Below are 40,532 nucleotides of genomic sequence, written 5' to 3'. Positions count from 1 at the left end.
ATTTTTCATGGTTGCCTCGATTTTGGCGTCGGCGTGCATGACTTCCATCGTCAAGAGTCCTCCCCCCTTGCAAGGCAAGCTTCCGACCGTGCTTTTTACTTTGCCTGTAATGTAACTATACGCTTTGCTGTCCGCTTCACTCAGCCAGTTGAACATCTTGTCTCCCCGAAAAGTAGCCAATGTCGTATATTGAAGAAGCACGGGCGTATCTATTTGCTCGACATTTTTTCGTTGGTCCCCTTCCCTTGCAGGTCCGGTTAGTCGCACGCCTGTCAAGACAGCTTGCTTCCCTTTGCTGGTAAAGTCGGTAATCAATTGATCCATCGTAACCGCTGCGGTAGGCGCCCATACTTTTGAGGATGTCTCCAAAGAAGCAAACATTTCTGTCGAAGGAATTTGCTCAAGCGGTGTGATCACTCTCAGAATATTGCGTGCCGTCGTTCCTCTTGCGATAGCGACATAAAAGTCAGTTCGAAACTCGTGGTCACGCGAGACAAAATCGACGACAGGAGCGATCCCTTCTCTCGCAACCTCCTCGCCAAATATGAGCATCCGCGTGTGCGCCATATAAATTTTCCGGGGAGAGATCGTGGTCATTTTCCTCACAGCCTCAAAAATCGTCGGAGCGTTCATGGTAAAGAGAGTAACAGGCGAACGTCCTGGCTTCCCCTTGTTGGCCGCTACCTCCGCAGGGTCTACTACTTGAACCGAAACTTGATAGCCTCCCTGCACTTTATCAATGCCGATCCCGACAGCAATCGCCAAATCGTTCAGTTCTTTTCGATCCCAACAACCAGGCAGGATAATCACGAGCGCGATGCAGAGAAGAACTTTTATCCCTTTCACTGGTGCCCACTCCTTTACATGCTGTGAAAAGCCGCTTACTTCTGGGGCGGTAATGGCTTTATCCCTTTAGATTGGCGGCGCAAATTGTTTTTGGTAATCGATTCAGGACGTTTGTCCAAGGCCCAGCGAGGCAAGCGAAAGATCGTGTCCCTTTGCTCTTTCAAGGAAAACGGAGCAAACGATTCCATATACGGTACGCCAAACGAGCGTAAACTGCATAAGTGCAGCACTAAGCCAAGCATCCCTACAATGATTCCGTATATGCCAAAAGAAGCAGCCAGAACCATCAGAGGAAAACGAAGAATCCTTACGGTAATCGACATGTTGCTCGCTGGGAAAATAAAGCTAGATATGGCAGTGATCGAGACCACAATGACCATCGCGGCAGAAACAATCCCCGCTTCCACCGCTGCTTGACCGATGACCAGTGTTCCCACGATGGAAATGGCTTGACCTACTGCACGCGGCATGCGGATTCCAGCCTCTCGTAATATCTCAAAAGCCACTTCCATCATGATCGCCTCAATAAAGGCTGGAAAGGGCACTCCTTCTCGCTGTGCCGCCAAGCTGATCAGTAGCTGTGTCGGGAGCATCTCTTGGTGAAAGGTCGTAATGGCGATATAGAGGGATGGAGCAAGCAATGCTATTAAAAAACAGGCGAATCGCAGCATGCGAATCAACGTACTAAAATCAAAACGCTGATAGTAGTCTTCCGCAGAATGGAAAAACTCCACAAAGAGAGAGGGCACGGTTAAAACAAAGGGAGTCCCATCTACAAGAATTGCTACGCGTCCCTCCAATAGATTCGCGGCCACGACATCCGGGCGCTCCGAGTTAGAGATGGTGGGGAAAGGTGTGTAGGCTTCGTCCTGGATCAGCTCCTCAATCATTCCGCTTTCCATGATGCCATCGATGCTGATTCGATCCAGTCTATTGCGTACTTCTTCTACAACACCCTCTTCTACAATCCCTTTCATATACACAATTGCGACTTCTGTCTTGGTTTCCTCGCCGATTCTGTTGATTTCAATCCATAGCTTTTCACTGGTAATCCGTCTCCGCAGCAACGTAATATTCGTGCGAAGTGTCTCTGTAAAGCTCTCCCGCGGACCGCGAATGACTGTTTGCGATGACGGTTCGGTGACTCCTCTATCCCTCCACTCCTGCAAACCTATATGAATTCCTTGTGAGCTGCCATCCACGAGAATGATGACACAGCCAGACAGCAAGGCTGTAAACAATGTGGGAAAATCGAATAAATCTCCCATATCTCCTACGGTCAGGATGGATTCTTTTAAAAAGGGAACGAACTCGTCCTTGCGTATCCCTTCCCATTCCTTCAAGCGCATTTTGTATAAAAGGCTATCGATTAATACGGCTTGTACCAGGTACGAATCGACCATGCCATCCGCATACAAGACAGCTGCCCGGACGGGTTCTAGGCTATTTAGGACTACCTCTCGAATCACAATGTCATTGCTGTATCCGAGCGATTCTTTTATATAGTGAACGTTTTCGTCTAAGCTGCAACCAATCTGAGCCATTCGGATTGCTCCTCACATCGGCAATTATGAACACAGTTTCTCCGATTGCTCCCATTACTAAACAAAACGTTCATGTCCCTTTCCACAGAAAAAGACCTCGCACTCGTTGAAGAGGACAAGGTCTTTTCGTATATGTTCCACACTATGGTGCAGGTGTTTGTGCATCACCTGGCACTGGTGCATCGTCGAAGGAAGGGTCGTGCCATTCCACTTTATGTTTTTGCTGAAGCGTATTTAACCAGGTACCGTAGTTCTGACTGCGATTTTGGTCAGTCAGCATCATCTTGATCTGATCTTTCACTTTATCAAACTCAGGTGCCGGTGACCCCAGCTGTTCTTTATTTGTATCGTAGTAGGTTTTGATTTGCTCATCGGTAACCGGGAATGCTTTATCCAACAACTTATCCCGTGTCATGAGCACGCTCAACTTATCCCGCAGTTGGGCCTCGGTCATTCCCATACTCTTCAAGTAGTTTTGGAATGCCTCAGGTGAACCTACCTGTTGTTTCATCGAATCAATCTCTTTATCCATATCTTCTTGCGTCACCGCGACGTTTTGCGCCTTGGCTTCCTGCTTGATTAACGCTTCCGCAACAAGTTCATGTATCATTGGTTTTCCGTACATTTTCTTCATTTCACCGTAAAGCTGATTTTGTGTAATGGAGGTATCGCCGGCCGTTACCAATACAGGGTCATTGCCTTTTGCCCATGATTGATAAAACCCTAATACAGCTAACCCCGTTAATAATATGGCAACCGAAAGCATGGAAATATCAAACTTCTTCACTTGGATATCCTCTCTTTCTCTAATCTGCCCTCCAAGTATAGAAAGAAGTTATGGTAGAAAAATGGAAAGCGTATTACACAACTTTTCCACATTCTAAACATATTATGCGCTACATAAAAAATCGGGTAAAAAAAGAGGAGAGAACGGAGGCGATGACAGGACCTAAAACTGCCCAAACCTGTAAAAAGCGTTCTTGTTTCCTGTCTTTTTCTACTTCCATAAACTGAGCGAGTGCTTCCTTGTCCCGATTTTCGTTAGCCAGTAATTGCAGGATTATATCTTTGTCTTTTTCCGTCTTCTCTGCTTTCGTTTCTAATTCAGTCTGCAGCTTGTTCAAAACTTGCAGTACATCATAACGCACATCCTCCATGCGTCCCAATTGATGTTCAATTCGTTCCAACCACTTCGTAACTACTATCATTTGTCCCTCAAGCTGATCGATTCGTTCTTCGAATTTGTCTAATTTCAAATAGATACGTTGTATATGCTGATCTATATTTTTCTGATTTTCATATGGTCCTGCTGTCATATGTTCCACCTCCCCCGTCCGTCCTTTATACTACTGTTTATGTAGCGGAGAGGAGCATTGCTTGTACGGTTATCCCTCTTTGTTCAGTCTCGTGTAAAAAAAGGCGGCAAACAAATGTATTTCCAAATCCTGAATTCAGCTAAAATAGATGGAAGACTATCTAGCATTTCTCTCAAATAAACGGGGACACGACCGTTTCTTCATAAAGGAGGATACCATGACAACCTTGTTGGAGGTAAAAGGAGTAACGGGTGGGTACTCTTTCAACCACGCTGTAATCAAAGACGTCTCCTTTCACATACGCGAAAAAGAAATTGTGGCGTTAATCGGGCTGAATGGCGCAGGTAAAAGTACGACAATCAAGCATATTTTAGGACTCCTGGAACCAATCGCAGGTGAAATCAGCATTGCAGGGAAGACCTTTCAATCAGACCCCGAAAACTATCGTTTGTCTTATGGGTATATCCCTGAGTCTCCCATTTATTACGAAGAGCTTACGCTTTGGGAGCATATCGAGTTAATGGCGATGAGCCATGGGCTGGACCAGGAAGTTTTTTATGAACGAGCACGTCCTCTCTTAAAAGAATTCCGCATGGAAGAAATGAAAGACCGATTTCCGCAGCAGTTTTCCAAAGGCATGAGACAAAAGCTCATGATCATGATGGCGTTGCTCGTACAACCGCCTCTGTACATCGTGGATGAACCGATCCTGGGTCTGGACCCTCTGGGGATTCGTTCTCTGCTTACGTGGTTGAACCGTTGCAAGGAGCAAGGGGCAGGCATTCTGATGTCCACACATATTTTGGCCACCGCCGAGAAGCATTGTGACCGATTCATCATTTTGCACAAAGGCGAGATTAGAGCCCAAGGAACGCTAGAGGAGCTTCGGCATATGACAGGGCTCCCAGATCGCTCCTTGGACGACATATACTTGCATATCGTAGAGGATGACGGCCAGTGAAAATAGACGTAGATCAATTATTTCGCAAACGGTTCCATGCCTTTTCAGTAGAATTCATTCGCTATGCCCAGTACATGGCCAATGGCGGCCTGATGTTCGTCGCGATTTTTTTGATGGGGTTGCTCGCCTTTTACTACCGCAGCATCATCGCGATGATCCCACCCTGGTTCCCTTTGCCGTATGCCATGGCTCTCGTGATTGCTATTGTCGTTGTGAGAAGCCCCTTGCGCACGTTTTTGCTGGAAGCGGATTTGCTTTTTTTGACTCCGCACGAAATAAGATTGGATCGCTATTTCCGGAAGGCGCTCGTGTACAATTTTGCCATTCAGAGCACAGTAGTGTTTATCGTCCTGCTCCTGCTCATGCCTATGTATACAGAGGTCGCAGGTGCACAAGGCGTGCAGCTTTGGGTCTATTGGTGCATTCCCCTGCTCTTGAAGGGCTGGAACATTTACAGCAGTTGGACGTTCTTACGTTTGCCCGATCAGAAGATGATCGGATTCTATACGCTCGCTCGTTTTGTCTTTTCGTATATCCTCCTCGCTTGGGTATTGAGTGAAGGACAATTCTTGGTCGTGGGTATTCTCCCATTCGGTGCTCTGATCTGCGCTGCGCTCTTGATCTGGCTCCATTCGCGAATGTTGACCTATAAGAAAAAACATTCCATACAATGGTATCGCCTGCTTGCCATCGAAAGCGGCTTGCGTCACCGCTTTTATCAGTTCGCGAACAACTTCAGGGATGTCCCTGCCATGCAGCACCAGGTGAAGTCACGCTCGTGGCTCATTGCCCTGACGAAGCTGCTGCTGCCTTACCGTCAAACAAAAGCAGGGCGTCATTTGTTTACTAAAAAATTTATTCGCTCTGGTGACTTCGCGGGCATTTATTTCAGACTCATCCTGCTGTCAGGCTTCGTCGTTCTCATATTGCCCGGCCCCTTTGCAAAAATCATCGCTGGCCTGCTCTTTCTCTTCATGACTGCCAGCCAGATCGGCAGCCTCTGGCGCCACCAGAAAAAGCGCAACGGATATGCAATCTTTCCGATTCGGGATGGTCAGATGAGACAGGCTTTTAGCTGGCTGCGTATGGTTCTGTTGGGTTTGCACGGTGCAGTGCTTGTGCTGATTGGGTTATTGTAGTTAATATCAAAAGTTGCTTGGAAGAAGCGCATTTCCAGTCCAAGCGCCTCTGGAGCCCGACAAAGCGGAGGGCTGAATGGAGGGAGTGCTTTTAGCTTCAACTCTGCAAACTCCTCATCGAAACTGCTACTTTTGAAGCGGCTCCCGCCATTCAGCCCGGAGCGGCCACCATCCCTCAGCGGTGCGCTTCTTCCCCCACTACAGCCACAAAAAAACAGCTCTTCCCGGCAACAACCTGCCAGTAGAAGAGCTGTTTTTTATTTATCGATAAAGTAATTTATCTACAATCGGAACGTATCCACTTTGCTGCGCAGCTCCTGAATGCTGTCTGTCACCTGCTCCGTTTCAGACACGAACTGATCAACGTTTCCACTGACCTCATGCATCGTAGCAGATACTTCTTCGGTAGCCGCTGCTGTTTGTTCCGAGATGGCAGTAACCGTCAACACGGATTCATTCACCTTGTTCTGACCTTGCTTCATCGTCTCTACGCTTGCCATGACATTCGCAAGCGACGTCTTCAAAGTATGTGTCATGTCAGACAGAGCCGTAATGCCTTGTGTAACGGAATCCAAACGTTCTGTCCCCGCGTTGTAGCGATCCAGCGTCGCATTTGTCTTTTCCGTGGCTTGTCTTACCTGATCTTGAATGTCTTTGATGCTCTCCTGAATGACGTGGGTTGCCGCACCTGTCTGTTCGGCCAGCTTGCGAACTTCTCCCGCTACCACAGCGAAGCCTCTGCCCGCTTCGCCAGCACGTGCACTCTCGATGGCTGCATTCAACGCCAACAGGTTGGTCTGTCCGGCGATTTGCTGAATCGTTTCAATCACGTCGTTAATTCGGCTCGATTTTTCTTCGAGAATCGCCATTGTATTTTGCACTTCATGAAATTGTTTGTTCGTCTCTGTTCCATCTGCCAAAAACTCTTGCAATACTTTGTAGCTGCTCTCTCCGATAGCGGACACCTGATTGGATACTGCATCCATCTCGTCAATCGCCGTATTCAATTCAGCCAGCTCGCTCAAGAATTCTTGAACCGTTTGCACCGTCATCTCCATCGCAGTTGCTGTCTGCTCATTCCCCTGCGCAATCTCTTGGCTGGTGACCACGATATTTTTGTTTTGCTCGCGGACAGAGTTGGCACCTTCCCGAATAGAATTCGCCATGCTGTCAATATGCTCGGTTGTCTCTTTTACTCCGCCAATAATTTGACGCAGTTGTGTCGTCATCTCACCAAAAGCAACGACAATTCGGCCAATCTCGTCTTTTTTGTTGGAAACAGAAATCCCTGTAGACGTGAGATCACCAGAAGCAATGCGCATAGACGCCTCTTGTACAACTTGCAGTGGACGCAGCATCTTCTTGATCAAGAAGAATACAGCAACCAAAGCAATAATCGTTACGACAATCATAGCGATAATGATGCGTGGCATGGTTTCATCCAGAACCTGTTCATTAATCAGTTCAACTTTATCTGCCGCAGTATCCACACCAAGCACCGCAATCACTTGACCAGATGGATCTTCAATCGGTGCGAATGCACTTAGGTAATCCCCGTACACAGGGTCTTTGACGATTGGCGTACTGTTCGATCCGCCTGCCAGAACAGGAGCAATATCAGCCATGCCGGTTGAGGACGTCTCTTGACCGATTGTAGCTGCTCCCTCTGCTCCTTTCGCCATTCCATCCACCATAATTTTTACCTTTTCACCGTCTGTATGAAGAATATAAACATAAAGGGCACCTGTTTTTTCGGCGTACTCAAACAACGCATTTCGGATAGTCCAATAGTCGTCTGTTTCTTGTGGCTGAGATATAAATTTCGCTATCTTCTCTGAGTCAAGCCCTTGGGAGATATGCAATGCTGTGTTAATGCTTGAGCGCGAGAGTGTCTTTTCTACAGTAGTTACGCTGTTTTCGTAAATCATGATAATATTGATTGCCATCATGACGGCAATGATCACCGCTACAAGAGCAACGACTCGTGTTGCCAAGCTCTTACTCATCCTGTTTCACTTCTCCTTCGCCGGTTACGATATGTGTACTGCGGCCCCCCACCTGGGAGCGGACGCATTGTTGCGGGAGGTTTTGCCTTTTCGTAAAAGGATCAGCAGTGCTGCTCTCACACGGTGTTACTCGATAAAAAAAGCACCCAAAAAGGGTGCTTTTCCTAAACACTCCCTACCAGTTTTATCGACAATCGGTAGTGGTTTAATTAGGACTTTTGTTGGGCAATCATGAGAAATCGATGGGTAGGTATATCGATATAACCAACCGCTTCGATTTTCTGGTGCAGATCAAGCAAGGCATCGGCGTACTTTTCTACGGTAAAGTCGCGAATCTGCCATTCGATAGCCTTCAAGTAGTAAACAATGGCACCTATGTCGTAGAAACGGGAAAAGCTCATTTCCTCTCTTTGCTCCACAATCGTAAGGCCGGCTTCCTCCAGTTCATTCACTGCATAGGCCAGATCCCAGTGCAAGTAATCTGGCGGAATCGGAGCGCCCAGCAATCGATTCAGGTCGAGATTGTCTTGCCCGCCCACTTGCTGGGTAACAAATGTGCCACCTGGCTTCAACAGTCGCTTCATTTCAGATGGCAAATAAGCTTCATGTCGATTGATAATCAAGTCGAGTGACTGATCCTCAAAAGGCAATATTTCTTCCCCATCTACCGGAAATACACGAACACCCAAGGGCTCCAAATTTGCTTTTGCCACCGCTACATTCGGCTCGTAGCCTTCTGTCGCATACGTCTCCAAAGGGAACGGCGCAAGCCTAGAAAACAGTTCTCCACCACCTGTTCCCATTTCCAACATAGAGCGAATCCCAAGCATGTTCTTTTTCACGATATTTACGTAGTTCCAGCGAAGTGGTGCATCCTGCATCCTGCCTGTCGCAGTCAATCTGGCAAAATCCCATCCAGCGAATGGTGCCTCTACTTCCTCTTGAAAGCTTTTGATCCAATCCTTATTTTCCATATTTGCTTCTCCTCTCGTTTATACCAGTCTGTTCACGTCCAAACCAGACGAAGCAGGAGGAGCTCGAGAGCGTTGTTACGTTTGTACAAAATCAAAGGACATGAGAAAAAGCCCCCTTCCCAATATTCTGATAGGCCGAAAAGGAATACCAAAATTGTAATGTATATCCTGTTTATAGATCAAGTGCACTTCTCCGACTTAAGACGGAGTGAAAATACTGCCTCGGTACGTTTGGTACTCAGCCGTTTCTCTATATCATTAGTATCGAACTAGTAAACAGGAGGAACTGATCATGGCTGATTTTGAAGTGCTTGCCGGGATTCATCAAGGATTGTTTCTGGTCCTTCTCATCGTCATGCTGGTCCCGACAATCATGGCAAACCAGCTCGTTTTCCGTCCGACGAAACGGGCTTTCATAAACAGCGCTCGCATCACTTTGTGTTTTTCGTGGTCGGCCCTTTTTGTATTAGCAGGGCATTTGGTGATGACGTGGGTTTTGTTTGAATCCTTTGGTTGGCTTTACATAAAGGATGCGTTGCTTGGCTTTTTACCTTTTATTTTTGTTCCATTGCTCTTTTGCCTTCTCTCTACTTTTCCACGATTGTGGGAGCTGACCGGGAAAGGCGGCAGAGAGTCAAGGCAGTCACAAGTAGATACGGATTATACCCACATTTTGTTACAAGAGAAAAATGTTAGGTCTGCAAAAGCAAACTCGCCGGATCTAGGCGACGCATTAGATGCGGAGTGGCGAGGAGACGCATCTTGCCCCGAATTGCTCGTTCCGCTGCAAGCTAGCCTCTTTGGCTGTCTGATTGCACTCTTCCTTCAAGTATTTTTTCCGGCTGTTACGCTGGAACCATCCATTTTATTTCTCGCTTGGGGCGTATTATTAGCCGGGGTCTCCCTGCTCTGGATTCGACAATCGTGGAAGCATCAATACCACTCCACTGTGGAAAATTGGGTAAAACCACGCCGCCTGCACCGCTTTATCCGTTTTGCCGCGTTTCTCCTGACGACTGCTTTACTCGCGACGATATGGGGAAATCAAGCGATGGTAGCGAGTCGCCTTCCCGAGCATTCACCTATGGGAGGGCAGAATCAGGACGATCACGCTCTCCCCGATTTCGTTTTCCCTGTAAAGGCAAGTGCCCATTCGATGCCTTCCACAGGGAAACTTAAAAATGTTGATGGACCAACAGAACCAAAACAAGAGACCCCTGATCGGGTGTTTTCGCTGAACGCACAGAAAACAACCATTCCTCAAGCATCAGGCAAAACCGTAGAAGCATGGACCCTGAATGGACAATATCCCGGACCTGAGCTGCGCATGAAGCAAGGTGAGCTCGTCGAAATCATCCTTCTGAACAAGGATATTTCCGAAGGGATAGACATCCACTGGCATGGCATGCAGACTCCCGCTAGCTATGATCGCATTGCAATAGGAGAAACATCTGTTTATCGTTTTCGCGCGGAACAAACAGGAACGTATTGGTATCATTCTCATCAGCAAATTCCTGAGCAAATAGTGAATGGGCTGTTCGGCGCCTTTGTGATCGAGCCAGCCGAGGCTACGGCTACAGGCGCACCTATTCGCGACATCGCCATGATTCATCACAAGGACGAAAAGGCAGGCGCGACGTTAAACGGCTCACATACACGAAAAATCGAAACAGTTCCTCCTGGCACAACGGTCCGCCTTCGCTTTATAAACGCCGAAAATGCTCCTGTCACCTATTTGCTGCAAGGAACTCCATTTCAGGTAGTAGAGATTGACGGAACCGAGGTAAACGAACCGAATTTGATTGCCAATCAAGCCTTGCAGCCGGGGGCAGGGGGTCGATACGACATTCAGTTTACGATGCCGAATCGTCCCGTGCTATTTGCTCCCGCTGCAAACCAGCATGACAAAGGGCTGCTCTTAAGTCCAGACGGGTACGAAGATGCTGTGCCCTTCTTAGATGCAGAGCTTTCTGTCTTTGACCCTGCACGTTACGGCAGTCCGATTGCGCTTCCTTTTGATCTCTCTTCCCAATTTGATCGGGAATATCAACTGCTCATTGATGGTCAGTACGGATTTTATGATGGTCAATTCGAGCGTTTGTCGACCGTAAATGGCGACTTGCTTCCTGAGACACGGATGATGATGGAAGAGGGTGATCTCATAAAGCTGACCTTCGTCAACCGCAGCTTCCAGGATCAATCGTTGTATCTGCACGGTCATCACATGCTCATCCTGAGTCGGGACGGCAAAAAGGTTACAGGAAGTCCATGGTGGACGGACACTCTCCAGGTAGCGCCAGGTGAAACCTATGAAGTAGCTTTCCGTGCGAATAATCCTGGTGCATCAATGGAAGAGAGCCTAACGAAAGGTGAAACTGCTTTTGGTATAGCAATCCCACTCGTGTATGAAGAGCATCTTCAAAAAGAAAACAGCAGTCCGTAGCGATTTTCGCCAGGCTGCTGTTTTCTTTTATCTGTTACTGAGACTTTTTCCGGTTCTTGGCCGCCAATAGTCTGTTTAACGTTTCGTCAGGCTGCGTCTGTGTTTGCTTCTCCTGTTTCTTTTTTGCCTGCTCGTTCTTGTCTGTTGCTGGCTTCACCCGATTTCCAGCCGCCCCTACCGAATGAATTAGGGGAGCAGACACGACTTTCTGGTCATCTATCCGCTCTTCGCGTGTCCGTCTTGTTGCAGAGCGCTTCTCGCCGAGGCGAGACAATACTGCCTGTTGTTCAGAATCGGCAGACGTGGATTTGCGCAGTCTCCACAGACTAGATAGCCTTGCCCACCATTGATCCGGCAACTGCAAGCGGCGAACAGCGATATCGATTGGCAGCAGCAAAGCCGCCAACATCAGCAACCACTCACTGATTGACTGTGTGTCCCATTTATCAGGAAGCGTGCCGCCAAAAGCCTCGTCCGGTTTGGTAATCTGATTCCCTCCACCGGCACTTAGCCACTCTTGAAGTTCTTTCTCTCCATCGGCATGTATTCCGTATTCCGGCGAATAAGAAACGGTCAATCCTGTCGTTTGGCTCGCCATGACTCGGCCTTGATTTTTTTGTGAGATCTGAATCATGTAAGTGCCCGGATCAGCCGTCTCGAATGCACCCTCCATGACTCCTGGCGCAACCGGCTTTAGCTTGATGACCTCTCGCTTCATCTCTTGATTGAGAACAACTGCCTCCATCTCTTGAGGCATGCTTCCACTAGCTGGCATCGTAACCCTCACATTGCCTTTTGCACCGTTCACGCTCGTGGTCGTCTTCCAAGTGCCTTCTGTAATTTGCGGGAAAGTCCATGCCACGATTTCGTTCCACAGACGGCTGTTTCCTCCCCAAGCCACCCAGTCCGGTGACCACTTCCCTTCCAGATCACTCGTCCAGGCGACAGAACGCCCCAGACCGTACTGCCAACGGGTGAGAATCGGATCATCGTCAGCACTCATCAAGGATGATTCGGCTGTTTGCTTCGGAGTCGTTGCGATATACGCACGCACCGGAGGCAATGTCTGCTTCAGCGTAGGCCATGCTCCCACTCCTGTATAGCCTGGTACTTGGGGCTTCTCCACAATAAACGTGCGACTGGCTAACGCTGTTTCTTTACTGAAGATTTTCGGGATAGATTCGGCATCGTTGGCAAAGTAATATCTGCCTTTTCCTAACTCGGCAATCATCTCCAGCAGCGATCTATCCGAATCATCCCCCAGCGCCACAGTTGAAACGGTAATATTTTCAGCCGTCATTTGTTGTAGGAGGCCCTCGTAATCATCGCCGATTGCAGACTGCCCATCTGTGAGCAAAATAACATGCTTGCGCTGGGTGTTCATCGCCTTTACACGTTCGTAGCCCAGTTGTAAGGCAGGGAAAATATCAGTCCCGCCATCCGCTTGGATTCTGCTGATCTGCTGTTGGATTTCATCCAGCTTCGTGACAGACTGCGGAGCTACGACATCCCATGGTGTATCGTCAAATGCGATCACCCCGATGTAGTCTTGTGCATTCATCATGGTTGTCGCTCGAATCGCAGCTTCCCTAGCCAGTGCCATCTTATCCGCCCCTCTGGCATGGGAGCTCATACTACCCGACTTGTCGATGACCAACTGAAGTCCGAGCGTAGGGAGCTGTTCCTTCCCTTTTAAATCCATGTGAACAGGTAATGCCTCTTCAATTGGTGTCTGGAACCAGCCACCCATACCGAAGCTATCTTTACCGCCTGTCATGATCAAGCCAGTGCCCAAATCACGTACAGCGGTCCGCATACGTTCCATATCCGCATCAGTCATGCTGGTGGCGGGCACATCTGCCAGTATAATGGAGGCAAATTGCTTGTAGCCCTCAAGCTCCTTTGGCAGCAGTGCGAGATCGCGCAGCTCCACCTTGATATTGCCCGCTTCCAGCGCCTGAATGAGGTTGCTGGCGGCACCTGGATGCCCTTCGGCTACGAGTACGACTGGTGCCCCGGCTACCTGTGTATAGGCTGTAGCCTGATTGTTCGCCGCTACGGTATCTTGTCGCGGCTCGATTTCCACACGATAGCGATGGAAGCCCTGCTGCATCGCTTTTTGCGAAAAAACGAAGCGGTTGTTGCCCTTGCCGATCTGTACTGTTTGCTGGCCCGCCTCGCGATTGCCTTCATACAGGCGTAGGATTGCCTCGGTTGCTATCGTACTCTCCACATCTACGGTGATGCCGTATTCCTCTCCCGCATACAGTCTTTGCGGTACCTGTACAGATGTAAGAACGACCTCATCTCCGCGTGGCTGCTGCAAGGAAACAGCCTCTACAGCGATTCCTCGCTCCCTCGCCAGTCTCGTCTGCCGTGCCGCATCTCCGTTTGTTTCCAGACCATCTGTCAGCAAGACGACTTTTCCTCTGGCATTGGTAGGGATCATGGCAGACGCCAATCGGATTCCTTCTGCCAAATTGGTTGCATTCCGGTTGACATCCACGCCCAAGGGCTGTACCTCTTGGCGGATTGTCAACGGTTGATCGACCGCTGCCTCTGCACCTACGGCAATGACAGCATACTTATCCGCTGCTTGCTTTTGCCCGATCGCTTCGCGCAAAAAGGAGAGAACCCGCGGATCGTCCTTCATGGAAGCGGATCGATCTACAACAAACACAATCGTTTTCGCCTGAACAGGGGTCAGCAGCTGTGTCCCTGCCAACGCCAAAACCAGAAGGAGGAACAAGAGCGAGCGAATGGTTGCAATTGTCGCCTTTCTGCCGATTGGCATTTGCTGTTGATGTCGCCACCAACTGATGATGACGTACGCAACGGGAAGCAATAGCAACAGGAATAGCGGCTGTATAAAGTTAATACCCACGCTGATACACCCTCCATTCCACCAATAACACCAAGAGAGCAAACGCCGCCAACCAATAGGTCAACTCCTTCGTTCCCAGTGCTCCTGTTGTGTCAGTCGCTGTTGCTTCCTCACTCTCCTTTTGTTCATCGGTATTCTTCCGAGCAACGCTCACAGACTTCGGTGTAATATTCGATTCTTCCTCATTCATTTGGACTGTAAAATACGTACTTTTGGTCCCGGTATCTATCCCTTCGTCAAGACGATACAATCCGGTCAGCTCCGGCAACTGCATCGTTTTCGACGTGGCGTCCTCCGTAAGAGACTGCTGATGTCCATTCGGATACGTCAAGGTACGTGTTGTCGCTCCCGGTGAGAGTGGGATCGTCAAGACCTCTCCCGGATGTGCCGTGGGGATTGGGGCTGTTTGACCAGGTGACAGCCAGTTGACGACATTTTGCATGAAAATCGGAAAGGCAGGACGCAGCGGAAAGTCCGATGCATGCAAATCAAATCCGATGATGACCATTCGTCGACCGTCTATAATCCCCGCTCTGACCAGATCGACATCGCCTGCGCGTACCAATGGCTTCATACCAGGCATTTCGTCCAATACGTATCCTTTGGCGACGTGTACATCCCGCCAATCTACGTGCTTGAGCAGCGGGTCATCCGGAGAAACTGGCCTTGGCTGTTGATCCAGTTCTTTTTCTCCAGCAAGCGGCAACCACTCTGTTTTCTTGTTCGGAGCAATCAACAAAATGTTTCCTTTTGGCAACTGGTCTGGCACGACTCCGTCAAAAACCCACAGATCACGCGCAGCCGCGGCAGCATCCGGTGCCTGCTGAATCGTTTCCACCTCAAGACTTCCGACTGTCTGCAATACTTGATGGAGGAAACGGTTCCCCTCTGGTGAGTACAACGCTGCTTTTCCTTTCCCTGTAGCGAATGGCACGCTCCACATGACATTATCTTGGGAAAGTCCGTCCTGCTCCGGTTCGATGACTGCACGATAGACACGAGACATCGCCAGCTTCTGAAACGAAAATGTCTGGGAGTTGCCTGCCCCAACCGCAAAAGAATCGGTATCTAGCAGCTTGTCTTGCTCATCAAAAACAGTGACTTTTCCTTTCGCAGGCATACTGCCATGATTGTCCACCCGCAGCAGTCCCTCTACCCCTTTTTCTGTAGGCTGGGTCACAAAAACACCGATTGCAGTATTCTCGCGGGTGCTCCCCATCTGCATGAACTGAAAGCTCCCGGAAAAGGTAGGAACCGGGCCTCCATCCAGCTTGCGTTCCCCGCTTCCGTCCCCCATCCAAACCACTCCACTGCCTGGTTCATTCTCTGCAATGGCTCCTGCCAATGACAAGGCTGCGATTTGATCGGATGTCCCGGAAAAAGGCGCGAGCTTTTCGATGGCTTGCATGAGCGGCTCTTTATCTGCACTCTTGGAAACCAAAACATTCGGTTCACGCCCTGCCTCGATGAGGGTCATCGTCTGGCTGCTTCCCAGCTTCTCTACGAGTGCTTTTGCCTGTGAAATGGCTCGTTCCAGCCGCGTCTCGTTCCCTTCCTTCGCCATCATGCTCCCGGATGTATCCACGACCAAAATCGTATGGTCGGATGTGATTCCCTCAGTGGGCACGGACGGTCGTATCAAAGCCAGCACGAGCAAGCAGGCAGCAAGCAGTTGCAGCAGCAGCAACAGGTTGCGCCGCAGCCTTTCCCACGGTTTCACCGCTTCCCAGTTTTGCATCGTGCGCTGCCACAGAAGTGTACTTGGTATGATGCGATCCTCTACTTTTCGCTTGAGCAGGTAGAGGACGATGATGGCCGGGATAATCAGCGCAAACCACAAGTTGCCCAAACCCATCCACTGCATGTTGTCTCTCTCCTCTCTAGCGAATCATGCCGGCCTGACGAAAGACATGGAAGACAATCGATTCCAGCGATTGTTCCGCCTTTACAGACACGAAGGCGATCCCTCTTCCATAAGCAAACGCGGACAGTTCTTGTTGATAATCTCGCAAGCTCTTGTGGTACTCTTCCATCAAAGGGCTGGTCAGGGATACTTCTTTTGCTTGCCCGGTCTCTGAATCGATCAATCGCAGCTCTCCCGCATACTCGGGTGCAAGCTCTTCTTTGGAAAGCACCTGAACCAGCGTGACCTCTTGTCTGGCCGCCTGCAAATACGCGATGCCTTCCGTATAGCCTGACTCGAACAAAAAGTCCGACAGCACGATGGATGTGCCTGCTTTGCCGCTAACAGCTCCTGGCTGGCGCATTGCCGTCTGAATATCACCTGTTCCCCCTTCTTGCAGGGAAGATAAGAAGCTGAGCAAGCGATGTGCCTGGCTCTTTCCTTGCAGCCCGGTAAGTGCTGCCGTAATACGGCTGTCAAATGCATAGACCGACACATGATCGAGGTGGCACAGGGACAAATAGCCAAGAGCCGCGGCAATTTCGACAGCTCGGGCCATTTTGTTCGGTTGTCCGTAGCTCATCGAACGACTGCAATCGATATACAAGTTCACATGCAGCTCTGTTTCATCCAAGTACTTTTTCAAAAACAGCTTGCCTGAGCGGGCATACGCATTCCAATCGAGCTGCCGCAAATCATCTCCGGGAACATACGCCCGAAAGTCTGCGAACTCCATGGAGCTGCCCAGCTGTCTCGCCCTTCGCTTTCCTGCCTGGCTGCCGCTGACCGCTTTGCGGCTAGCCATCTGCATCCGCTCCAGTCTGGCGAGCCATGACGGATCAAGCAGGTTTTGATTCATACCTTCTGCGTCCCCAGTTCGTCCAAAATATCCATGATGACGCGGTCAGGCCGGATGCCGTTCGCCTCTCCTTCAAAATTGAGGAACATGCGGTGGCGCAACGCTGGCAGAGCAACTGCTGTCACGTCCTCGTACGCCAGATTGTATCGGCCAGCCAATAACGCACGTACCTTTGCCAAGGAGACAATCGCCTGCACGCCACGCGGACCTGCGCCGTTGCGCACATATTTGTTCACCGAAGCAATTGCCTGTTCCCCCGGATGCGTCGCTAAAAGCAGCTTCACGGCGTAATCCAGTACCGCATCAGCTACCAGCACTTCACGCGCTGCCTGCTGAATCTCAGCAATTTGCTCGGCAGAAGCCACTTTTTCCACGGTGATCACCTGACTTGTGGTCGTTTGCCGCACGATCATTTTCAGTTCTTCTTCCGTCGGATACGGCACGTCGATCTTCAATAAAAAGCGGTCCATTTGCGCTTCTGGTAACGGGTATGTCCCTTCCTGCTCCAGCGGGTTCTGTGTCGCGAGAACGAAGAACGGCTCTGGCAGCGGACGAGTCACTCCCCCGGCTGAAACGGTTCGCTCCTGCATGGCCTCCAACAGGGCGCTTTGCGTCTTTGGTGTAGCCCGGTTGATTTCGTCAGCCAGAACGACATGAGCGAAGATTGGCCCATGTTGGAATTGGAAGGACTGCTGTCCCTTCTCGTCAACCAACAGGATGTTCGTTCCGGTAATGTCTGTTGGCATCAGGTCCGGTGTGAACTGAATCCGCTGAAATGACAGCTCGAAGGCTTGGGACAGTGTCCGAACAAGCAGCGTTTTTCCCAATCCGGGTACACCTTCCAAAAGCGCATGTCCACCTGCAAATACGGCCCACAGAAGTTGCTCGACCACCTCTTTTTGTCCTACCAATACCTTTCCGATTTCCTGCCTGACAAGCTCTACTCGCTGCAAGCAATCCTCTAGCGTTTGCTGCGCCATCGCCGTGTCTCCTTCCTGTTGTTGAATGATCTAAGGCTCTATTTTGCTGAAATAATCCTTCACGATCTCTTGATAATCGCCGGGAATACTGCCCTTTTCCATACTCTCACGGGCAAATTGCTCATACTGGCCGTACACTTCCTCGTAAGGTAGCGTGCCACCTGAGGAGACTTGTGTGTTTCCACTTTGCTGCGACTGGGAAGGTCCTGACCCGAGTGGGCCTCCGACTGTATCAACAGGTCCGTTTTCTCCACCTATGCGATTTGCCGGGACGGTAACGAGCTCGTGTTTGCCTTTTCCCAACCCAGCCCCGCCACCTTGACCGCTTCCTTGGCCGCCAGAGCCATTTCCGTTGCCGTTGCCGTTGCCATTACCGTTGCCGTTGCCGTTGCCATTCCCTTGCCCCGAGCCATTATTTCCATTTCCAGGCTGGTTTGCCGGGTTCGCCCCTTGATTTGGGGTGGTACCTGTTCCCGGTGTTGCCGCAGTTGGCTGATTCCCCGGTGACCCTGATGCTGGAGTCGCCTGTCCTGTTGCTGCTGTTCCTGTCACAGCTCCACTCGCTCCAGCATTTCCTGCTTGTGCCCCTACACTGGCAAGCGTCATTTGCGACTGATTGAGCGAAGCAGCGGCATGTATAGCTGCGAGCATGGCTTGCTGAGATTGTTGGATGCCTGTCATCGCTTGCATCAAGCTGTTCTCAAGCGCAGTCATCGCTTGAGGCACTTGTCCTTGGGCTGTTTGCTGGGCTGCCTCCGCCAGTTGTTTGGCGATATCCTCCAGCTCCTTCGAGTCGACAGACTCTGCCTCTTTTTTCAATTGCTCTGCTGCACTTGCGACTTCGCGGGCGATCTCTTCCCGCTCTTTTTGCGGCATGCTTTCCATGGCTTTTGCCATTTGTGCAAGGGCCTCGGTCATCGCTTGTCGATCTTTCGCTCCCATCGCGCCAGCCACAGCCTTTGTCCCTTCTTGATTACCCAAGCTGCGCTGGAGTGCTTGCAGCGCTTTTTCTTTGTGCTGCTCTGCATCTCTGACCTTCTCCAATTGTTTTTCCGCAGCGCGTAATGCATTTTGACGTTCTGCCGGGTCGTCTGCTTTCGCCAGAGCCTTTTTTGCCTGCTCCAGCATTTCCTCCAGCTGCTTTTTCTGCGCGTCGGTTAAGCCTGTATTCTTTTTCACGTCTTGCTTGATTGCCTCTACTTCTTCCTCGACCTGCGCGATTGCTTTCTTTTCCTCTGCCATCTGAGCCAGTCGCACGTCTTGAGGATTCGGCCAAAGAAACAGCACCAGGCACACCAATAGCAAGCTGCTTGTGACATATACCTTTCTTTGGACCAGCGACCAGATGCGGACGCTCTCAACGATATGCGGCAAATTTTTTCGCAGATGATGCAGGGCGTCTTCCCTCTGCATACCCGCTACCATCGACTGATTCTCTTGATTCTCCCATGCCGTGACGACTCGCTGAGCCAAACCATTGCCATCTGCCACTAGTGCACATTGGACCCAGGTAGGACGCATCCAAAACGCACGCACCAGACCCGTGATGACAACAAGTACTGGCAGCGCAACCGCGATCCATTGGTAAAACGGAATCGGCCAGATGCGGGCAAGGAGGAGGAGCGCCAAACTCGCCCCCATTCCCCACAAACCATAGACCGTTAGCTGCTGTATCCATAAACGCAAGCCAAGTTGCTTTCGAATGGGGGCAAGCAGTGACTTCAGCTCGTCGTTCGATTTAGCGGTAAACATGGCTTATTTCTCCTCTTTTACTTTGCGAAATCTCGGTTTCACTGGCTGAATGAGATAGATGGAAAGTAAAAGGCAGAACAGTGTAATGATCCCGAAAAACAGGCTGTAAACCGCATACGGGTCCACATTCCCAATCCTGATCTGCGGCCCTTCTTCAAAAATATTTAACATCGCAAACAATGGATTGAAATTATGCAGGAGATCAGGCCAGTCTGGCATAGTCGCGGATGATATACCACCCGACCTGCGCTGGTACCGAATGAACTCTTTGATAATTTCCGCCAGTATGCTCGATCCAATCGCATATCCGAACACCACGGCATAAGTGACAACCGTAGCGATACCTGTCCGTTTGATCAGCGTGGACATGAGCACACCGATGCTGCCGATTCCAAACATCGTAATGACGTAAAAACCAAACACCTTGATCACTTGTGCAGGTGAAATTCCTCCATACAAAAAGACGATGGCATAGAGCGGGATGGTCGCTATAACCAGGAAGGTCATGAAGCTGAGCGACGCCAGCCATTTGCCTAAAATCAATCGTGTGGCGCTGACATTCGTGGTCAACAGCACACTCAACGTCTGGCGTTCGCGCTCACCGGAAATCACACCTGCCGTCAGTCCTGGCACGACGAAGCAGATCATCCCGAGCTGAAACACTGACAGCATCATGAACAACTCGCGTGTATCATTCGGGTTGTAATAGCTGCCGCCGTTTGTCATAAAGAAAATCAGCGTAAGCGTCATTGCGCCCAAAACAAGCAAATATAACAGGATGATCCACGGTGACCGATTGGTCCGCATTCTCATTTTCCATTCGTTGAACAAGACAGGGTTGCGAAATCGTCTCAAGTCGCTCATGAGCCCACCCCTTTCGTAATTTCCAGGAAGATTTCTTCCAAATCACCAACTGCCTCATTAAACGCGGCCACAGGATAGCCTGACACCGCAAGCTCCCGCAGCAGCTCAACCTGTTCTTCGTCATTGCCTGAAAAGCCCGCAACGACCCAGTTCCCTTCGCGTGTCACCCTGGTAATAACGGGCATCTCACGCAAGCGCGTCATTGCTTCATCAACCCGATCCAACAGGCGGATGCGCAATACCCGCTGTTCTTGCATTTTCGAGTAAATCTCATCGACTCGTCCAAAGGCAACCAGATTGCCTTCCTCCACAATCCCGATGACATCGCACATCTCCGCTAGCTCAGGCAATATGTGCGAGCTAATGATAATCGTCTTGCCCATGTCTCGCAGTTCCTTCAAAATCTCCCGCAGCTCGATACGTGCCCGCGGGTCCAAACCAGAAGCCGGTTCGTCCAAAATGAGCACTTCCGGATTGTGAACCAGCGAGCGAGCCAGTCCGAGGCGCTGCTTCATCCCCCGCGACAACGAGTCGACGTAGGCATCCCGCTTGTGCGTGAGATTGACCAGCTCCAATAACTGCGGAATGATTTGTTTTCGCTCTGCTGCCGGAATATCGTAGTTCGCGCCGTAAAAATCGAGATACTCTTCTGCTGTCAAATTGTCGTACACACCAAAAAAGTCAGGCATGTAGCCGATCAGCTTGCGTACTTCCTTTGGATGCCTGGTCACTTCATAGCCGCCTACGTATGCTTTCCCACTGGTCGGCTCCAATAAAGTCGCCAAAATGGACATCGTCGTCGATTTTCCTGCCCCGTTCGGACCAACGAAACCAAAAACGGTACCCTTGTCAATTTCGAGCGAAAGTCCTTTTAACGCTTCCATTTTGCCGTAGCGCTTGCGCAAATTTTGGATCTGGATCATTTCTTGCTCACCTTCCCTTCCACACTGACACTTGGAACCCCAATGTGGCGTTCATCCTCAAACTGGTGGGCAAATTTGATGCGGACAGTGCCGTCGCCCGAAACATAAGTAGTGGTCTTGTCGCTTGTCATCACGTTGTTCATGAATGCTTTTTCAAATGGTTCGAAAGCTTTTGTCTTCCAGTTGTAAACCTCTTTTTCAAATGTCGTATTGTCCTCTGACCAGGTGTACAGATACAAATTGCTGATGGCAAGCTCCTGTCCTTCCTGATTCAGATTGATGTCAAAGGTAATATCCCCCGCAGGAAGTCTAAAGCCATCGCCGAAGTCATCAACCGGAACAGAGCTGCCTGACATCGTCACATCAAACGATCCCGTCGGATAATAAATGTGTCCGTCCTTGGATGGATTCACTTGCAGCGTCGAAGTGACCATAGCAATGCTGCTGTTCTCCGTATTTTCGTTTGGTACGACAGCCTCAACAACTTGCTCATCGGTCCAGCCCACGAGTTTTACCACTTCTGACGGACCACTACGTTTGTCCATCATGTCCAGCATTTCCACGATGAGTTGCTCACGTGTTTCTCTTCCATAGCCATTCGATTGCATATGCTGCGGCAGTGCATGCCCCGTATTCATCCGATGTTGGTTCCGTCTTGCTTGTTGTTGAGGGGCAAACGGCAAGTTCACTTCGATACTGCTGCCAGCCGCCAACTGTGGAAACTCTTGTACCTGCATACCGGTCGAGATCGTCACATCTCGCAGCGAGTACTTCGTATTGTTTGTCACAGTTCCTTTCAGTGCGCCGTTCTCATAGGACAGATTTGATTCTATCTTCCCTACTTCCGATAAGGATTGCTCCGTCGCAACCTTGCGCATCGACCAGAATTCTACATCTCGGAAATCAATATGGGTCTGATCTGGCTGTATGGAAATCCACGTTTTCGGAACTTGATCGATATAATTGCTTTCAATGATGGGTTCGGTCATACCCTCTCCCTTTAAAGTCAAACGATAGTCGTCATTTCTCGGTACGAATAATGCGGATACACTTATCGCATTCGCCTGTCCATTGTTTTGCAGCTCAACATAACCTACCTGGTGCAGCTTTACACCCACACCGCGTTGGATGGCACCAATCGAGAAGATTCCGATTCCCGCCAGCACCGAAAGGGCAGGGACGATGACCCACATGTAGCTTTGCTTGCGTCCTCTCCGCAAAATATAGAAAAGAACTGGGCCTACAACCAGGGCATAAATTCCGAAAAATACTGCGAACCAGCCAACCTCCGGAATTTTTAAGGATGGGACTCGATCAGCAGCATCCCGAAGCGGCCATACGTTGTCGATCATGCTCATATTGGAAGCGTTGAGGGATGAACCGAAAGCCTTTACTAATGTATCTGCCCAAAAGCGGCTGTTTCCTGCCCAGCTCGCTACTGGTTCTGCGGCCAAATCATAGGCGACGTACAATACTTTTCCAGCTCCCACGGTATGTACGGCCATCAACGGAATATTTCCTTCGCTGTACAGAACTTTTCCCGCCTTCAATGTCCCATTGCTTACAGTAAAGGGGGATGTCAGTGCAATCGGATTGGTCTTATCCACTTTTAAACTGGAGAGTGTCTGTACGCTCGTCACTCCTGTCACTTCTACTGGTGACAAGTCACCCAAAACGCCTCCGGATTTCTTGTACTGTGCTCCCCCGGCTAAAATCAGCATCCCGCCAGATTTCGTCCAATCCCGAATCGCTTTGATCTGCTGTTCATTCAATGAATCCAGAGCAAAATTGTTGATGACGAGCATATTAATCATCTGGAGCTGTGTACCTGTCACTGGCATATTTTCTGCCTTCATCGTCAAAAGCTGGACAGGGTTATGAATAGAGCCTTTCGGCAGTACACCAAGGAAGTTAGCTGTGTCGGGGTTTTCTGCCAACACACCGATCATCAGCGTATCTTCGCTGTATGAATTGCCTGTTACCGGCGTTTGCGCGATCATCTTGTTATTTTGCATCAAGGCCACAAAAGAACTGCCACGCAACTCTGATCCAGGAACGAGAACCGTTACCTGCTTGGTCACTCCGCTTGCAATCGAGACCGGCTGATAATTGGCAACTGCGAAGCGTCTGTCCCCCCGTTCGTCAGTGGCGACAAACAGTTCCCCTTCGATATCTGCCCCTCCATTTTTCACCGTGACGACAACGGGAACCATTCCCGTTTGCCTGTACTTTCCTTCAATTCCAACTGTTACTCCCAGCTGAATGTTTCCCTCTGCCAAGGCTGTCCCCGTTAATCCTAAAGGAACACCTGCTACCATCAGGAGGAACGCACAGAAGGCCAGGAGCCATCGCTTGCACTGCGCTGTTTTCATTCGTTCAAAACCTCCACGGACCATTCTTTTTTCTTCCTATCTTTTCATCTCATACAGTTATTGACGTTATTTCCAGACAAATAGCTACAATTTTTTTCAAAATGAAGTCGATTGATCGACAAGTGCAAAAGGATTTTAGACATCTGTTGGAAAATTATTCTCCTAACATAGCAGGCATGAACAAGAAAGAGTGGTGAAATGTAAATGTCTACGTTTTCTTGGAATTTGCGTGATGACTTGCATGAATTTGATCTCGGAGAATCACAGGCAAGCCCAGACGTATGGGCAAACCGCGAAGCCCTTTACTTGGAGGGGATGGGAGCTCCTGTTTTCCTTCGTCAGGCTGTCCCCTATCCCTGCTTTCGACTGCAAGCGGAAGTCGCCATACCAAAACAAGTAGGCTTTGTCGGGCTCGTTTTTGGTGCGCGAGATGTGCATAATTACGAGCTGGTGTACCTCGCTCCGGAAGAAATTCAGTATGATCCGATCATGAATGGGTCCATGACGTGGCAAATTTATAACGGCCCTGGGTATCAAAAGCCGTTGTCTTACACAATTGGGGAATGGAAGACGCTTGCTGTGGAGGTTCAAGCAAACCAGGCTGTCGTGTATTTGGGAGAAGACCCTGCGCCTCAGTTGTTCATTTCCCATCTACAGCATGGAACTTCACTTGATAAAATCGGCTTCTGGAACTACTTGCCCGCATACATTCGCAATCTATCGGTGACAGAAATCACGCCGACCGATGCCTTGCATACCAAGACAGATCGGCAACAGCTCACAGCGGAGGGTTATCTTACGGAATGGCTCATTTCAAAGCCGTACATCGCTAGTGAACAGTCTGTTGTCTTGACAGATTGGACAAATGCAGTCGTCGAAGAAAATGGGACACTCAATTTCAATCGGCTCTTCCCAGCGAAGCCCGGGATGACTGTTCAAGCCACAAGCACGCTTACAGTACCTCATGAGACAGTGACTCAACTCCATTTTGGATTCAGCGATCATTTGCGGCTTTGGGTCAATGAAGAGGAAGTACATCAAGGCGTGTGGAGATGGAATCCACCAGTGAGTGACGGACGAATTCGAAGCAAGTACGCCCAAGTATCTGTTCGCCTCCACGCAGGGGTAAACACGGTTCGGGCAGAGATCATGAATCAAGAGCAATTTGGCTGGGGAATTTGTGTGAAGGCAAGACAGAATGAAAAATAGAAAAAACGTCAGGATCATGCTCTGACGTTTTTTCGTAATCCTTCTATGACATGCCATACCCTACATCCTGAAGTCTCGCCGTATCAAACATATCGGCTATCGCCTGATGCACATGAGGCGGATACTCCGCCAGTCGATGACACAAGTACAAGTACCACTCTGTCCCATATGTGAGGTACAAGCGCACTGGAACCCCTTTTTCTCGCAAAACATGAGCCAGCTCAGGGCGAACCCCGTATAACAGCTCGACCTCTACATTCGGTCGATGCAAATAGTCTCGACCGTCTAGCTCGTCTACAATCGCTTGGTCGTGCGTGGCGAGTGAGCATTCACGCCCAGCTCGTACACACATATCAGCCAGCTCCAGGTATCGTTCGTTCAACTCCACTGAACGCCCCAATGCGATTTCCTGAGGTTCCTTGAATGCGCCTTTAACCAAACGTATTTTCCCAGGGAGTCCGAGCACCCGTTTCACATCATCCAGCGAGCGGTGCAAATGTGCTTGAATCGTAATGCCCACATTTTCGTGTCGCTGTGCCAAGCGCTCATACATGCTAATGATCGCCTCTGTTTTCGCCGATTCCTCCATGCTGATCATCAAATAGTGGCCGCTATGTCTCGCCCGCTCTGCCAACTCTTCTACGTGGGCAAACGCCAGCTCTTTATCCAGTAACAAGCCGAGATGGGACAGATCAAAGGAGATTCCAACTGGTGTATGTAGTTGGGAGCAATCCGCAGTTAGCGCAAGAAACTCCCGCTGCGCTTCATGTACAATCTGCGAATCCAGCGTATTTTCACCAATGTGTTCAATTGATAGACGGTAGCCCAATTTTTCCAGGCGTTGGGCTATTTTTATTGCATCCGCACGCGTTTCGCCTGTCACATAACGTTTCGCAGCAGTCAAAAGCAACGGATATAGCAAGGGCGATGTTTTGACGGCTTCCTTGATTCGTTCATCACGGGCGATTGTACGCAAAATGTCTGCGGTTCTTCTCTCTTCTGGCGTCATCCTTCTCTCTCCTTTGGCAGTGGCATATCTCTTCTCTTCTATCACCCTACCATGGTACGCTTGTATGGATTAGGTCCAGTTTCCCACAATTTCGAGAGGACCAGTTGCGTAAGGAGGCTCACACAGCTTGCTCTGGATAACCATTGACCGAGAGAAACCGATTCCGTTAATCAGACAAATTTATTCTGAATTGCGCACAAAGATTTTGAGCGGAGAACTTGCAGCCGGCTTCAAGCTTCCATCTACCCGAAAAGTAGCAAGCGAACTGCACCTCTCTCGCAATGTGGTACTAGAGGCATACGAGCAGCTACTAGCCGAGGGCTACATCGAGAGCAAACGTGGCTCCGGGTATTTCATTGCCTCGGGCATTTATTTGGAACAGCACGCCCGGATGACAGAGGCTGGGGCTGGGTTGCCGAAAGTGGACCAGCATTTCAACGAAGACGAGAGCAAGCTAATCGATTTTCGTTCTGGTGTTCCTGCTCTGGAGCGTTTTCCTCGCAACCTCTGGGGCAAAACTGTCCAGCGTGTCTGTCAAGAAGCACCGCTATCAGTCTTTGGCTATAATCGTCCCGAGGGACGTACGGAGCTGCGCACGATTTTATGTCGCTATTTGTATCGAACACGTGGCGTGCAATGTGACCCCGAGCAAATCATTATGACATCCGGGGCTACTCAGGCGCTCACCCTGATTGCCAATGTGCTTCTGCGTCCTGATAGTCACGTAGTCATCGAGGACCCGATCACGCACGATATCCAAAGTATTTTCACCAGGACAGGCGCTCGTTTACTGCCTGTTCCGACAGATACCTACGGGATGGATATGGAACAGCTACCGTCATTGTCTGCCCATCGCCCCCGCTTCGTATTTGTCACGCCTTCCCATCAGTTCCCGCTAGGCGGCACCATGCCCATCCAGCGAAGACTTCAACTCATTCGTTATGCACGGGAAGCTGACTGCTACATTGTCGAGGATGATTACGACAGCGAGTTTCGTTACGAAACTGCTCCTATCAGCTCCATTCAGGGACTTGCCTCGGAGCGTGTTATCTACATCGGTTCCTTTAGCAAAATCCTTTCTCCCGGACTGCGTCAGGGATACCTCGTCCTGCCAAAAGCATTGGTAGCCTCCTACCAGCAGGCAAAATGGCTATCCGATTTGCACGCCCCTTCGATTGATCAGCTTGCCCTCGGGGTTTTTATCGAGGAGGGGCATCTAGAGAAATACGTGAATCGCGTAAAAAAGCTGTACAAAAAACGCCGTCAATGCTTGATTGATGCTCTTCAACTGGCTTTTGGTGATGGCATTCGCATTTGGGGGGAGGCCGCTGGACTGCACATCGTAGCTGCTTTTCCCATGGTTCACTTCACACCTGACGTCCTGGCTGCGCTGGAGCAAGCCGGAGTGCGTGTCTACCCGGTCGAGGAGCACGCCATTGTCAAAGGCAATCATACAGATAAAATCATTCTCGGATACGGCAATATCAATGAGGCACAGATCGAAGAAGGGGTCGAGAGGATTAGGGCTGTTTTAACGAGAATGCTTGCAGATTCTCCATGATTTCCACCCTCTTTCCTTCTCAATTCCCCAAAAGAAGAGCCAAATCTCTCGAATCCATCTCAAGTTTTGGCTCTCGTTCTCCTATTTATCTGTTAGCGAAAGCGTCCGCAGCAGCCAGGGGGGCACCAACGACAGTGATCCGGGCATCTCCGTCTGTGGTCAAACTCCCAACTCCGGTAAGGTCTCTGCCATTCTCCTCCACGATCCCATCCTGGTGGCCGTTCCCGATCTCTTTGCCAAGGGTAATAAGAAGAATGTCCTTCCCGCGAAGAGTACGAGGATTGCCATTGAGAGCTTTGATAATTCACGCAACCGCCTTCTTTCCTCTTATTTTTGCTGACTATATGTGTATATGCACGGTGACGTTCATCCGCATAGACTACTGACCGTTATACAAAGAAAAGGGTATCTACCTACCTCCTCTATCATCGTCATCTACCTATTTTCTTATAGGACAAACACCAAAAAACCGGTATTCCTACGAACAGGAATGACCGGCTTTTGACTACCCTGATATGCTCTTAAGATTTCGTCCACAGCTCTCTGCGAGAAGTGGTTACAGATGTCGCACCAGCAAGAATAGCGCGATCGACATCTTCCATTGTGCGAATAAATCCTCCAGCGATAACCGGAATCTTGGTTCGTACAGTGATTTCTTCGATCAGATGGGGAATGATTCCTGGCAAAACCTCGACGTAATCCGGCTTGGTTCTCTCCAGCTGAGTAAGGCTGCTATCTAATGCCATCGTATCAATGAGAAAAAGTCGTTGGATAGAAATGAGTCCTTTTTTCTTGGCGGCAAGAACGGCACTGTTCCGTGTGGTGATGATTCCTTCAGGCTGTGCTTCTTGCGCAAGAAACTCCATCGCATATTCATCAGACTTCAAGCCGTCTATGAGATCAGCATGGATCAGCAGTTTTTTCCCGAACGCTCTGGCCCGTTTTCCCAGCGGCTTTACTTGTGCTACATGAGCATTCAGCAAAATAATGCGCTCGTAGCAGCTTTCCATGAGTTCATCAAATTCTTTTAATGTCCGGGCTGCTGGAAGTATGACTTGATTGATCTGGTTTGCCAATCACGAATCACCCCTATTGAAATGTTTTCGCAAGATGATATTCCTCTTCAAACGCTTTTATTTCATGTTCTTTCCTCTCATCCGACCATTGCAGCTCATGAGCGAGCTCTTCTCCCACCAATCGATACACAGGCTCCAGTGTATCCCTCTCGAAGAATAGTCTGCCACTGCGACGAATCAGAAAATCGCTCATGGTCATGACCATTTCTTCCTTTACAGCGTAGCGCAGTTCTGCTTTCAGCAGTGCTTCGATCGGAGACACATTTTGAGCATTTTGTGTCAAAAGCTCCTGGCACATCGTTACGATTTGCTCACTGTTGCTGCCATATTTCCCGACCAGGACGCGGATTTGTTCCTCGGTGATTCCCCATTGGCGAAGTCGCTCTGCCTGTGCTTTCACAAATACAGGAATCTTGGCTGCGGAGTCAAATTTTCCGCCAGCGAGGACGATTTTGTCTGTCCGACAAGCTTCAAATGCTCTGCCTTCTTCTTCGGTCAACTGCTTGACCACCACATCCACAATGCGCTCGGCCATTTTGCGGAAGCCCGTCAATTTTCCACCTGCGATCGTAATCAACCCGCTTTTGGAGTAAAAAATCTCGTCCTTGCGTGACAATTCGGATGGGGATTTGCCATCTTCATGGATTAGTGGTCTGAGTCCTGCCCAACTGGAGCTGACATCCTGTTCCGTCAGCTTCACAGAAGGGAACATCTCGTTCGCGGCATTCAGTACATACTGCATGTCTTCTCTCGTCACCGTTGGCCGCTCCAGCACACCTTTGTAATTCGTGTCAGTGGTACCAATATACGTACTGTTATTGCGCGGAATGGCAAACAGCATGCGCCCATCGGATACATCGAAATAAACGGCCTGCTTCAACGGCAGTCTGTTATATGGTACGACCAGATGGACACCTTTTGTCAGGTGGAGGCGCTTGCCGTACAGGGAGTGGTCTTTTTCTCGAAGCTGATCTACCCAAGGACCTGCTGCGTTGACGATTTTTTTGGCATGGAGGGAGTACTCCGTACCTGTAAGCAAATCCTTCGCGCGAATCCCGATGACTTTGCCGTTTTCATAAATAAAGCCAATGGCTTCCGTATAGTTCACGCAGAGCGCTCCGTGCGAGCTTGCTGTTTTCATGACCTCAACTGTAAGCCTAGCATCATCTGTCCGATATTCGAAATAGAGTCCGCCACCCTTGAGAATATCGCGGCGCAACAGTGGTTCTGCCTCCACGGTTTTCTGTTTGTTCAGCATGATGCGTCGTTCTTTTCTCTCGACTCCAGCGAGCACATCGTATACATACAACCCAATAGAGGTTGCCAGCTTGCCATAGGTACCATTTTTCACGATAGGCAAAATCATTTTTTCCGGGATGACGATATGTGGCGCATTGCGATACAAAATAGCTCGCTCTCGGCCTACTTCCCGCACCAGTTGCACATCGCCCTGCTTCAAATAGCGCAATCCTCCATGAACGAGCTTGGTAGAGCGACTGCTTGTGCCCGCAGCGAAGTCCTGTTTTTCCACCAGCCCAACGCTCAGACCTCTCGCGGCTGCGTCGAGGGCAATCCCCGCTCCCGTCACCCCACCGCCAATCACCAAAAGATCGAGTTGTTTGCTTGCCATTTTATCCAGACAAGCCTGGCGTTGACTTGATGATAGTGCATGTTGATCGTTCATCGTTCTTCTCATCCTCTCTAAAAGAAAAAGACAGCCAATATCCAAAAGAAGCAATGCAATGTCATTGCTCTTCTGATACTGGCTGTCTCCGTAGTCTCCACAGCATGATTAACTTATCTTTAACTTTAGACCTCTTTTACACAAAAATCAATGCCTAATCTTGTAACCCATCGTTGCCGTAACAGCTTGCTTCCAACCTGCGTACAGCCCCTGGCGCACTTCCTCCGCCATATCTGGTGAGAAGGAGCGCTCCACCACTTTATTATTCACAATATCTTCCTTGCTACCCCAATACCCGACGGCAAGCCCTGCCAGGTAAGCTGCTCCCAGCGCGGTCGTTTCATTGACACGCGGACGCTCAACCTCTGTATTCAGGATGTCGGACTGGAACTGCATCAAAAAGTTATTCGCCACGGCTCCACCGTCTACTGCCAGCTTTTGTAGCCGGATGCCGGAATCAGCCTCCATCGCTTCAAGCACATCCCGTGTCTGATAAGCCAGAGACTCCAACGCTGCCCGAATCAAATGATCTTCCGTCGTTCCACGGGTCAAGCCAAAGATCGCGCCTCTTGCTTCCATATCCCAATACGGTGCTCCCAGTCCGACAAAGGCTGGAACCATATAAACACCATCTGTCGTGTCAACAGCGAGTGCGTGCTTCTCCGAATCCGATGATTTTTCGATCAGCTTGAGTCCGTCACGCAGCCATTGAATCGCCGCACCAGCCACAAAAATACTGCCTTCCAGGGCGTACTCTACCTTGCCATCCACCCCCCAGGCAATGGTTGTCAACAACCCGTTTTTGGATGCAACTGCCTTTTCTCCTGTATTCATCAGCATGAAGCAACCTGTTCCGTAAGTGTTTTTGGCCTGCCCTTCCGCAAAGCACGCCTGCCCAAACAAAGCAGCCTGCTGGTCTCCGGCAATCCCGGCAATCGGAATCTGGAATTCGAAGAGCTTCTCGTCAGTGTAGCCATACAATTCGCTGGAAGGACGGACAACTGGCAGCATGGCTTTCGGAATTTGCAGCATGTTCAACAGCTCGTCGTCCCACTCCAGGGAATGAATATTGAACATCAACGTGCGCGAAGCGTTGGAATAGTCGGTCACATGCACAAGGCCATTAGTCAGCTTCCAAATCAGCCACGTATCAATGGTTCCAAACAAGAGGTCGCCTTTCTCGGCTCTCTCCCGTGCTCCCTCCACATGATCGAGCAGCCATTTTACCTTTGTCCCGGAAAAGTAGGCGTCAATCAACAATCCTGTCTTTTCACGAACGGTTTGCTCATAGCCTTGCTCTTTCAACTGGTTGCAAATATCGATGGACTGTCTGCTTTGCCATACAATCGCATTGTGAATCGGCTTGCCCGTGTGCTTATCCCATACCACCGTGGTTTCCCGCTGGTTGGTAATCCCGATCCCTGCGATTTCTTCCGGTTTCACATGATTTTCCAGTAAAACCGCTTTCAAAACCTCTAGCTGCGATTCCCAGATTTCCTCGGCATTATGCTCCACCCAACCCGGCTTCGGATAGATTTGTGTGAATTCCTTCTGGGCAACACCGATAATGGCACCGGATTTATCGAATAAGATAGCGCGAGAGCTCGTCGTTCCCTGATCGAGGGAAAGCATGTATTTATTTTCCATGATAACTGTTCCTCCTTCACTCATATGGAATCGCCTTCATTCTTACCTTTATGTCTAGGAACGCGCACTTTCGGATGCGATTCGCTCCTTGCTGTCGATTGATTTTTTGGTTGTCATTCCGACCACGATGGCAATCACCATGAAAGCCGCTAATGCTATTACACCTGTCAGCGAATGATCTGTAAACGTCCATTTGTAAAAAAACGCTCCACTTACTGCTCCAATGATAGGTCCAACAACAGGAATCCATGCATAGTGCCAGTTGGACTTTCCTTTGCCGTGGATGGGCAAGAGAGCATGAGCGAGACGAGGTCCCAGGTCACGGGCTGGATTGATCGCATAACCAGTAGTACCACCAAGAGACAAACCGATTGCGACAATCAGAAAGCCGACGATAAACGGATTCAGTCCTTCTGCAAATTTATTCGCTCCGATCGCCAGTAGACCGAGCACCAAGAAAAACGTACCTAAAATTTCGCTAAACAGATTCGCGACTGTATTAGGAATCGCTGGACCTGTTGCAAATACGCCTAATTTGGCTCCTGCATCATTCGTCTCACGCCAATGCGGGTAATAAAAGATCCAGACGAACGTCGCTCCCATAAACGCCCCAATCAGTTGAGCCGCTACGTAACCCGGCACATGCTCCCACGGAAATTGACCGATGCTTGCCAGTGCAATCGTAAGTGCCGGATTCAAATGCGCTCCACTAATGCTTCCTACTGCATACGCTCCGCACGCAACTGCCAGCCCCCAGCCCAGCGTAATCACAATCCAGCCGCCGTTTTGGGAATACGCCTTTTTCAAGTTCTGTCCGGCGCAAACACCTGCCCCCAAAATGATCAAGATCATCGTCCCGATCAATTCCCCTACATAAATAGACATGCCCCCATCCTCCCCCTTTTTGGAAAAAACGTAAACCCATTACGGTAAAGCGCTTACAATACGCTAACTCCTTTGTGGTTTGTTTGGAGAGAAAATAAAAAAGCTAATACTCGCTAAACAAGAGCCAATGCCCTCATTTTGCAAATATTAGCTGATCTCCCAATCTCCACAGCACTATTAACTTAAGACCTACTATATAGCCACTGCTCAAAATTTGTCAAGAATCCCTTTCCTTCACTTTTGCCAGTTCTCGCATCAAGCCCGGCAAAAAGAATAACGGATATATCAGCAGGTACAGGTTCGGAATCCACCAGGACCAATCGAAATCTGTTTTGAACGCCCAAAAAGCGATTGCCTGCAAACCCGAGCAGGATGTCAAAACAAGCGACAGCATGGCAAGCGGCTTCCAGATGTTGCGCCCTCTGCGATAGGCGTACAGACTGGCAAAGCCCGTGATGGAAATAAAAATATCCAAAGGAAAAAAGGACAGGTTCCATGCGAGCAAGTTGGGGTCGTAGTAATCCTGATACAGGTATTCCACAGGGAGGAGCTCCAAAAAGGTAATGAGCCAGTATACGATAAAAGCCACATCGGTGACCCAGAAGAACACTAGCATTGCCCTTACATTTTTCTCACTCATTTCGCCTCAGCTACTCCTGTATCTTTCGAAGATTGTGCGTGAGAGGAGTCTCCCAGATTCAGCAGCACACAACCCACGATGATCAGTCCGACAGCAATTACTTTTTTGACAGTGAAGGCATCCTTGAAGATCACCACACCAATGACCGCGATGATCGCTGTGCCAAGACCCGACCAGATGGCATAAGCAGTCCCGACCTCCATTTCCTTGAGCGCCAAGCTCAGCGACGAGAAGCACAAAATATAAAAGATAAACATCATCACACTGGGGACAGGCTTGCTCAGCCCGTCAGACAGCTTCATCGATGTTGTTCCAGCCACCTCTAGTAAAATGGCCATTAATAGATAGACCCAACTCATTTTGTTCCTCCTACTTACTTGTTTGAAGACGATGAATCTACGATGCCGCCTAGTAAAATATCGATGACCGCATCCAGTGCATCGCCAATCGTCACATGATGCTGGTTGGCCAACTGCTGATCAATCAACTGGTTGAGCGTCCCGGTATACATCTGAATCAGGATCGGAAGCTGGATTCGACGAAACACGCCCTCCTCTACCCCTTGCTCCAGAATGATCCGAACATGCTCCCACTCCTGTTGGTTGAACTCGTCGATCAGCTTCCATTGCTCGGGATAGAAGCGCTTCAGCTCGTACCATACGCGCAGGTCCGTTCGTGAGAAATTGTTCGGGACCAGTGCGAGCAGCTGCCGCATCTTCTCAACCAAATCGAGGTCAGGATCATGTAAAATCTGATCTTCCGCTTTACGCAAATCCTCGATGTTTTCTTCAATGACTTTGGTGATCAAGGCTTCTTTCGATGGAAAGCTCGCATACAACGTCTTCGTGCTAACGCCTGCGCGCCGAGCTAAATCGGACATGGTAAAACGGACGCCCTTGGTCTCAATCTCATGATAAGCGCATTGTAGGATTCGTTCCTGCATGTTCTTGCCCCCTCTCGAAAACAAGGAAAATATTTTGTTTTTCATATTTTCCAAAAGGTACTCTTAGCATAACGGCGTACCCATGCATTGTCAACTGTCGCCAAACCACGCTTGGCTCAGTGCCTCGATACCGGGATCGATATTTTCCAATGGAATGCCCGCGAAGCCGAGGAAAAACTCTTTTGGCAAGGGATTAGGTGGCACCAGCCATGTAAACGATGCGGACGAGGCTCTCACGCCTGCTTGAATCGCCAGCTTTTTCAACTCCTCTTCACTTCGCACGCTGTTTACCCGCAGCAGAACGTGAAAACCAGCATCGGTTCCGATGACTGTCGCTCTTTCGCCAAAATGCTTGTGCACAGCCAGCAGCAGCGCATCATGCTTTTTACGGTACAGCTTGCGCATTTTGCGGACATGCTTTTCGAAATATCCTTTTTCCATAAAGGCTTCCATCGTCCGCTGATGCAGTCGGGATGAAGATGGTTCCAGCAATGTCTCACGTAGCAGGCTGTAGTAGGTATCCAGCAGAGATTCTGGCAAGACCATGTACCAAATGCCTAGAGCAGGCGCCAATACCTGCGCAAAGCTCCCCATATAGATAACATTCGCATGCGGTAGCAAGCCCTGCATGGACGGAATCGGTCTGCCATGGTAACGAAACTCTCCGTCGTAATCGTCTTCGATGATGTATCCTCCCACATTTTTGGCCCATTCGAGCAATTGCAGCCGCTTGGATATGGGCATGATCATCCCACGCGGGTATTGATGAGCAGAAGAAACGGCAGCCAGCCCAACCCCTGACTCATATAGCTCACTAACGCTAATTCCGTCCTCTGTCAGTGAGATCGGCACCACGTCGTATCCGTGCTGGCGAAACGTATTGGCAAACAGTAAATATCCCGGATTCTCTACGCCGATGCGTTGGAACTGCGGCTTTACCATCAAACAGATCAGGGACAACAAGCCAAACTGGTCCGCCCCAATCACCACTTGATTTGGCGAACAAGCGACACCCCGGTACCTGTGCAAGTACTCAGCGATTTGCTTCCTGAGTCCAGCCTCCCCTTGCGGATCCCCATAAAAAAGATTCTCCTGCTGCTCTATGTGAAGCGTCTCATTGTACAAACGACGCCAAATCATGGTTGGAAATAACGAAAAATCATTGCGTGAGAGATGAAAGTCATAGACATACTCCCGCTCGTCACGCACCATGGGCCGCTGGATCGTTTGGGTGCTCGTACCAGCACCCGGTTTCATTTCAGGATCGGGTAATTTCTCTACGTAATACCCACTGCGCGGTTTGCTTTGGATAAAACCTTCCGCCAGCAGTTGCTGATATGCCATCTCCACGGGTGTTGTACTTACGCCCAGCAAGTCAGCCAGCTTGCGAACGGACGGCAGCTTGCTACTCACCGCCAAGCGTCCTGCGACGATTTCCTTTTTCAGATAAGCATAAAGCTGTACGTATTGTGGCTCGTTGTCGTTTTCCTGCCAGTTTGGGGTCAAGAGCATCTCGATTTCCCCCTCCATCTGTCCTTTTCATTTTTACAAAACTGCACATTTTCAAGTATACACTTGCCCGTTATCCTAAGAGAAAGAGTTTTGTACGAACAGGAGGACGACGACTATGTCTACCACACAGGAGAATACAAGTGCAGCGGTTCGCTTTTTGGAAGGGGAACGCGTCTTTTTGCGACCGATCGGCACAGAAGATACTGAATTACTTTACCGTTCCTTGTTCAACAAGGAAACACGCAAGCTGACTGGTACACAAAAGCATTTCACGCGTGAGCAAATTCACCAGTACATCGAGAACAAAGGCCAGGACTCTTCCAGTGTCCTCTTATTGATCTGCCTGTGTGAAAATGATCAAGTGATTGGCGACGTCCAGATCGGGGATATCGATCGGAATAATCGCAACGCCTTTATCCGAATTTCGATTGACCAAAATGCCCATCAAGGCAGAGGCTACGGAAGCGAAGCCCTCCTGCTGATGCTCGATTATGGTTTTGGTATCCTCAATCTGCATCGCATCGAACTAAATGTATTTTCCTTTAACGAACGCGCCATCCACACGTATGAAAAGCTCGGCTTCCAGCGTGAAGGCGTACAGCGACAAGCGCTTTATTACAACCACGCCTATCACGACTCTATTCTCATGTCCATGCTGGCAGATGAGTATCGGGCGAAATATTTAAAATAGCAAGTGGAAAACGCACCGGGGATACGGATAATCCAACCCAGGTGCGTTTTTACATTTCGGCTAGGACTCCACAGAAAAGGATTCACTGTAGGTAAATATGACCAGGAAGGAGTATAATTATTTAAATGGTAAGAAAATCCACCCGTTTCCCAGTAATCCTTCAAGAAAGAGAGATTGATATGAAAAGAAAACTCCTGATCACCCTAAGCTTGTTCATCGTGCTGCGTGTATTGACGGGTTTCCAATCTGCATCAGCCAACACCTTACAACAGTCATTGCAATCTACCCTTGTCCCTGTTTCAAAAATGGAGCTTCCTGCAAAAACCATCATCGGGTTTGGAGAAGCTACGCATGGCAACAAGCAATTCACTACGCTGAAGCTAGATATTTTTAAGCATTTGGTAGAAAAACAAGGTTATCGCGTATTTGCCATTGAAGGTGATTTTGGCGGTGGGCAAAAGATCAATGAATACATTTTAGGCGGCAACGGAACTGCACAGGATGCCGCAAAAGCCATCGGATTTACGATTTACCAAACAGAAGAAATGGCTGCCCTTCTCTCTTGGATGCGCGCCTTTAATGAGCAGCGGGATGCCAAGGACCAAATTCATTTTTATGGCTTTGACATGCAACGCTATGACCATAACAAAAACGGGCTATTCTCCTATTTGAAAAAAGTTGATCCGACACTCGCATCCAAGTATGAGAAGCTGCTTACGAATCTGAATGACAAGACGGTGTATGATCAAAAGATTCCCCTCGTACAGGAAGCCCTCACCCACATAAAAAGCTTGATGGAGCAAATGAAACAAAACCAATCCGTTTACATCGCGAAAAGCTCTGAGAAAGAATATGAGCTGGCTACTGCCTTCGCTGAATCCATCAAGCAAAACGCTACACTCCGCGGAACAAACACGAACTATGGCAACACCCGTGATCGCTATATGGCGGACAAAGCAATGTGGATTTTATCCTTTGAAAAGAAGCATTACGGTCGCAACAACATGTTCATCGCCGGACATAATGGACATATCGAAAAGACCTCTACTACCACAGGAATGACAACCTGCATGGGGGCACATCTCGCAAAAGTATTGGGGGACCACTATTACGCAATCGGAAGTGAATTCTACGAAAGCACCTTCCTTGCAAAGGACGCCACTACCAATGAGCGCAAAGCGTTTACGGTAAAAAATAGTGGCAATAATCGGCTGGCTGTTCTGTTTGCACAGACAGGCATGGCGGATGGATTCCTTGATTTTGCCAAGACAAAGCATCATGCAGATTTTTACACCTATTTGAATAAAGCGCAGTCAATCAGTGCAATCGGTGATGTTTTTAGTGGATGGTACGGAAAAATGGAGAAGATGTATACGTTGCAGATGATTCCAGCAAAAGCTTTTGATGCGATCATCTTCGTGCGAGCGGCTACTCCTTCAGTTATGATAACGGATTAACGGGTAGGGACATTTTGCCTGTTTATAAAATTACGGCAGCCGATTAAACAGGCTGCCGTTTTTTGAGGGTATGCGATTATTGCTCCAATACCTTTTCAAGCTCGCCGCACCAATTGCTCCAGCCATACTTGGCTCCGCCCAGTGCTTGAGCATTTGAGATTCCGGTTTGTTCGAGATGAAGGTTAATCTTTCCGTTCCCTAAATCCTGCAACGTCCAGGTGACTGTGTGCTTCTCTCCTCCACTGCACCACGTATAGGACAGCCGGTGTGGTTCTTCTACGATAAGCACTTCGCCGTCAACAATTCCATCCCAATATTCGGTCGGCTGAGTACGAAACTGAAAGTGGTGTCCGATAACGGGCTTAAAATCATTTTCCATCGCCTGTCCGGTGTGGACGTTGACCATCCATTTGGTAAGCTTGTTTGCATCGGTTAAAGCGGACCAGAGCTTCTCCATCGTTGTTTTGTACTGAAAATCCAGGGATAATGTTAAACTCATTCTTCTTCCTCCTCTAAAAATTGGTTTAAGCGCAGCATATTCGTACTCCAGAACTTCGTGTAGAAAGCCAACCAATCTTGAATTTCTCTAAGTGGAGCGGCGTTTAGCCTAAATCGCGTTTCTCTGCCGACTTTTCGGTCAAGTACCAGTCCGGCCTCTTTCAGGATTGTCAAATGTTTGGATACCGCTGTGCGCCCCATTTGAAACTGTGCCGTTAATTCATGAAGCGGTATCTCCTCTGCCTCTGCTAACAAGCGGATCAGTCGACGCCTGGTTGGGTCCGCAATCGCATCAAACACATCCCGTAACGGGTTGTTCTCGCTCACAACACTCCCTCCAAAATCTAATTTTCTGTAGTATGGTGAGGACAGCCGTTAATTTCTGCAACCTCCCTAAAGTTTGCGGCTTATCGGACGTAGCGCCCACGAGGCGATATTTAGCGCAGCATATGAAAGCGGAAGGATCATGTAAAACCCGTACTCTCCATAATCGTTCGCAAGCGCATGAGATAAAGCCGCACCAGTCATTAAAAAGAAGATACCAGCGTGAACCCATTCTTTAAGCCGGGGAAACCCTGGGATAACGAGAGCAATAGCTCCAAGCACTTTCCATATCCCGAGAATGGTCAAGATGTATAGCGGGTAACCAAGATTCGTCACTAACTCGATGTTTCCCCCAAATTGCATCAGCTGCCCAATACCACTTAACATAACAGCTACTGCGAGTAGTAATGTGACTGACCAATATGCAATCATTTTTCCTCGGGGATTGGTTTCTGCTTTCGCGGTCGTTTCCGCACCGTTAATTTTGCCCATTTGTTTCCCCCTCCATAATGGTTTCAAGTGAAACTTCAAGTTCCAAACTTTCCAAATGACTAATTCCTAATTGGACACCAAATAGTGTCACTTTGATAATACGACACCTTTTGGTGTCCTGTCAACAACGTCCTTTACTTTAGCACGACTGGTGAAATCAGTATATTTGTCCCCTAACTACATGCTAAAAAGCCCCGGCCCTTTCATGCCGAAGCTTGATAATTGTCACTCCAATCTGAATAACTGCCTTGTTAACGTAACCCTTGACTAAGTTCTACGATCTTCTCCTTCACATTTCCATTGCTAAATCCCCCGTGGTAACAAACCACAGATGCAATGTCGAGGTCTATATACTTTTTCAACGAGAGTCTAGCTGCATTCATATCTGGTGTGGTCGGGACATGAATGCCTTCGAGAAACCCGTTTACACTGTACATCGAATCTCCGGCAATGAGGATCTTGCTTTGCTTTACATACAGGCTGATATGACCGGGAGTATGCCCAGGAGTATGGATGACGCGAATCCCACCGCAAAACGGCAGTTCCTGACCGTCACTCACGGTATGGTCCACTCTGCCTTTCGGAGGATTCTCAAGGTCCCCGTTTTTTAAAAGTGGTAATTCCCCCTGAATATACGGCTTATCCAGTTCGTGTGCATATACGTGAACCTGATCCCCATACTCCTGCAAAATCTCTGGAAGACTACCGATATGATCCACATCCTGATGAGTCAAAATCACAGCTTTCAGTTTGTTGAACGGTACCCCTGCCTTTTCCATGGCCACGCGTAAATCTTCCATTTGTCCTGGGAATCCGGTGTCTATTAAAACAGCCATATCTTGATCCCACAACAAAATGGGATGAATGATATTCCCTTGAAAATCCAGATGAAGCATTTCGACTCCCTTTGAAATTTCCATCAATCAGCCCTCCGTAAAATCAAATTTTTACGTAAGGTTATATTATTATGTGGGCTTCGTTGTTGTCAACATTCATAAAAAAAGCCATTCCTTAAAGGAATGGCTTTTTCATCATTATTCATTCAAAACTGGATCTGCATGATCAGTTGCTAAGTGTGTGGATAAGTCCTCGACCGATTAGTATTCGTCAGCTCCACGCGTTACCACGCTTCCACACC

At 49.2% G+C, this 40,532-nt stretch carries 35 protein-coding genes; 8 read left to right on the top strand and 27 right to left on the bottom strand.

Translation table 11 applies throughout. The features are described 5' to 3' along the window. From HP568_RS26975 to HP568_RS26960, 4 genes are all read right to left on the bottom strand, one after another. Positions 1 to 846: Ger(x)C family spore germination protein (locus tag HP568_RS26975; protein ID WP_173630716.1), on the bottom strand; the 846-nt coding region annotated here is incomplete at its 3' end. Between the two features lie 35 nt (positions 847 to 881). After that, the gene (locus HP568_RS26970) at positions 882 to 2,390 is read right to left on the bottom strand and encodes a spore germination protein (RefSeq protein ID WP_173630715.1); all 1,509 of its coding nucleotides are present in this window, start codon (positions 2,388 to 2,390) and stop codon (positions 882 to 884) included. Between the two features lie 142 nt (positions 2,391 to 2,532). Further along, a complete protein-coding gene (locus HP568_RS26965; RefSeq protein WP_048034732.1) occupies positions 2,533 to 3,177 on the bottom strand; it encodes a SurA N-terminal domain-containing protein in 645 nt (214 codons plus the stop codon). Between the two features lie 109 nt (positions 3,178 to 3,286). Then, positions 3,287 to 3,706: a hypothetical protein gene (locus HP568_RS26960; RefSeq protein ID WP_048034733.1), complete on the bottom strand. Its 420-nt coding sequence runs from the start codon at positions 3,704 to 3,706 to the stop codon at positions 3,287 to 3,289. A gap of 217 nt (positions 3,707 to 3,923) precedes the next feature. Between HP568_RS26960 and HP568_RS26955 the strand changes: the two genes are divergently transcribed. Continuing rightward, complete coding sequence (locus tag HP568_RS26955) at positions 3,924 to 4,667, top strand: ABC transporter ATP-binding protein (protein WP_173630714.1); 744 nt, start codon at positions 3,924 to 3,926, stop codon at positions 4,665 to 4,667. Beyond that, entirely contained in the window at positions 4,664 to 5,806 is a 1,143-nt protein-coding gene (locus tag HP568_RS26950) for an ABC transporter permease (protein ID WP_173630713.1), read from the top strand. Before HP568_RS26955 ends, HP568_RS26950 begins: the two co-directional genes overlap by 4 nt. A gap of 281 nt (positions 5,807 to 6,087) precedes the next feature. Here the strand turns inward: HP568_RS26950 and HP568_RS26945 are convergent, their stop codons facing one another. Together HP568_RS26945 and HP568_RS26940 are read right to left on the bottom strand one after the other, a co-directional pair. Further along, positions 6,088 to 7,812: a methyl-accepting chemotaxis protein gene (locus tag HP568_RS26945; RefSeq protein WP_173630712.1), complete on the bottom strand. Its 1,725-nt coding sequence runs from the start codon at positions 7,810 to 7,812 to the stop codon at positions 6,088 to 6,090. A gap of 209 nt (positions 7,813 to 8,021) precedes the next feature. Beyond that, entirely contained in the window at positions 8,022 to 8,786 is a 765-nt protein-coding gene (locus HP568_RS26940; protein WP_048034737.1) for a class I SAM-dependent methyltransferase, read from the bottom strand. 292 nt (positions 8,787 to 9,078) lie between these two features. Between HP568_RS26940 and HP568_RS26935 the strand changes: the two genes are divergently transcribed. Beyond that, complete coding sequence (locus HP568_RS26935; protein WP_173630711.1) at positions 9,079 to 11,229, top strand: multicopper oxidase family protein; 2,151 nt, start codon at positions 9,079 to 9,081, stop codon at positions 11,227 to 11,229. A gap of 34 nt (positions 11,230 to 11,263) precedes the next feature. Here HP568_RS26935 and HP568_RS26930 read toward each other — a convergent pair whose 3' ends face one another. The 8 genes from HP568_RS26930 to HP568_RS26895 are packed head-to-tail and all read right to left on the bottom strand — an operon-like array spanning position 11,264 to position 23,766. Further along, the gene (locus HP568_RS26930; RefSeq protein ID WP_173630710.1) at positions 11,264 to 14,113 is read right to left on the bottom strand and encodes a VWA domain-containing protein; all 2,850 of its coding nucleotides are present in this window, start codon (positions 14,111 to 14,113) and stop codon (positions 11,264 to 11,266) included. After that, the gene (locus tag HP568_RS26925) at positions 14,103 to 15,977 is read right to left on the bottom strand and encodes a vWA domain-containing protein (RefSeq protein ID WP_173630709.1); all 1,875 of its coding nucleotides are present in this window, start codon (positions 15,975 to 15,977) and stop codon (positions 14,103 to 14,105) included. Before HP568_RS26925 ends, HP568_RS26930 begins: the two co-directional genes overlap by 11 nt. 16 nt (positions 15,978 to 15,993) lie before the next feature. After that, a complete protein-coding gene (locus HP568_RS26920) occupies positions 15,994 to 16,875 on the bottom strand; it encodes a DUF58 domain-containing protein (protein WP_173630708.1) in 882 nt (293 codons plus the stop codon). Beyond that, positions 16,872 to 17,855, bottom strand: coding sequence for an AAA family ATPase (locus HP568_RS26915; protein ID WP_048034742.1), 984 nt, complete (start codon positions 17,853 to 17,855; stop codon positions 16,872 to 16,874). Before HP568_RS26915 ends, HP568_RS26920 begins: the two co-directional genes overlap by 4 nt. Positions 17,856 to 17,885: 30 nt before the next feature. Then, positions 17,886 to 19,607, bottom strand: coding sequence for a hypothetical protein (locus tag HP568_RS26910; RefSeq protein WP_173630707.1), 1,722 nt, complete (start codon positions 19,605 to 19,607; stop codon positions 17,886 to 17,888). 3 nt (positions 19,608 to 19,610) lie between these two features. Beyond that, positions 19,611 to 20,471 carry an ABC transporter permease gene (locus HP568_RS26905; RefSeq protein WP_048034744.1) on the bottom strand — a complete coding sequence of 287 codons (861 nt, stop codon included), beginning with the start codon at positions 20,469 to 20,471 and terminating at the stop codon, positions 19,611 to 19,613. Next, complete coding sequence (locus HP568_RS26900; protein ID WP_173630706.1) at positions 20,468 to 21,394, bottom strand: ABC transporter ATP-binding protein; 927 nt, start codon at positions 21,392 to 21,394, stop codon at positions 20,468 to 20,470. The genes HP568_RS26905 and HP568_RS26900 overlap by 4 nt, the downstream gene beginning before the upstream one ends. Continuing rightward, entirely contained in the window at positions 21,391 to 23,766 is a 2,376-nt protein-coding gene (locus HP568_RS26895; protein WP_254551555.1) for a DUF7408 domain-containing protein, read from the bottom strand. Before HP568_RS26895 ends, HP568_RS26900 begins: the two co-directional genes overlap by 4 nt. A 204-nt stretch (positions 23,767 to 23,970) precedes the next feature. Here HP568_RS26895 and HP568_RS26890 point away from each other — a divergent pair, with 204 nt between their 5' ends. Beyond that, positions 23,971 to 24,975, top strand: a complete 1,005-nt coding sequence (locus HP568_RS26890) for a hypothetical protein (RefSeq protein WP_173630704.1) — start codon at positions 23,971 to 23,973, stop codon at positions 24,973 to 24,975. Between the two features lie 43 nt (positions 24,976 to 25,018). On the opposite strand, the gene HP568_RS26885 is transcribed toward HP568_RS26890, so the two are convergent. Next, positions 25,019 to 25,984 (bottom strand): proline dehydrogenase family protein, encoded by a 966-nt coding sequence (locus tag HP568_RS26885; RefSeq protein ID WP_048034748.1) that lies wholly within the window; start codon positions 25,982 to 25,984, stop codon positions 25,019 to 25,021. A gap of 127 nt (positions 25,985 to 26,111) precedes the next feature. Here HP568_RS26885 and pdxR (HP568_RS26880) point away from each other — a divergent pair, with 127 nt between their 5' ends. After that, positions 26,112 to 27,545 carry a MocR-like pyridoxine biosynthesis transcription factor PdxR gene (gene pdxR, locus HP568_RS26880; RefSeq protein WP_173630703.1) on the top strand — a complete coding sequence of 478 codons (1,434 nt, stop codon included), beginning with the start codon at positions 26,112 to 26,114 and terminating at the stop codon, positions 27,543 to 27,545. Continuing rightward, positions 27,529 to 27,885 (top strand): hypothetical protein, encoded by a 357-nt coding sequence (locus tag HP568_RS26875; protein WP_173630702.1) that lies wholly within the window; start codon positions 27,529 to 27,531, stop codon positions 27,883 to 27,885. The genes pdxR (HP568_RS26880) and HP568_RS26875 overlap by 17 nt, the downstream gene beginning before the upstream one ends. 181 nt (positions 27,886 to 28,066) lie before the next feature. Here HP568_RS26875 and HP568_RS26870 read toward each other — a convergent pair whose 3' ends face one another. From HP568_RS26870 to pdxR (HP568_RS26835), 8 genes are all read right to left on the bottom strand, one after another. After that, positions 28,067 to 28,621 (bottom strand): glycerol-3-phosphate responsive antiterminator, encoded by a 555-nt coding sequence (locus HP568_RS26870; RefSeq protein WP_048034750.1) that lies wholly within the window; start codon positions 28,619 to 28,621, stop codon positions 28,067 to 28,069. Positions 28,622 to 28,634: 13 nt separating this feature from the next. After that, entirely contained in the window at positions 28,635 to 30,305 is a 1,671-nt protein-coding gene (locus tag HP568_RS26865) for a glycerol-3-phosphate dehydrogenase/oxidase (RefSeq protein WP_173630701.1), read from the bottom strand. Positions 30,306 to 30,452: 147 nt separating this feature from the next. Further along, complete coding sequence (gene glpK, locus HP568_RS26860; protein ID WP_048034752.1) at positions 30,453 to 31,952, bottom strand: glycerol kinase GlpK; 1,500 nt, start codon at positions 31,950 to 31,952, stop codon at positions 30,453 to 30,455. A gap of 54 nt (positions 31,953 to 32,006) precedes the next feature. Next, positions 32,007 to 32,837 carry an MIP/aquaporin family protein gene (locus tag HP568_RS26855; RefSeq protein ID WP_173630700.1) on the bottom strand — a complete coding sequence of 277 codons (831 nt, stop codon included), beginning with the start codon at positions 32,835 to 32,837 and terminating at the stop codon, positions 32,007 to 32,009. Positions 32,838 to 33,054: 217 nt separating this feature from the next. Beyond that, entirely contained in the window at positions 33,055 to 33,477 is a 423-nt protein-coding gene (locus HP568_RS26850) for a YvaD family protein (RefSeq protein ID WP_173630699.1), read from the bottom strand. Next, complete coding sequence (locus HP568_RS26845) at positions 33,474 to 33,836, bottom strand: DMT family transporter (RefSeq protein WP_048034755.1); 363 nt, start codon at positions 33,834 to 33,836, stop codon at positions 33,474 to 33,476. Before HP568_RS26845 ends, HP568_RS26850 begins: the two co-directional genes overlap by 4 nt. Before the next feature lie 14 nt (positions 33,837 to 33,850). Beyond that, on the bottom strand, positions 33,851 to 34,420 hold the full coding sequence (locus tag HP568_RS26840) for a TetR/AcrR family transcriptional regulator (RefSeq protein WP_173630698.1): 570 nt from the start codon (positions 34,418 to 34,420) through the stop codon (positions 33,851 to 33,853). A gap of 90 nt (positions 34,421 to 34,510) precedes the next feature. After that, positions 34,511 to 35,932 (bottom strand): MocR-like pyridoxine biosynthesis transcription factor PdxR, encoded by a 1,422-nt coding sequence (pdxR, locus tag HP568_RS26835; RefSeq protein ID WP_173630697.1) that lies wholly within the window; start codon positions 35,930 to 35,932, stop codon positions 34,511 to 34,513. A gap of 115 nt (positions 35,933 to 36,047) precedes the next feature. Between pdxR (HP568_RS26835) and HP568_RS26830 the strand changes: the two genes are divergently transcribed. Together HP568_RS26830 and HP568_RS26825 are read left to right on the top strand one after the other, a co-directional pair. Continuing rightward, the gene (locus HP568_RS26830) at positions 36,048 to 36,623 is read left to right on the top strand and encodes a GNAT family N-acetyltransferase (RefSeq protein ID WP_048034758.1); all 576 of its coding nucleotides are present in this window, start codon (positions 36,048 to 36,050) and stop codon (positions 36,621 to 36,623) included. A 179-nt stretch (positions 36,624 to 36,802) separates the two neighbouring features. Next, positions 36,803 to 38,080 carry an erythromycin esterase family protein gene (locus tag HP568_RS26825; RefSeq protein WP_173630696.1) on the top strand — a complete coding sequence of 426 codons (1,278 nt, stop codon included), beginning with the start codon at positions 36,803 to 36,805 and terminating at the stop codon, positions 38,078 to 38,080. Positions 38,081 to 38,156: 76 nt separating this feature from the next. Here the strand turns inward: HP568_RS26825 and HP568_RS26820 are convergent, their stop codons facing one another. The 4 genes from HP568_RS26820 to HP568_RS26805 form a co-directional block, all read right to left on the bottom strand. Next, the gene (locus HP568_RS26820) at positions 38,157 to 38,579 is read right to left on the bottom strand and encodes an SRPBCC family protein (protein ID WP_048034760.1); all 423 of its coding nucleotides are present in this window, start codon (positions 38,577 to 38,579) and stop codon (positions 38,157 to 38,159) included. Beyond that, positions 38,576 to 38,905, bottom strand: a complete 330-nt coding sequence (locus HP568_RS26815; protein ID WP_048034761.1) for an ArsR/SmtB family transcription factor — start codon at positions 38,903 to 38,905, stop codon at positions 38,576 to 38,578. The genes HP568_RS26820 and HP568_RS26815 overlap by 4 nt, the downstream gene beginning before the upstream one ends. A 66-nt stretch (positions 38,906 to 38,971) precedes the next feature. Continuing rightward, positions 38,972 to 39,394, bottom strand: a complete 423-nt coding sequence (locus HP568_RS26810; protein ID WP_048034762.1) for a DoxX family protein — start codon at positions 39,392 to 39,394, stop codon at positions 38,972 to 38,974. 251 nt (positions 39,395 to 39,645) lie between these two features. After that, positions 39,646 to 40,314: an MBL fold metallo-hydrolase gene (locus HP568_RS26805; protein ID WP_173630695.1), complete on the bottom strand. Its 669-nt coding sequence runs from the start codon at positions 40,312 to 40,314 to the stop codon at positions 39,646 to 39,648. Positions 40,315 to 40,532: the final 218 nt, after the last annotated feature.

This window comes from Brevibacillus sp. MS2.2 (assembly GCF_013284345.1).
Lineage (GTDB): Bacteria > Bacillota > Bacilli > Brevibacillales > Brevibacillaceae > Brevibacillus > Brevibacillus brevis_C.
This window is presented reverse-complemented; position numbering and strand designations above follow the sequence as displayed.

Excerpts from the sequence above, each read along its gene's own strand:
- HP568_RS26970 (WP_173630715.1), bottom strand. The coding sequence starts at position 2,390 with ATGGCTCAGATTGGTTGCAGCTTAGACGAAAACGTTCACTATATAAAA.
- HP568_RS26960 (WP_048034733.1), bottom strand. The coding sequence starts at position 3,706 with ATGACAGCAGGACCATATGAAAATCAGAAAAATATAGATCAGCATATA.
- HP568_RS26955 (WP_173630714.1), top strand. The coding sequence starts at position 3,924 with ATGACAACCTTGTTGGAGGTAAAAGGAGTAACGGGTGGGTACTCTTTC.
- HP568_RS26945 (WP_173630712.1), bottom strand. The coding sequence starts at position 7,812 with ATGAGTAAGAGCTTGGCAACACGAGTCGTTGCTCTTGTAGCGGTGATC.
- HP568_RS26940 (WP_048034737.1), bottom strand. The coding sequence starts at position 8,786 with ATGGAAAATAAGGATTGGATCAAAAGCTTTCAAGAGGAAGTAGAGGCA.
- HP568_RS26935 (WP_173630711.1), top strand. The coding sequence starts at position 9,079 with ATGGCTGATTTTGAAGTGCTTGCCGGGATTCATCAAGGATTGTTTCTG.
- HP568_RS26925 (WP_173630709.1), bottom strand. The coding sequence starts at position 15,977 with ATGCAGTGGATGGGTTTGGGCAACTTGTGGTTTGCGCTGATTATCCCG.
- HP568_RS26920 (WP_173630708.1), bottom strand. The coding sequence starts at position 16,875 with ATGAATCAAAACCTGCTTGATCCGTCATGGCTCGCCAGACTGGAGCGG.
- HP568_RS26915 (WP_048034742.1), bottom strand. The coding sequence starts at position 17,855 with ATGGCGCAGCAAACGCTAGAGGATTGCTTGCAGCGAGTAGAGCTTGTC.
- HP568_RS26910 (WP_173630707.1), bottom strand. The coding sequence starts at position 19,607 with ATGTTTACCGCTAAATCGAACGACGAGCTGAAGTCACTGCTTGCCCCC.
- HP568_RS26905 (WP_048034744.1), bottom strand. The coding sequence starts at position 20,471 with ATGAGCGACTTGAGACGATTTCGCAACCCTGTCTTGTTCAACGAATGG.
- HP568_RS26900 (WP_173630706.1), bottom strand. The coding sequence starts at position 21,394 with ATGATCCAGATCCAAAATTTGCGCAAGCGCTACGGCAAAATGGAAGCG.
- HP568_RS26895 (WP_254551555.1), bottom strand. The coding sequence starts at position 23,766 with ATGAAAACAGCGCAGTGCAAGCGATGGCTCCTGGCCTTCTGTGCGTTC.
- HP568_RS26890 (WP_173630704.1), top strand. The coding sequence starts at position 23,971 with ATGTCTACGTTTTCTTGGAATTTGCGTGATGACTTGCATGAATTTGAT.
- HP568_RS26885 (WP_048034748.1), bottom strand. The coding sequence starts at position 25,984 with ATGACGCCAGAAGAGAGAAGAACCGCAGACATTTTGCGTACAATCGCC.
- HP568_RS26865 (WP_173630701.1), bottom strand. The coding sequence starts at position 30,305 with ATGAACGATCAACATGCACTATCATCAAGTCAACGCCAGGCTTGTCTG.
- glpK (WP_048034752.1), bottom strand. The coding sequence starts at position 31,952 with ATGGAAAATAAATACATGCTTTCCCTCGATCAGGGAACGACGAGCTCT.
- HP568_RS26855 (WP_173630700.1), bottom strand. The coding sequence starts at position 32,837 with ATGTCTATTTATGTAGGGGAATTGATCGGGACGATGATCTTGATCATT.
- HP568_RS26850 (WP_173630699.1), bottom strand. The coding sequence starts at position 33,477 with ATGAGTGAGAAAAATGTAAGGGCAATGCTAGTGTTCTTCTGGGTCACC.
- HP568_RS26845 (WP_048034755.1), bottom strand. The coding sequence starts at position 33,836 with ATGAGTTGGGTCTATCTATTAATGGCCATTTTACTAGAGGTGGCTGGA.
- HP568_RS26840 (WP_173630698.1), bottom strand. The coding sequence starts at position 34,420 with ATGCAGGAACGAATCCTACAATGCGCTTATCATGAGATTGAGACCAAG.
- pdxR (WP_173630697.1), bottom strand. The coding sequence starts at position 35,932 with ATGCTCTTGACCCCAAACTGGCAGGAAAACGACAACGAGCCACAATAC.
- HP568_RS26830 (WP_048034758.1), top strand. The coding sequence starts at position 36,048 with ATGTCTACCACACAGGAGAATACAAGTGCAGCGGTTCGCTTTTTGGAA.
- HP568_RS26825 (WP_173630696.1), top strand. The coding sequence starts at position 36,803 with ATGAAAAGAAAACTCCTGATCACCCTAAGCTTGTTCATCGTGCTGCGT.
- HP568_RS26820 (WP_048034760.1), bottom strand. The coding sequence starts at position 38,579 with ATGAGTTTAACATTATCCCTGGATTTTCAGTACAAAACAACGATGGAG.
- HP568_RS26810 (WP_048034762.1), bottom strand. The coding sequence starts at position 39,394 with ATGGGCAAAATTAACGGTGCGGAAACGACCGCGAAAGCAGAAACCAAT.
- HP568_RS26805 (WP_173630695.1), bottom strand. The coding sequence starts at position 40,314 with ATGGAAATTTCAAAGGGAGTCGAAATGCTTCATCTGGATTTTCAAGGG.